Origin of the sequence: Saprospira grandis DSM 2844, from assembly GCF_000275825.1 — a bacterium.
GTDB lineage: Bacteria > Bacteroidota > Bacteroidia > Chitinophagales > Saprospiraceae > Saprospira > Saprospira grandis_A.
On the sequence record NZ_JH719942.1, the window covers coordinates 1,366,928 to 1,423,267 of the forward strand.

At 45.3% G+C, this 56,340-nt stretch carries 45 protein-coding genes and 2 pseudogenes (1 of these 47 running past the window's edge); 27 read left to right on the forward strand and 20 right to left on the reverse strand.

All coding sequences use genetic code 11. From position 1 onward, the window contains the following. From SAPGRDRAFT_RS06225 to SAPGRDRAFT_RS06290, 12 genes are all read left to right on the forward strand, one after another. Positions 1–1,751, forward strand: the 3' portion of a protein-coding gene (locus SAPGRDRAFT_RS06225) for an ABC transporter permease subunit (RefSeq protein WP_002658068.1). 349 nt of this gene lie to the left of the window's left edge; 1,751 of the gene's 2,100 nt are visible here — the last part of the coding sequence; its start codon lies off the left edge, out of view; it ends in the stop codon at positions 1,749–1,751. Between the two features lie 439 nt (positions 1,752–2,190). Beyond that, positions 2,191–2,733, forward strand: a complete 543-nt coding sequence (locus tag SAPGRDRAFT_RS06235) for a TlpA family protein disulfide reductase (protein ID WP_002658069.1) — start codon at positions 2,191–2,193, stop codon at positions 2,731–2,733. A 66-nt stretch (positions 2,734–2,799) separates the two neighbouring features. Then, positions 2,800–3,870, forward strand: a complete 1,071-nt coding sequence (locus SAPGRDRAFT_RS06240) for a DUF3078 domain-containing protein (RefSeq protein WP_002658071.1) — start codon at positions 2,800–2,802, stop codon at positions 3,868–3,870. Positions 3,871–4,062: 192 nt separating this feature from the next. Then, positions 4,063–5,043, forward strand: a complete 981-nt coding sequence (locus SAPGRDRAFT_RS06245; RefSeq protein ID WP_002658073.1) for a GSCFA domain-containing protein — start codon at positions 4,063–4,065, stop codon at positions 5,041–5,043. A gap of 13 nt (positions 5,044–5,056) precedes the next feature. Then, a complete protein-coding gene (locus tag SAPGRDRAFT_RS06250) occupies positions 5,057–6,448 on the forward strand; it encodes an AI-2E family transporter (protein WP_002658075.1) in 1,392 nt (463 codons plus the stop codon). Between the two features lie 204 nt (positions 6,449–6,652). Further along, positions 6,653–7,258: a rhomboid family intramembrane serine protease gene (locus SAPGRDRAFT_RS06255; RefSeq protein WP_002658076.1), complete on the forward strand. Its 606-nt coding sequence runs from the start codon at positions 6,653–6,655 to the stop codon at positions 7,256–7,258. 154 nt (positions 7,259–7,412) lie between these two features. Then, positions 7,413–7,652, forward strand: coding sequence for an acyl carrier protein (locus SAPGRDRAFT_RS06260; protein ID WP_002658077.1), 240 nt, complete (start codon positions 7,413–7,415; stop codon positions 7,650–7,652). A gap of 148 nt (positions 7,653–7,800) precedes the next feature. Continuing rightward, a complete protein-coding gene (gene fabF / locus SAPGRDRAFT_RS06265; protein WP_002658079.1) occupies positions 7,801–9,051 on the forward strand; it encodes a beta-ketoacyl-ACP synthase II in 1,251 nt (416 codons plus the stop codon). Between the two features lie 89 nt (positions 9,052–9,140). Next, entirely contained in the window at positions 9,141–9,902 is a 762-nt protein-coding gene (rnc, locus tag SAPGRDRAFT_RS06270; protein WP_002658081.1) for a ribonuclease III, read from the forward strand. A 244-nt stretch (positions 9,903–10,146) separates the two neighbouring features. Then, a complete protein-coding gene (gene mtnC, locus SAPGRDRAFT_RS06280; protein WP_002658083.1) occupies positions 10,147–10,827 on the forward strand; it encodes an acireductone synthase in 681 nt (226 codons plus the stop codon). Positions 10,828–10,830: 3 nt separating this feature from the next. Further along, entirely contained in the window at positions 10,831–11,931 is a 1,101-nt protein-coding gene (mtnA, locus tag SAPGRDRAFT_RS06285; RefSeq protein WP_002658085.1) for an S-methyl-5-thioribose-1-phosphate isomerase, read from the forward strand. A 68-nt stretch (positions 11,932–11,999) separates the two neighbouring features. Then, positions 12,000–12,359: a hypothetical protein gene (locus SAPGRDRAFT_RS06290; RefSeq protein ID WP_002658087.1), complete on the forward strand. Its 360-nt coding sequence runs from the start codon at positions 12,000–12,002 to the stop codon at positions 12,357–12,359. Between the two features lie 108 nt (positions 12,360–12,467). Here the strand turns inward: SAPGRDRAFT_RS06290 and SAPGRDRAFT_RS06295 are convergent, their stop codons facing one another. Together SAPGRDRAFT_RS06295 and SAPGRDRAFT_RS06300 are read right to left on the reverse strand one after the other, a co-directional pair. Beyond that, positions 12,468–12,971 carry a hypothetical protein gene (locus tag SAPGRDRAFT_RS06295; RefSeq protein ID WP_002658090.1) on the reverse strand — a complete coding sequence of 168 codons (504 nt, stop codon included), beginning with the start codon at positions 12,969–12,971 and terminating at the stop codon, positions 12,468–12,470. A gap of 242 nt (positions 12,972–13,213) precedes the next feature. Continuing rightward, entirely contained in the window at positions 13,214–14,086 is an 873-nt protein-coding gene (locus SAPGRDRAFT_RS06300) for a T9SS type A sorting domain-containing protein (protein ID WP_002658091.1), read from the reverse strand. Between the two features lie 450 nt (positions 14,087–14,536). Here SAPGRDRAFT_RS06300 and SAPGRDRAFT_RS06305 point away from each other — a divergent pair, with 450 nt between their 5' ends. Beyond that, positions 14,537–17,701 carry a T9SS type A sorting domain-containing protein gene (locus SAPGRDRAFT_RS06305; protein WP_002658093.1) on the forward strand — a complete coding sequence of 1,055 codons (3,165 nt, stop codon included), beginning with the start codon at positions 14,537–14,539 and terminating at the stop codon, positions 17,699–17,701. Between the two features lie 53 nt (positions 17,702–17,754). On the opposite strand, the gene SAPGRDRAFT_RS06310 is transcribed toward SAPGRDRAFT_RS06305, so the two are convergent. The 6 genes from SAPGRDRAFT_RS06310 to SAPGRDRAFT_RS06340 form a co-directional block, all read right to left on the reverse strand. Then, positions 17,755–19,056, reverse strand: a complete 1,302-nt coding sequence (locus SAPGRDRAFT_RS06310; RefSeq protein WP_002658096.1) for a sigma-54 interaction domain-containing protein — start codon at positions 19,054–19,056, stop codon at positions 17,755–17,757. Between the two features lie 15 nt (positions 19,057–19,071). After that, positions 19,072–20,706 (reverse strand): hypothetical protein, encoded by a 1,635-nt coding sequence (locus SAPGRDRAFT_RS06315; RefSeq protein ID WP_002658097.1) that lies wholly within the window; start codon positions 20,704–20,706, stop codon positions 19,072–19,074. A gap of 80 nt (positions 20,707–20,786) precedes the next feature. Continuing rightward, complete coding sequence (gene miaB, locus SAPGRDRAFT_RS06320) at positions 20,787–22,238, reverse strand: tRNA (N6-isopentenyl adenosine(37)-C2)-methylthiotransferase MiaB (protein WP_002658099.1); 1,452 nt, start codon at positions 22,236–22,238, stop codon at positions 20,787–20,789. A 407-nt stretch (positions 22,239–22,645) separates the two neighbouring features. Beyond that, entirely contained in the window at positions 22,646–23,971 is a 1,326-nt protein-coding gene (locus SAPGRDRAFT_RS06330) for a hypothetical protein (RefSeq protein ID WP_002658101.1), read from the reverse strand. 114 nt (positions 23,972–24,085) lie between these two features. Continuing rightward, a complete protein-coding gene (locus tag SAPGRDRAFT_RS06335; RefSeq protein WP_002658102.1) occupies positions 24,086–24,745 on the reverse strand; it encodes a protein-L-isoaspartate(D-aspartate) O-methyltransferase in 660 nt (219 codons plus the stop codon). A gap of 200 nt (positions 24,746–24,945) precedes the next feature. Then, positions 24,946–25,347, reverse strand: a complete 402-nt coding sequence (locus SAPGRDRAFT_RS06340) for a hypothetical protein (RefSeq protein ID WP_002658104.1) — start codon at positions 25,345–25,347, stop codon at positions 24,946–24,948. Between the two features lie 565 nt (positions 25,348–25,912). On the opposite strand from SAPGRDRAFT_RS06340, the gene SAPGRDRAFT_RS06345 reads away from it, so the two are divergent. Beyond that, the gene (locus SAPGRDRAFT_RS06345) at positions 25,913–27,331 is read left to right on the forward strand and encodes a DUF2779 domain-containing protein (protein WP_002658107.1); all 1,419 of its coding nucleotides are present in this window, start codon (positions 25,913–25,915) and stop codon (positions 27,329–27,331) included. A 1,078-nt stretch (positions 27,332–28,409) separates the two neighbouring features. On the opposite strand, the gene SAPGRDRAFT_RS06355 is transcribed toward SAPGRDRAFT_RS06345, so the two are convergent. From SAPGRDRAFT_RS06355 to SAPGRDRAFT_RS06370, 3 genes are all read right to left on the reverse strand, one after another. Continuing rightward, on the reverse strand, positions 28,410–29,528 hold the full coding sequence (locus SAPGRDRAFT_RS06355; protein WP_002658109.1) for a glycosyltransferase: 1,119 nt from the start codon (positions 29,526–29,528) through the stop codon (positions 28,410–28,412). A 1-nt stretch (position 29,529) separates the two neighbouring features. Then, the gene (locus SAPGRDRAFT_RS06360) at positions 29,530–31,188 is read right to left on the reverse strand and encodes a M48 family metalloprotease (RefSeq protein ID WP_253271279.1); all 1,659 of its coding nucleotides are present in this window, start codon (positions 31,186–31,188) and stop codon (positions 29,530–29,532) included. A 1,191-nt stretch (positions 31,189–32,379) separates the two neighbouring features. After that, the gene (locus SAPGRDRAFT_RS06370) at positions 32,380–33,195 is read right to left on the reverse strand and encodes an IS5 family transposase (protein WP_002657728.1); all 816 of its coding nucleotides are present in this window, start codon (positions 33,193–33,195) and stop codon (positions 32,380–32,382) included. 157 nt (positions 33,196–33,352) lie between these two features. Between SAPGRDRAFT_RS06370 and SAPGRDRAFT_RS06375 the strand changes: the two genes are divergently transcribed. Both SAPGRDRAFT_RS06375 and SAPGRDRAFT_RS06380 read left to right on the forward strand, forming a co-directional pair. After that, the gene (locus SAPGRDRAFT_RS06375; protein ID WP_002658117.1) at positions 33,353–34,873 is read left to right on the forward strand and encodes a hypothetical protein; all 1,521 of its coding nucleotides are present in this window, start codon (positions 33,353–33,355) and stop codon (positions 34,871–34,873) included. Then, on the forward strand, positions 34,873–35,502 hold the full coding sequence (locus SAPGRDRAFT_RS06380; protein ID WP_002658119.1) for a hypothetical protein: 630 nt from the start codon (positions 34,873–34,875) through the stop codon (positions 35,500–35,502). The genes SAPGRDRAFT_RS06375 and SAPGRDRAFT_RS06380 overlap by 1 nt, the downstream gene beginning before the upstream one ends. A gap of 371 nt (positions 35,503–35,873) precedes the next feature. On the opposite strand, the gene SAPGRDRAFT_RS06390 is transcribed toward SAPGRDRAFT_RS06380, so the two are convergent. Genes SAPGRDRAFT_RS06390 through SAPGRDRAFT_RS06400 form a run of 3 tightly spaced genes read right to left on the reverse strand, consistent with a single transcriptional unit; the run spans position 35,874 to position 40,115 of the window. Further along, positions 35,874–37,043: a thiolase family protein gene (locus SAPGRDRAFT_RS06390; RefSeq protein WP_002658122.1), complete on the reverse strand. Its 1,170-nt coding sequence runs from the start codon at positions 37,041–37,043 to the stop codon at positions 35,874–35,876. A 48-nt stretch (positions 37,044–37,091) separates the two neighbouring features. Further along, complete coding sequence (locus tag SAPGRDRAFT_RS06395; RefSeq protein WP_002658124.1) at positions 37,092–39,500, reverse strand: 3-hydroxyacyl-CoA dehydrogenase/enoyl-CoA hydratase family protein; 2,409 nt, start codon at positions 39,498–39,500, stop codon at positions 37,092–37,094. 30 nt (positions 39,501–39,530) lie between these two features. Next, positions 39,531–40,115: a TetR/AcrR family transcriptional regulator gene (locus tag SAPGRDRAFT_RS06400; protein WP_002658126.1), complete on the reverse strand. Its 585-nt coding sequence runs from the start codon at positions 40,113–40,115 to the stop codon at positions 39,531–39,533. 871 nt (positions 40,116–40,986) lie between these two features. Here SAPGRDRAFT_RS06400 and SAPGRDRAFT_RS06410 point away from each other — a divergent pair. The 8 genes and pseudogenes from SAPGRDRAFT_RS06410 (at position 40,987) to SAPGRDRAFT_RS23410 (ending at position 48,210) form a co-directional block, all read left to right on the forward strand. Continuing rightward, positions 40,987–41,244, forward strand: a complete 258-nt coding sequence (locus SAPGRDRAFT_RS06410; RefSeq protein ID WP_002658129.1) for a hypothetical protein — start codon at positions 40,987–40,989, stop codon at positions 41,242–41,244. Continuing rightward, the gene (locus tag SAPGRDRAFT_RS06415; protein ID WP_002658130.1) at positions 41,228–41,971 is read left to right on the forward strand and encodes a hypothetical protein; all 744 of its coding nucleotides are present in this window, start codon (positions 41,228–41,230) and stop codon (positions 41,969–41,971) included. The genes SAPGRDRAFT_RS06410 and SAPGRDRAFT_RS06415 overlap by 17 nt, the downstream gene beginning before the upstream one ends. Positions 41,972–42,056: 85 nt before the next feature. Then, positions 42,057–42,785: a hypothetical protein gene (locus tag SAPGRDRAFT_RS06420; RefSeq protein WP_002658132.1), complete on the forward strand. Its 729-nt coding sequence runs from the start codon at positions 42,057–42,059 to the stop codon at positions 42,783–42,785. Positions 42,786–42,806: 21 nt separating this feature from the next. Further along, positions 42,807–44,720 carry a hypothetical protein gene (locus SAPGRDRAFT_RS06425; protein ID WP_002658133.1) on the forward strand — a complete coding sequence of 638 codons (1,914 nt, stop codon included), beginning with the start codon at positions 42,807–42,809 and terminating at the stop codon, positions 44,718–44,720. A gap of 364 nt (positions 44,721–45,084) precedes the next feature. Beyond that, a complete protein-coding gene (locus SAPGRDRAFT_RS19820; protein WP_002658134.1) occupies positions 45,085–45,633 on the forward strand; it encodes a hypothetical protein in 549 nt (182 codons plus the stop codon). Between the two features lie 85 nt (positions 45,634–45,718). Continuing rightward, positions 45,719–46,108, forward strand: coding sequence for a hypothetical protein (locus SAPGRDRAFT_RS06440; protein WP_002658135.1), 390 nt, complete (start codon positions 45,719–45,721; stop codon positions 46,106–46,108). A 105-nt stretch (positions 46,109–46,213) separates the two neighbouring features. Next, positions 46,214–47,569 carry an AAA family ATPase gene (locus SAPGRDRAFT_RS06445; protein WP_002658136.1) on the forward strand — a complete coding sequence of 452 codons (1,356 nt, stop codon included), beginning with the start codon at positions 46,214–46,216 and terminating at the stop codon, positions 47,567–47,569. Then, a pseudogene (locus SAPGRDRAFT_RS23410) lies at positions 47,557–48,210 on the forward strand (RloB family protein). The gene SAPGRDRAFT_RS06445 and the pseudogene SAPGRDRAFT_RS23410 overlap by 13 nt, the downstream one beginning before the upstream one ends. A 46-nt stretch (positions 48,211–48,256) precedes the next feature. On the opposite strand, the gene serC reads toward SAPGRDRAFT_RS23410, so the two are convergent. Together serC and SAPGRDRAFT_RS06460 are read right to left on the reverse strand one after the other, a co-directional pair. Beyond that, complete coding sequence (gene serC / locus SAPGRDRAFT_RS06455) at positions 48,257–49,324, reverse strand: 3-phosphoserine/phosphohydroxythreonine transaminase (protein WP_002658137.1); 1,068 nt, start codon at positions 49,322–49,324, stop codon at positions 48,257–48,259. Positions 49,325–49,352: 28 nt separating this feature from the next. Next, positions 49,353–49,694, reverse strand: a complete 342-nt coding sequence (locus SAPGRDRAFT_RS06460) for a nucleotide pyrophosphohydrolase (RefSeq protein WP_002658138.1) — start codon at positions 49,692–49,694, stop codon at positions 49,353–49,355. 53 nt (positions 49,695–49,747) lie between these two features. On the opposite strand from SAPGRDRAFT_RS06460, the gene SAPGRDRAFT_RS06465 reads away from it, so the two are divergent. Next, positions 49,748–50,308: a DUF1415 family protein gene (locus tag SAPGRDRAFT_RS06465; RefSeq protein WP_002658139.1), complete on the forward strand. Its 561-nt coding sequence runs from the start codon at positions 49,748–49,750 to the stop codon at positions 50,306–50,308. 176 nt (positions 50,309–50,484) lie between these two features. Continuing rightward, complete coding sequence (locus SAPGRDRAFT_RS06470) at positions 50,485–50,805, forward strand: hypothetical protein (RefSeq protein WP_002658140.1); 321 nt, start codon at positions 50,485–50,487, stop codon at positions 50,803–50,805. Between the two features lie 211 nt (positions 50,806–51,016). Here the strand turns inward: SAPGRDRAFT_RS06470 and SAPGRDRAFT_RS06475 are convergent, their stop codons facing one another. From SAPGRDRAFT_RS06475 to amaB, 4 genes are all read right to left on the reverse strand, one after another. Next, a complete protein-coding gene (locus SAPGRDRAFT_RS06475) occupies positions 51,017–51,553 on the reverse strand; it encodes a hypothetical protein (RefSeq protein ID WP_253271280.1) in 537 nt (178 codons plus the stop codon). A gap of 48 nt (positions 51,554–51,601) precedes the next feature. Next, entirely contained in the window at positions 51,602–52,270 is a 669-nt protein-coding gene (locus SAPGRDRAFT_RS06480) for a hypothetical protein (protein ID WP_253271281.1), read from the reverse strand. Continuing rightward, the gene (locus tag SAPGRDRAFT_RS06485; protein ID WP_002658143.1) at positions 52,245–52,823 is read right to left on the reverse strand and encodes an RNA polymerase sigma factor; all 579 of its coding nucleotides are present in this window, start codon (positions 52,821–52,823) and stop codon (positions 52,245–52,247) included. Before SAPGRDRAFT_RS06485 ends, SAPGRDRAFT_RS06480 begins: the two co-directional genes overlap by 26 nt. Before the next feature lie 136 nt (positions 52,824–52,959). After that, a complete protein-coding gene (gene amaB / locus SAPGRDRAFT_RS06490) occupies positions 52,960–54,513 on the reverse strand; it encodes an L-piperidine-6-carboxylate dehydrogenase (protein ID WP_002658144.1) in 1,554 nt (517 codons plus the stop codon). Positions 54,514–55,236: 723 nt separating this feature from the next. On the opposite strand from amaB, the pseudogene SAPGRDRAFT_RS06495 reads away from it, so the two are divergent. After that, positions 55,237–56,340, forward strand: a pseudogene (locus SAPGRDRAFT_RS06495) (hypothetical protein); the annotation flags it as partial.

Below are 56,340 nucleotides of genomic sequence, written 5' to 3' on the forward strand. Positions count from 1 at the left end.
AGCAGTTATATTATGAACAAAAGGCGGCCTTTAGTTATGAAGAAAAGGGCCAATTGGATCAGCTCAAGGAGGAGCTCTGGCAGCGCTATGAAGAAAGGCCTTTAGATGTTTTGCTAGACAGTCTAGCGGCCAAAACGGCCAAGGTAGCGCCCTTGGCCTTGGGCCTAGATAGTGTTCGGCGAGCTTTGCATCAGCTGCGTAGAGAAGCTCGGCCCTATGAAACCCTGATTCCCCAGCTCTATTTTTATGGGCTCAACAATCAGTATCATGTCTGGATGTTTGGCGACTATCCTTATTTTCAGACGCCCGATAGCAGCATTCATCATCGTTTGGATAGCTGTTATGCGCAGTTGGGGCGGCTCAATTTGGTTCAGGATAGTTTGGATCGTTTGGCCCGAAGGCTACAGTTTCAGTTGGAGCAGCTCGACAGCCAGGCGCAGGCGCCTTTATTGGCCCAAATTGGGCAGTTGGAGCAGCAGCAAAAGCAGTTTAACGAAAACTATCGGCAATTGGCGGCAGAGCGAGACCGTTTGTTGCCGCTGCGGGAGGTCTATGCGAGTCGGGGCTTAATTCGGGGCGATTTGGGCATTTCTTATCAGGACCAGCAGCCTGTTTTGCAGAAGATTTGGGCGGCCTTGCGCTGGACCCTCCTCATGAATTTATTGGCCATTTTGATCTCTTATGGGGTTTCGGTGCCTTTGGGGGTAGAAATGGCCAGTTGGCGCTATCGGCCCACGGCTTATTACTCCTTTTTATCGCCTTTGCAGCTCATTTTTGGGGCACTTTTGGCCCTTTGCTTCTTTTTGCAATTGATGGAGCTGGTTTCGGGGGCGCTTTGGGCGGTCATTCCCTTGCAGCTGGCTTTTATCGGCTTAAATTACCGGGCATTTTTAAAGCAATGGGGCCGTTCTTTTGGTCCAGAAATTCGGCGTTTTGCCAAGGCCCTTCTTCGGGGGCGAATGTTGGATATTAGTGAATATAGCCTGCTCTTTCTGCAGATCGTCTACCTTTGGTTTTGGGTCCTTTTGTTTTTGAGTTGGGGCCTACAGCCGCTTTGGCTAAAGCTTGGTTTTTTGGTTTTGCCCCTCTTCTTTTTCTTGGGCCCTTGGCGGGGACAATGGCGTTTGTCTAAACAAAAAGGGCTAGAGCTGGTTGGAGACCAGAGAGATAAACTGAGTAGTAATTTTCTCTTTTTGCTTTACTCTTTGCCTTCTTTTTGGCTGGCCAGTTTGTTGGTTGTCTTTTTGACCACCGCCACCTATGGTGCGCATTACGATTGGTTTCCGACCCAGGGCTTACCCAATAGTCAAGTTTTTTCTTGGGGGCTGCTAGGCGACTACCTCTATCATTTGTTCTTGCCCATTTTTGCCATCACCTACGGCTCCTTTGCCTATCTTTCTCGGCAGATGCGTTCGGCCATGTTGCAGGTATTGGCGCAGGATTATATTCGGACCGCTAGGGCCAAGGGTTTGCGTCGGCAGGAGGTCTACTGGGGGCATGCCTTTCGCAATGCCTTATTTCCCTTGATTACCTTATTTAGTGCGGTATTTCCTCGGGCTTTGGCGGGGGCCATTGCCATAGAATTGATTTTCGACATCAATGGGATGGGGCTTTTGGTCATTGAGGCCATTCGGGCCTATGATTGGCCTTTGGTATTTGGGGTGACCTTAATGGCTGCCTTGCTCACTATTTTGGGCAATTTGGTCGCTGATTTACTTTATGCTTGGGTAGATCCTCGACTAAAGTATTAGTTTTTTGGGGGCTGCCCCTTCGCTACGCTCGGGTCGGGCTCTGTCGTGGCTCGCAGGTCTGCTCGGCCCTTCGGCGCTTGCAGCGCCTTGGTCTGCGGCTGCGCCGCACCACTATCCATCCCTCAGCCGATGCGCTGGGCTGCGCCCAGCGCAAAGCGGTCTCGCTTCGCGAGCGTTGTTTTATTGTTTTGGACCAAGAAGCGAGCGCAGCGAGCTGGCTGAGGGATAGTAGGGGGTGGCCGAAGGCCAGACCTAGGGCTTTTGAAGCGCAGCGAAAAAGCCCGCAGGGCCGAGCGAACAGCGAGCCCCCGCATAGCCCGACCCGGCCAAAGGCCGGGGCAGCCCCAAAAAAGCAATCAGAACGGAAAAGAGAACAACCTAAATCACGCTTTATTCTATTTGGAAAGCTTAATTTTGCCCCTCATCAAAATAGATTGCCATGAATATTAAATTATCAGAGCTTATTATCATCCCCATTGTAATTGCCCTTGTTTGGGTGGGCTTTCGTTGGTATCGTCAGCCGGGAGTGACCTCTGGAACGCCTGCCCCAGAGTTTGCGGGCCAATTGGCCAGTGGCGACAGTCTGCGCCTATCTGATTTGCGGGGGCAATGGGTTTTATTAGACTTTTGGGGGAGCTGGTGTGCGCCTTGCCGCCAATCTAATCCGCAATTGCGCCGCCTTTATGACAGATATCATGGGGCCAAATTTACCAAAGGGGAGGACTTTACGATTTTGAGCGTGGGCATTGAGAGCAGTAAAGAAGCTTGGTTGGCCGCCATAGAAAAAGATGGTTTAATTTGGCCCCATCATGTGTCGGACCTCAGTAGATTTAATGACCATGTGGCCGCCCTTTATGGGATCAAGGAAGTGCCCACCACCATTTTGGTCAATCCTGATGGCCACATCTTGGGGATCAATATGGACTATGACAATGTGAATGCCCAGCTCTCTCGTTTTTTGCTAAAAGAAGAGGTTCAGTAGTGACCAAAATTACAAAATGGCCTCTATAGGAAGAATAACGCTTTTAGTAGACCAATAAAAACAAGCATGAAAACTAAATTTTTGCTCCTCCTTGGGCTATTCGCCTTTGGGCCTCAGCTTTTTGCCCAAGATGACAAAAAACCTGAAGAAAAAAAAGAAGGCTGGACCTATGACGCTGGTATCGGTTTGGACTTTGCCCAACTGCTCCTGATTAACCCAAAAGTAGGGGCTGGAGAAAACAAAATAGCTTTTGGTGGGAGTACCACTATGGGCGCCGACTATAAAAAGGGCCGTCTAAAGTGGGAAAACAGCTTTAGTTTGAACTTTGGGGTACAGCGGCTAGGGGCCAGCTCCAACCCCTTTCAGAAAGCCCTAGATGAATTGCGTTTTAGCTCCTTTGCCGACTATAAAATTGTGAAGGACAAACCTTGGGGCTATGCCCTAGACTTTACCTTTTTGAGCCAACTGACGCCCACCTATGAGGGCAATGTCTTATCCTATAAGGAGGGGCTAAATAGTACAACCCCACGCTCTCAGTTTTTCTCTCCGGCCACAATGACCATCTCGCCGAGTATCTCTTATAAGCCCGATGATCATTTGTCGGTTTTGGTTTCTCCGGCCTCCTTAAAAAGCATTATCGTTGCCGATGACTCTATTGCGGCCATTGCCAATGCCGATGCTAGTGCGGGGGTGCATGGTACACCTTATGGGGGAACAGATCGGGCGGCTTTTATTGACCGCTGGGGCGTTCGGCCCACAGGCATGACTGCTGATAGTGTACTCTATGCCAACCACAGTATGCAATTGGGGGCCACAATTAAGGTCTTGTATAAAAATAAGTTCTTCCTCAATGCCGAGAAAAAGCCTCGTTTGGGCGTGAAGACCTCCTTGACCTTATTCTCGGACTATCTGAACAATCCGCAAAATATAGATGTAGAATGGCTGACCACCACCGACCTCTACATCTTCAAAGGACTATCCATTAGCCTGAATACAATTGTCTTTTATGACCATGATGTTCAAGTACAGCTAGACCGGGACAATGACCCCGACACTGGCGTAAATGGTTATGAAAGCACGGGCCGCCGTGTTTCTGTTACAGAAAGTTTACTAATCAAGTATAACTTTTTATTCTAAATGTTTGCATCTTCTTAAAAAGCTGTATATATTTGGGCTTTAATTGGGGTGACTTTAAGGTCGCATTGCTATGGCAATGTGGCCTTTTTTCATGCCTAAACGGCTCTAAATCAGCCAATTTTAAAAAATAAAAGGAAAGAAAGCTTAGCCTAAAGCAAAAGTTTACTAAAAAATGCTATTTTAACTTAAAAGATGAAGCCCTACAGTCCTTGGCCCTCTCCCCTAGCTCTTCCTCAGTGGTCTTTTTCCTTAAAATACAGGCATCGTTTAATGGCTTTGGGTTCTTGTTTTGCCCAAGAAATGGGTTTGCGTTTGGCCCGCCTAGCCTATAATATTGATTTACAGCCATTTGGTCAGATTTACAATCCATTATCCCTAGCTGATAATTTGGGTCGTTTATTAAGTATGCGTTCTCCCAAGCTAGAAGAATTATTTTTGCATCAGGGGCTCTATCGTCATTTTGCTTATCATACAGACTTTGCCCATCCTCAGAAAGAGCTGGCTTTGGCCTTGATGCAGCGGCGTTTTGAGGCGGCTAGGGCGCAGCTTTTGGGGGTAGATTATCTATTTTTGACCTTAGGGACGGCCTATTACTATAGGCATGAGGGAGAAATCGTCAATAACTGCCATAAATTGCCTCAGGGGCAATTTGAGCGGCAGCAAATGAGTATAGCGGAGGGTTTGGCGGCCTTAAGGCGAGTTTTGGGGGTTTTATGGGAAATCAATCCTAGTTGCCAGATCATCCTCACGGTCAGTCCGATTCGGCATTTGAAGGATGGGGCCCAGGGCAACCAAAGGAGCAAAGCTCGTTTATTATTACTGGCTGAAGCTTTGGAGGAAGAATTTGCGCAGCTGCATTATTTTCCGGCCTATGAGATTTTATTAGATGAATTGCGGGATTATCGTTTTTATGCTTCTGATGGGGCGCATCCTAATCAATTGGCGGTAGATTACATCTACCAAGCGTTTGGGCAAAGTCTTTTGGCGGAAGAAGAGCGGGGGCTAAGAGAAAAAATTACTAAATTGTATGCTGCTTTTCGGCATCGGCCCAACTGGCCTGATAGTCAGGCACATCAAGATTTTTTGCAGCGGCAAAATACAAAGCTCGCTGCTTTGAAACAGGCTCATCCGGCAATTTCATGGTCCCAGTGGGAGCAGCTATTGGGCCGCTAACCCCTCCAACAGTATGGCAAAAATACGCTCCTATATTGGTTTTGGTCTTGGCATTTTGGCCGTGGCGACCATCTTCTATTACTTTAGTGACATCATCAGTTGGTTGGTCATTGCTTGGATTATCTCCTTGCTGGGTTCGCCTATTATGGACCTTTTGGGTCGTTTGCGGATTGGCAAGTTTCGTTTGCCGGCTTCGGCGAGGGCCTTGATTACGCTTTCGTTATTTCTGACCGTTTTGGGTTTATTTGTGGCCTTATTTGTACCAGTGATTGTACAGCAGGGCCGAAATTTGGCCACTGTGGATTATCAAGAGCTTTTAGAAAGCTTAGAAGACCCCATTAACCATAGTTTTGAGCAGCTAGAAGAATGGGGTCTAGTGGCCGAAAATGATTTTTTTGTCACGGATAGCACGAAGTTACAGCAGGAGCCGGGGCCTTTGCCCGCTATTGTTTCTGTAGATTCTATGGTGCAGCAGCTAAGTGATAGTTTGAACGGCCCTAATATTGAGCTGCATATTACCATACAGGGCGAGGGAATAAATAAGGCGCCTCTTCCTCTTTTAGATTCTGTAGCTCCTGCGGCGCCTAGCAGTCGTTTGGTCCAATTGGAGCAGCAGGCCTTGCAGTACATCAATCCCGCCTCCTTGCTCAAAACTACCTTTTCGACCATGTTGGCTTGGCTAGGGAACATCTTTGTATTGATCACCTCGGTTAGTTTTATTGCCTTTTTCTTTTTGCAAGAAGAGGGATTATTTGCCAATTTGATCAAGGGGCCATTTCCAGAAAAGTATGATGCTCAGCTAGATAAGACCTTACAGCTGACTAAGAAAATGCTAATTCGCTATTTTGAGGGAATTTTGGGGCAGGTCACTGCGGTTTCGGTCTATGTTTGGCTTTTGCTTTGGCTAGTGGGTGCGCCCAATGCCTTTCTGATTGCCTTTTTTGCGGCTATTATCAATGTGGTCCCTTATTTGGGTCCTTTTATGGGCTTAATTTTTGGCCTATTGGTGTGCATTTGCTCTAGTCTGAATGTTGATTTTTATGCCGAGACGGTGCCTTTGCTCATCAAGGTAGCCTTAGTTTTTGCCTCTATGCAGGCCCTAGACAATATGTTATTGCAGCCGCTTATTTTCTCTAAAAGTGTGAAAGCGCATCCGTTAGAGATCTTTTTGGTCATTATTGTGGGCTCTAAATTGGGGGGAATACTGGGTATGGTCATCGCGATACCGGCCTATACCGTAATTCGGGTGATTGCCTCTATTTTCTTATCGGAGTTTCGTTTGGTGCAGGGCCTTACGCAGCAGTTGGGCATTCGCAATACTTGGGGGGGCGAGCAAGAGGTAGCCCGGCCAGAGCAGGATGATCGGGAAAAGCATGATGACAGCATGGATGCCGACTGGGATTAGGATTTGGGGCCTGCGATTTGGGCCAGTGGGTCTAGAAGGAGCGAAGCGACTGGCCTAGCGATGTGAAAGGGTGGCCGTCAGGCCAGACCGAGCCAGCAAAGCTGGCGAAGGGCCGAGCAGCCTTGCGAGCCCTGAAACGTAGCGCCCGCAGCTTGCTGCGGGAGGCCCCAAAATATTCAATTAGTATAATAAACAACAAATAAAATGAAAGGACTTCGGATTCAATACAATGCCCCGGTGGTGGTTACTTTTGCCATTTTGTGCACCGCTATTTATATGATCAACTACATTACGGGAGGTGATGCGGTGGGTCGATCGGGGGGCTTAATCAATAACTATTTTGTGCTTAGAGGCTTTAATTTTGCCAATCCTCTAGATTATTTTCGTTTGTTTAGTTATACCATTGGGCATGCGAATCGGGGGCATTTGGTGGGGAATATGTCAATATTTTTATTGATTGCGCCTATTATGGAAGAGAAATACGGTAGTCGGAACATTTTGATTATGATATTGCTCACGGCCTTTATTACGGCTATTTTCCAAGTTTTTTTGATTGGTGGAGGATTATTGGGGGCGAGTGGGATTGTCTTTATGTTTATCATTCTGGTATCTTTTGCCAATACGGGGGGAAAAGGCATTCCGTTGACCTTTATTTTGGTCCTTATTTTCTTTTTGGGCAAAGAGGTACTTAATAGCTTAGATAACAATAATATTTCGGAGTACGCTCATATTGCTGGGGGAATTATGGGGGCTTTTTTTGGTTTCAATCTAAACAGAAGCAAAGCGCCCAGCCAAGAGCAAATTCTGTAAAAACAGGGGCTAAGGGGCATTTTGATTCAGTAGTTATACAAACAAAAAAGCCAATTAAAAACTTTGTGAATCTGGATTAAATGAACATCTTTGCAGCGATCAAAGCCCTTTGTGCTATAAGGGACCCTTTTATTCAAATGCAAAATTGACCATTATGGCCACTGAAATCAAAGAGCGTGTATTCGCCATCATCGCTGAAAAGCTAGTTATTGAACTAACTGACGTTACTAAAGAAGCCAACTTCCAGAAAGACCTGGGTGCAGACTCCATTGACCTTGTCGAGTTGATTATGGAACTAGAGCGCGAATTTGACATCTCTATTCCTGATGAGAAAGCAGAAGAAATCAAAACTGTAGGTGATGCCATCTCTTTTTTGAGTGAGAACTTAGGTTAAACTTATTTGTTTCGATCTATATTCGGAGCAGCCAAAAGGGCGTCGAGCTAATTTATTGGGCTTCGGCGCCATCTTTTTAATACGAACCACGGAAAGTGCTTGGGGGCTTGGGCCAACTTGGGCATCTTTCTCTAAATAAATATTAGTTATGAGTCAAAGACGTGTTGTTGTTACTGGTCTTGGAACCTTAAACCCCTTGGGGCATAACACGGAAGAGAGCTGGGCCAACCTCCTTGCCGGAAAAAGCGGGGCCGCTCCCATCCAACAATTTGATGCCAGCTTATTTAAAACTCAATTTGCCTGCGAAATTAAGGACTTTAATGGCGCAGATGTATTTGGCCGAAAAGATGTTCGCCGACTAGACCCCGTTATGCAGTATGCCCTAGTGGCCAGCGATGAGGCCATTGCCGATGCCAAGCTCGAAGAGGTAGAAAACAAAAAGCGAATTGGCGTATTTTGGGCCTCTGGTATTGGGGGAATCACCACCCTACAACAGGAGGTACAAAACTATGAAAGAGGTAGCGGAACTCCCCGCTTTAATCCCTTTTTGGTGCCCAAAATGATTGTAGACGCCTCTGCGGGTAATATCTCTATCCGCCATGGTTTCCGTGGCCCAACTGGAGCATTTGTTACCGCCTGTGCTTCTTCTACCCACTGTATTGGCCTAGCCTATGACCAAATTCGCCTCAGCAGAGCCGATATTATGGTGGTAGGTGGTGCCGAAGCAGCCATTAACGTTGTTGGTGTGGGCGCATTTAATGCACTCAAAGCCCTTTCTACCCGCAATGAAGGGCCTAGCGTTGCCTCTCGCCCATTTGATAAAGACCGCGATGGCTTTGTGATCGGAGAAGGCGCAGCCTCACTCATTCTAGAAGATTATGAGCACGCAAAAGCCCGTGGCGCAAAAATCTATGCCGAAATTATTGGCGTAGCCCAAAATGCCGATGCCTACCATATTACGGCTCCAGATCCCGAGGGACATGGCGTTATCGATGTTATTCAGCTGGCCCTAGATGATGCCAATATTAAAGCAGAAGACCTCGATTATCTCAACCCACATAGTACCTCTACCACGCTAGGCGATATCGCAGAATCTAATGCCATCATTAAGGCCTTAGGCGATGCGGCCTTTAAGGTGAAAATGAGCGCCACCAAATCTATGACCGGCCATATGATTTCTGCCGCCGGCGCTATGGAATCCTTGATCTGTATCAAGACCCTTCAAACTGGAGAAATTGCCCCCACCATCAACTTTGAAGAGTTTGACCCCCAAATTGACCCACGCCTGCAAATTACCCCCAATATCAAACAATCTGCAGATGTGCAAATTGCCATGAATATGAACTACGGCTTTGGTGGACATAATTCTGCCGTGATTTTCAAGAAAATAACAGAATAGTTAGTATATTTGAGCAACAGAGGGCCTTTATTGGCCCTTTTTTTTTAGCTACTTTTCCCATCAATATCAGTCCCTTATATACTACTACTGTGCTGAAGTCCTATTATAATCTCTATTTCTCTAAGCAAAAAGCCTTTGCTCGCGAACTGAAAACAATCCTCGGTTTTCTGCCCAAGCATCTCCCTTTCTATGATAGAGCCTTTACACATAAATCTACGGCCAATAAACAAACAGAAGCCAAACACAGCTTTGATAACGAACGCCTAGAATATCTTGGCGACGCTATCCTAGATGCCGTCATTGCCGAGTACCTCTTCCGAAAATACCCCACAGAAGATGAAGGCTTTCTCACCCAAATGCGCTCCAAAATCGTTAGCCGAAAAACACTCAATAGAGTCGGCGCCGAAATGGGCCTAGATGACTTTCTCAAAGCCCGAGGACTCCAACGCATTAGCCCCACCGTTATGGGCAATTGCTTCGAGGCTTTCGTCGGCGCTATCTACCTAGATAAAGGCTATAAGGCCGCCCGAAAGTTTATTATCCACAAAATGCTGCAAAACCATGTGGATGTCCACCTGCTCGAACGCATCGATAATAACTTTAAAAGTATCTTGCTGGAGTTCTGCCAAAAGGACCAAAAAAGCCTCAGCTACGAACTCATCGAACAACAAAAAAATGATGGGAAAAACAAGCATCACCGCCAGCACCGCTTCAAAGTAGCGGTCCTGATTGATGAAAAAGCCCTAGCAGAAGCTACCGGACCCAATAAAAAAACAGCCGAACAAAATGCCTCCAAACAAGCCCTGATTAAATTAGGGGTAGTCGATAAAGATGGCCATAAAAAAGAATAGGATTTGGGGCTGCCCCGCCCTGCGGGCGGGTCGGGCTGTGCCACAGCTCGCAAGGCTGCTCGGCCCATCGCTTTTTCGCTTTGCTCAAAAACTCGGTCTGGCCCTTCGGGCCACTGCTATCCATCCCTCAGCCTGCGGGGGCTTCGCCCCCTGCAAAACGCAAAAGGAAAAAGTCCATATAGCTTATATATGGACTTTTTTATTTATTTTTGCTCGCTTAAGTTAAGCGTCTAAACCTCTCATTTTGATTAAATACATTCTTTCTGACATTGAAGGGACCACCACCTCTATCTCCTTTGTGGTCGACACACTCTTTCCCTATTTTTTAGAACAACTCCCTCTTTGGCGCAAAAAAATAGACCTTCCAGAGGTCAAAGCGCAAATTGAAGCCACTCAAGCCCTAGTCTTAGCCGAAGAAGGAAAGACCATTGATGCCGAACAAGCCTTTGATTATCTAGAAACTTGGTGCAAAACAGACCGTAAAGCAGGCCCACTGAAAGCCCTACAAGGTATTGTCTGGAAAGCCGCCTACCTCAATGGCCAAATTAAAGGACACCTCTACCCAGAAGTAGCCAATTGCCTAAAGAACTGGAAAGAAAAAGGCCTACAACTAGGCATCTATTCTTCTGGCTCGGTAGCCGCCCAAAAACTCCTTTTTGGCTATTCAGAAGCTGGCAACTTAACACCTCTCTTTAGCCACTACTTTGACACCAACCTGGGCCATAAAAGAGAAAGCCAATCTTACCAAAATATCCAGCAAGCCATTGGCCTGCCCGCCCATGAAATTCTCTTCCTCTCTGATGTGCCCGAAGAACTAGCCGCCGCCCAAGCCGCAGGCTTGCAAACAGGGCATCTGCTCCGAGCAGGAACCACGCCTAGCCAATTTAAAGGCTATGCTAACTTTAACCAAATTCAAATCGACTAAACTATGTCTGTTTTACCTCAGCCCTTGCGCACGCTCTGGCTTAATGCTCAGGAGGAACTGCAAGTCATTAACCAAATCGTTCTGCCTCATAAAGTGCAGATAGAAACCCTAAGCACTACCCAAGAGGTTTATTGGGCCATCAGAAATATGCTGGTCCGTGGCGCCCCCCTTATCGGCGCTACCGCGGCCTATGGCATCTGGCTAGCCGCCAAAGCCGCCCCCGAAAAGGATTGGAAAAATAGCCTAGCACTCGCCCATGCTTACTTAAGAGATGCTAGACCTACAGCTGTCAATCTCTCTACCTGCCTAGATCGTATGAGAGCAGCCTGGCAACCATGCTATAGCCGAGCCGAAGCCATACAAGCCTGCCGCTACCAAGCCGACGCCATTGTAGAAGAAGATATTGAGATCTGCTTTCAAATTGGCCAACATGGACTCAAGATTATAGAGGAAATTGCTGCTCGCAAAAATGGCCAGCCAGTCCAAATCCTAACCCATTGTAATGCCGGCATGATGGGCTGCATCCGCTGGGGCACCATTAGCGCCCCCATTTATCAAGCCCTTGCCAAAGGCATCAAATTGCATGTTTGGGTAGATGAAACCCGCCCCAGAAACCAAGGCTCTAAACTCACCGCCTGGGAGTTTGAACAACATGGGGTTCCACATAGCCTCATTGTAGATAATGCTGGAGGACACCTCATGCAACACCAACTGGTCGATATGGTCCTTGTGGGCACCGACCGCACCACAAGAAATGGAGATGTGGCCAATAAAATCGGAACCTACCTCAAGGCCCTTGCCGCCAAAGATAATAATATCCCCTTTTATGTGGCCCTCCCCTCTACCACTATAGATTGGAGCATCAATGATGGACTAAAAGAAATTCCCATTGAAGAAAGAGATAGCGAAGAGGTCCGATTTGTAGATGGCCTGACAGAAAATGGACAATACGAAAAAGTACGCATCTGCCCAGAAAATACCCCCGCCCGCAACTATGGCTTTGATGTAACTCCCGCCCGCCTCATTACTGGACTTATTACCGAAAGAGGATATTGCGCCCCTAGCCAAAAAGGACTAGAAGGCCTTTTTCCTGAAAAAAAATAACCCATCCTCCCCTCCCCAAAATAGCAAAATTATACCACCGGGCCTTGGCCCTACAAAGCACTGACATTATGATTTTTGAATTGAGCCATAAGGGCCCTTTTGAATTTAATCCGGAGACGGTAAAAAATGAGGTAGAGGCTGGGCAAATGGGCAACTTCGCCCTAGGTAAACTAGATGCCGCCGACCGCTTCCATCCACTCAAAGTTGGACGCTCCGATACAGATCTCCAAAGAGAGTTATTGCGCTGGGCACACTTCCCTCAATACACTCACTTTTCTTATCAGTATGCCTACACCTTAAAACAGGCCTATGAGCTAGAATGTAAAAACTTTCATACGGCCGTTAGCCAACTCAATAAACGAGCAGTGCACCCAGAACCCCCAGCAGGCCACGATTTTCGCTGCCCCAACCCCTGGTGCAACCGCTAAACAAAAAGCCTTCTCTATACATAGAGAAGGCTTTTTTTGGCCCTACAGAGCAATGCAAAATGACAGGCCCTTACAATAAAGCCATGTCCTATGACTTGGCGTTTTTTTTTATTTGAAAAAAATATTACAGCGCACACTATATTCACTAGGGTCCATCGTAAACCTACCATCAGGATCATACTGAGTTGAAAATACAATACGTTCTATTCCATCAGATTCTAATTGAGATAGCTCTTTAAAAGTCAAATAATATAGTGAAGAACTGACCTGTACACCGTCCCTTTTTTGACTATTTCTAATATTTCGTTCTCTACAAATAATACGATTTCCCTTATTAGTTATAATTACAATATTTCCAACTACGAAATCGACGGATCCACTTTCTCTAAGCTCAAGGATTAAATACCCACGACTCTTATTCCTCCCTAGTTTTGCATAAACTTTAGGAATCATCATATAACCACGACCATCTACTTTACTAATAAATACCGTATCTGTTTCTTGATAAGAATGCGCCCCAAAATAACCACTATAACTATAGCTCTGCGCCCGCCCTTGCAATACAAAAAAGAACATGGCCAAAAAAACAGGTACAATAAGCTGCATCTTCATAACTAATTTGCTTTAATATTATTGAATAAAACAAAGAAAGCTAGCAACTGTCTACTCTAACTAGATAGTTATTTTTATTTTTTGGGGCTGCCCCGCCCTTGCGGGCGGGTCGGGCTGTGTCAGGGCTCGCAGGTTTGCTCGGCCCTGCGCGGGCTTTGCCCGCTTGGTCTGCGGCTTCGCCGCCCCCTTTTCCATCCCTCAGCCGACGGCCCTACGGGCCTTTTGGGGCCAAAGTATAGCCCTTATTGCTTAATCAGCTTTTGGCTTTCTATGAGCTTGCCCCCCTGCCAAAACTGTAAAATATAGTGGCCAGCGGGCAATCCTTCTAGCGATAGTTGGGGACTAAACTCCTTTTGCCAAAGCAACTGGCCCAAGGCATTATAGAGCTGCAGCCGATCCACAGAGAGGCTGGCGTCCTTCTCAATTTGCAATTGTTCTGCTACCGGATTGGGATAAAGCACAAACTGCTGTTGGGCCAAATTGGCCAGCCCATGCGGTCCACCATTATAGACATTACAGTAGCCATGAGTTTTATTTAGGTAGCTTTGCTGAGCATCCTGATAGGCACAGAGCAAATACTGAAACATCATCACCCCCGATTGCTTATAGAGGATGCCCAAATTTGGCCCAACACCTTCTATAAATGTAATCTTTTCACTCCCCCGAGCATTGGCCTTAAAGCGGATATGCTTGCGGCCCAATTCGGTATAGATGCTATCTACAAGCTGTAGGCTATCGGGAATAGCGCCCCAGGCCGGAGAAAGATCAAAGGTATCACCAACTTGTAGACGGAGGTCCATAATGAGGCGGCTGGCGGTATCATTAGGGTATTGGGGGTTGGCTATAGGGCGATACCAAAGCTGGCCCGTACTACTATCTTCAGATAGCCAGCCGCCGTTATACTGAAAACTATTGGGGATCTCAATTTTGGTCCATTGACGGCCCGCAAAGCTGCTATCGTAGCGGCTATAGAGCGTATCTTGTTGCGTACCGGGCAAATTGCTCCATTCAAAAATCCATTGGGTAGAATCTTGGCCAAAAACAGAGGCATATTGTGCCTGAAGAGCCGAAAAAGAGAGAAATAGGCCAAAAAAAAGGAGGGAAAATCGATTCATTTGCATCATGCTTTTATTTAAAAAAATGAGGAATTTGGGCGCTAAGGCCCTATTTACAGGCATATAAGGAAAATTATAGCTAGAGGAAAAAAGATTTTTGTATTTCAACCCTTAGCCATCAATTTGCATCTTTGTAATGTACTCAGAGCGAGTATAGAGAAAGTTCTTAAGTTAAGTGAAGAAAATCTTCAAGGTTCGGTTCGGAAAAGTTGATCAGGCAAAGCGCAGGGTCAACCTTTCCGTATTTGTAGTTGGGCCAAGCGTTATTTGGCCCAGCGCTGCGCAGCCGTGGCCCGCAGGGCCAGACCAAGTTTTTTGAGCGTAGCGAAAAAACGAAGGGCCGAGCAGACTTGCGAGCGGCGAAGCATAGCGGCGGCCGACCTAGGCGCAGCCTAGCCGGCCGCGGGCCCCAAAATAAAAATAAGCCCTTCATCCAAAACCACCCCCAATATGAAATATATCCAGCCCTTAATTATTGCCTTTTTGAGCTTTCCGCTTCTTTTGTGGGCGCAAGATCCGCCTTCTGCGCAAGTTTGGATGCAGGCCAACCGCATCTCTGCACTTATAAAAAACGGAGGCGATTTATTTAACGACGGTCAAAATGCGGCTTTTCTGACCCCCAAAAAGGCAGATAGCAGTGAACATCTTGCGGCTATTGGGCTATTGGGCCTAAGTTTGGGCGGCCAAAATGCAGCTGGCGATTTATATCTGGCGGCCCAAACCTATGGGCAGGGGGCGCCCGATTTTTGGCCGGGCCCAATAGACAGCCTCAGCCAGCAGGCCGACTCGCTGCTCTCTAGGCGCTTTAATTATATTTGGGCCGTAGAGTTGCTAGATATTTGGACGGTCCTAGAGGATTATCGGGATAATGGGCAGATAGATGGGCCCTTGCCCAGTAGTTTATTGATTTGGCCGGCCAAGGGAAACGATTATTACCCGCAAAATTTGGGCTTTGCCCTGCCCGAGCAATCGCTTGCGCCCTTTTTTGATCGGGATGGCGATGGGCGTTATGAGCCCTATGAGGGGGATTTTCCGACCTACCGCATGGGCGATTCTACTGCCTTGGCCGACCAGATAATTTGGACCGTATTGAATGATCTTTCTGGCGGGCATCAGTTTACGCAGGGGGGCTCTATGGGCCTAGAAGTGCAGCTTACGGCCTATGCTTTTGGTTGCTTGGCCTTGGAGAAAAGTCTGCGAGAAAGCCTCTTTCTGAATTATAAAATCATCAACCGCTCGAATCAGGATTATCAGCAATTTTGGGCAGGTTTTTATACGGATTTTGACTTGGGCTGTCCCAGCGACGACTATATTGGGACCGACAGTAGTTTGCGGACCGTCTATGCCTATAATGCGGATTATCTGGACCAGACCCACCTTTGTCAGAGCGATAACTACGGGAGTCAGCCGCCAGTGATGGCCCTTACGTTTCTGAATCGCTCTTTGGACCGCAGCATTTATAATTTGAACAGCAATTTGCCTCCTTTTGGGCATCCTTCGGGGCCCAATATGGACCAAGAATTTTATCATTTATTAGCAGGATGTTGGAGCAATGGGCAGCCTATTCGGCCCTATGCAACGGGTTATGACAGCTTAGGGCAGGGGCAATCTGCCTATGTTTTTCCCCAATACCCCTTTGATAGTTCGGCTGGGGCTTGGTGGGCTGGAGATGGCTATGGTTGGGCGCAGGGACAAGACTTTAGGGTCATGGCCTCGCATTTTAAGGGAGATTTATTGGCTGGAGAAAGTTTGGACATCGACTTAATGCTCAGTTATCATTATGCCGATAGTTTGACGGGGCTCTATCAGATGTTGCGGCTATTGCCTCAGAATATCCCCAGTTTGCAGCAAGCTTGGGCGCAGGGAATTGGGCGGGGCGCTTGCTATCAGCCGCAAAACTTTAGCACTTCGATTTCGGGTTATTTGTATGAGGACCAAAATGCAAATTGCCAAAAAGACAGCCATGAGCGGCCTTTTGGCCAGCAATTTATTTGTGCTGAAGCACTGGGGCAGCGTTATTATGCCACAACAGATAGCAACGGTTTTTATCAGTTCAATTCGCTACCCTTTGGGGAATATCAGCTTTGGGCGGTACGGCCTAGTCACTACTGGCAGGATGCCTGTCAGTTGCAGGGCCAATATACGGTCCAATTGCAGCATCCGCAGGGTCAGCAGCAGAATATAGCCTTGCAGGCCCTAGATCATTGTCCCTTTCTGCAAATTCAATTGGATGGGGCCAATTTGGATGCTTGTAGTGAGCAGCAGCAATGGCTAAACTATGAAAACAGAGGGACTGATACGGCCTATCAGGCCTATGTAGAATTATTTTGGCCCAGACGGCTACATTTAGATTCGGCCAGCTTGCCATTTAGCCAAATCGATAGCCAGAGCTATCGGATAAATTTGGGCAACTTGCCCCCTCAAGCTTCAGGGCAGTTAGATCTTTGGAGTTCTTTGGCTTGTGATTCTGTTTTGGCTGGGCAGTCTTTTTGCCTAGAGGCCTATATTTATCCCGACAGTCTTTGCCGCCCTATTTATCAGGAGACTGTTTTGGCCGTATCTGCCGAATGCCAGGGAGATTCTATTGTTTTTTACCTACAAAACATAGGCTTGGCCAGTTTGGTCCCTGTACGGACCCAATTGATTGTCATTGAAGATGATTTGATGCAGCCTCCTTTCCCTGTAACCATTTATGGGGCGGGAGTGACGGAGGTCCGTATTCCTGTACAGCCAGGCTTAAGTTATCGGGCGCTATTGGAGCAGGCCAGCGGCAATTGGTCGGCCCCTGTCATTTCTGATGCCATAGAAGGTTGCGGTTTGGATAGTTTGGAGCAGATGCAGTTGGGCTATATTCAGCAGCTGGCCAATTTGCCGGCTACGGTTTTTGGGGCCGAGCACTGCATTGTTTTGCAAGACTCCTTTAAGTCGCTGGGACATCCACAGGCGCAGGTTTTGCCTTTGGGCTATGCTGCCCCCGCCTATATTTTCCCTTCCGATCCCTTGCATGTTCAGTTTTTATTGCGGGGACCATTTAAGGGGGACCTCAAGCTAAGAGATAGTCTATCTCCTTATCTATTGCCCAGTAGTTTGCGGCAGCAGGCCAGTAGTCACTCGGCCAATTGGGCCTTAGAAGGTCAAGGTATATTGAGCGTTGATTTTGGATTTATTGATTTGGCCGCAGAAGAGGAGCTTCTATTTAGTTATGCCATTGAGCAGCGGAAGAACAATCGGCCCAGCAGCCTAATTCGTCAGCAATGGAGCTATCAGAAAGATAGTTTGCCCTGGGTCTTTACGGCTCTAACGTCTAGGGTGGTGGGGCAGAATTTCTTTAGGGTATTGAGTACCTCTCCAACTTCGAATGCGGAAAATTTGGCCTATCGTTTTTGGCCTTTACCGGCCCAAGATCGCTTAAACTACTCGGCCCATGAGGGCTGGGCGTTGGGGCAAGAGATCCGCATTTATAATATGTTGGGCCAAGAGCTGGGCCGTTATCCTTTATCTGGCCCTCAGGGGCAGATTCATTTAGGTGATTGGCCTAATGGGATATATTTGTTACAGCTTTTTTCGGCTAATCAGCAATTGTTAGGGCAGCAACAATTTAGTATTACGCCATAATTTGGCGGCTGTCAAAAAAGGGCGAGACCAAGTATTGGTCTCGCCCTTTTCCTTTAGGACTGAATATCGTGCAATTTGATTTTGCGGTAAAGTGTCCGCTCAGAAATGCCCAATTCTTGGGCGGCATCCTTTCGTTTTCCGCGGTGTTTTTTGAGTGCTCTTTCGATGAGCTCCCTTTCCATTTGTTCCATAGAGAGCGATTCTTCTAGTTCCTCTACTTCATTGTAGCGTTCTCTTTCTTGCTCTGACTTATGATAATCTTTATTCAGAATAATGGGGCCTTCCTCGGAGCGGGGCTCCTCATTAAAGGTATTTTCAGAATAAGACGAGCTATAATTATCGTTATTCGGGCTGGGCAAGGGCAGATAGCCCTGCATACTATGGCCCTTAGGCATAGGGCGCGGCATTTGGAGGTTATTAGTTTGGACCAATTCGGCAATTAGTTGCTTTACATCATTGAGGTCCTGCTTCATTTCATAGAGAAACTTAAACAAAATCTCTCTTTCGTAAAAGCCTTGGCTGCTGTCATTGGCCTCCTTATGGGGCAAAGGCAAATGCCTTTGTTTTTGGCCCAACTGCGGTAGGAACTCTAGTAATTGCTCGGCGCTAATCATTTTATCCTCAGAAAAAAGGGCCGCTCTTTTGGCCACATTGCGCAGCTCTCGGATATTTCCGGGCCAGGGGTAGCGCAACAAAATATCCTCGGCCTCTTCCCTAAGGCGGACTATAGGCGTATGGTATTGATCGGCAAAATCAGAAACGAACTTGCGGAAAAGCAAAAGCACATCATCGCCCCTTTTGTGGAGCTCAGGCACCTGAATGACCACCGTACTCAAACGGTAGTAGAGGTCCTCTCTAAACTTGCCCTGCTCAATGCGCTCCAACAAATTGACATTAGTAGCCGCTACAATGCGCACATCGGTTTTTTCTACCTGAGAAGAACCCACTTTAACAAATTCGCCCTGCTCGAGTACCCTTAAGAGGTAGGTTTGAGTATCCAAAGGCATTTCCCCAATTTCATCTAGGAAAATGGTACCGCCATTTACGGTTTCAAAGTAGCCTTTTCGCTCATTGACTGCTCCCGTAAAGGCCCCTTTGGTATGGCCAAAGAGCTCCGAGTTAATGGTACTTTCGGGCAGGGCGCCACAGTTAATCGCAATAAAGTTATTATGCTTGCGGTTAGACAGTTGGTGGATAATTTTGGAAAAAGACTCCTTCCCCACCCCACTTTGGCCCAAAACCAAAACAGAGAGATCCGTTGCGGCCACCTGAATAGCTGTTTTTAAGGCATGTTGTAATTTTGGGGAATGGCCAATGATTCCGAAACGTTGCTTAATCGCTTGAATATTATCCATACTGTTCTTTAACATTTAATAATGGCTAAGGTAGACCTTATAGGTGTAGGTAATCTTCTTTTGTTCGCCTTTTTTGATTTTCATCTCCCAGCAAACATCAGTATAAGGGTTGTAAGTGGTGTAGCTACTACGAGCTTGTAGGCGGGGAGACTTTAGCCATTTTTCAGAGCTTTCCATCAACTCGCCATAAATGGCTCTTTTTATATCTAGGCGAATATCCTTTCCTTTAAAATTCTGAATTTCAATTTCTGCTTCTACAGTCACTAAATCATAATAGCGAATGCGGTTGGTGTTGGTTTCACGGATCTGCTTGGTATTGTTAGTCCGCTTGATTTCTTTTTCAGAAAACTTGAGAGCCACATCTGGGGCCTCGGTCAATTTTACGCTTACCTCATCTTGCTTAGAAGTATAGTAAAGTACATCTTGACTAATGGGCAAAATCTTATTGTCCTTATTCTGGACCACCATCACGGGAGCAGCCGTCCAAACATAATCCGTCTTATTTTCTAGCTTAATCGTATGCAGAACCGGAATAGTCTGTTTTTCAAAGCTATAGGCCGTACTATAAGAGTAAGAATTGGCGCCAATGATCGATTCGTAAATATGTTCTACAGGAACCTTATCCGAGAATACATCTAGCAAGGCCCGTTCTCCCTTCTTAATTTCTACATCCTTGAGCGTATAATAGAAAAGGTCCTCCACGCTTTCGCCTACTGCTGGAGCGGGACTGGGCATACCGTTACCGCCACGAGTGGGGGCCGAAGGCATAGGCATCGCATCATAGCTGGCCACATTTTCCACCATAGCATTGCTCAAAGTATGCACATAGCGTTGAGGCTGAACAGGCTGCACATAACCAAAACTCAACAGGTCCGAAATGCGATTGGCATACTTAAAATTAGGTACGCCAGCTACCAAATTTAGGGACTTCGTTTTTACATCTTCCGCCTCATTGACAATAGTCGTGCGTAAAGAAATGCGAGCCTCCTTATCATTGAGCAGCTCCACCAAATAGTCGGGTTTCCAGCTCAAGTTTTGGCGCAAATACATCATTTGTAGCTTTTGGCTACTATTGACCGTACCGCCAAAATCGGCTTGAAGTACGGGCAATCTTTGGATACTGCTATTCGTGAAATTGGGCGAATCTAAAATCTCAAATTTGCGCAATGATTCAATTTGTGCTTGCTTGAGAAGCAAACTGCGGCCCGTTTTCATCTGGATAGCGAAAAGCGCCCCCGTTTTGATATTGGGTTTGCTGGGGTCCGGATTTGGCACTTGTAGCACCTTGATTTTCCCTTCGGTCCAAGTCGTATCGCCAGACAATAATAAACGCACATCTTTGCCATCATTGGCCAAAAACATACTACTATAATTACTCACTAGACCCTCGACCTCCTTCTCTTGCTGAAAAGAGCGAACAATTTGCAAACTGGGCGCAGAAAACCAAAGCGTCCCGTTGAGCGCTTGCGGAATCGTGTCTCCCACTAGCTCCCATTTGCCTTTTTTGGTCTTTACTTGGCCTTCTTTTACAAAGAATGCCGTTTGGTTCTTAAAAATAGAAACCGCCTCGGTTTCTAGACCTTTTTGGGCCCAACTACTAGCCGAAAAGCAAAGCAAAAGGGCTAAAGCAAAATAGCGATAAGTAAACATAAATAAGTGATGTTAAGTGAGGAAGTTGTTATCGCTCTATTAGATGAGAGAAGCTAGTAAAATGGTGGGCCTTTCGGCACCTAAGCTTCTTCTGGCGCAGACACCAAATGCCCGCGAAGCGTAGCCTGCGTACAATCCGTCACTTTTACATAGACATATTGCCCAATTTCTGTATTCTCTCTAGGGAAAACAATCATCTTATTCTGTGAATTTCGACCCGCAAAGTCATCTTCGCTGCGCTTAGAGACCTTCTCAATCAAGACCTTAAAGGTTTTGCCAATGTCTTTTTTGTTATGCACAAAAGAAATTTGATTTTGCAAGCGAATGATCTCTTGCAAACGACGCTTTTTTACGTCCAAAGGCACATCATCCTCATATTTTCGGGCGGCCAAGGTCCCCGGGCGCTCCGAATAAAAGAACATATAAGACATACTGTATTGACTATGCTCAATAATCGAAAGGCTGTCCTGATGGTCCTCTTCGGTCTCTGTACAAAAACCCGCAATGACATCCGAAGAAATAGCGCAATTGGGCAAAAGCTCATAAATGCGGTCAATCTTATTGATGTACCACGCTCGGTCATAACTGCGGTTCATTTTCTTAAGAATACGGCTGCTACCCGATTGTACAGGGAAGTGAATATACTCGCAGATGTTTTCATATTTGCCCATATTGATCAGCACCTTATCGGTAATATCTTTTGGGTGAGAGGTAGAAAAACGAATGCGCAAATCAGGATGAATCAGGGCCGTTTTCTCCAATAAATCAGCAAAATCAACTTGCTCGAGGCCTTCCGGATGCTCCCAATGATAACTATCTACATTCTGGCCCAAAAGGGTCACTTCCTTAAAACCACGATCAAACAAATCTTGGCATTCCGCCAAAATGCTATAAGGATCACGGCTGCGCTCTCGACCACGAGTAAAAGGCACTACACAAAAAGAACACATATTATCACAACCCCGCATAATGGTCACAAAAGCCGTTACGCCGCTATCGCTAAGGCGAACGGGGCTAATATCGGCATAGGTTTCTTCTCTAGACAAAAAGACGTTGATCCCCTTATCGCCATCTTCTGCAGTAGCAATAAGGTTGGGCAAATCGCGGTAGGCATCGGGGCCCAATACCATATCCACCAATTTCTCCTCCTCCAAAAGCTTAGATTTGAGGCGCTCGGCCATACAGCCCAATACCCCAACCAATAGGCCCGGACGCTCTTTTTTGAGCTTATCAAAAATACGCAAACGCTTACGGACCGTATCCTCGGCCTTTTCGCGAATAGAACAAGTATTGACCAATATCAAATCGGCCGCATCCATATATTTGGTAGAGGCATAACCGGCTTCCTGCAAAATAGAAGCAACAATTTCACTATCGCTAAAATTCATCTGGCAGCCATAGCTCTCAATATAAAAACGCTTTTGGCCATCTTGCCCTTGCGCTTGCAATTGCTCTTTAAAAAACACATCGCCCTGCTTATCTTCGGGCAACATTTTTTTATCTAAGGTGGGATTATCGTTGTACAGTTTCATATCAGTGTAGGTGCTATTCTTTTTTTTGGGGCCTCCCCTCCCTGCGGTCGGGGCGCTATGCTGCGGGGCTCGCAAGACTGCTCGGCCCTGCACAAAACATCGCCAAGGCTCGTTTTGTTGGGTCTGGCCCTTCGGGCCACCCGCTCCGCAGCGCTAGGCCAAAAAAGGCCTGGCTTTACGGCTTTAGCGCTTGGCTGGGGGGCAAAGATAATTCATATTTTGGACAAAGGTGACAAAATGGCAGGCTTCTTTTTTATACTGGGCGCCCCAAAGGGGCGCTTTTCTTGGCCTAGCGATGGTAGGCAGTGCGGCAAAGCCGCAGACCAAGGCCGTCAGGCCGCAGGGCCGAGCGAACAGCGAGCTGCCGGACGTAGCGCCCGCAGCTTGCTGCGGGAGGCCCCAAAACGTTAATCTTGTAGTTCTGCTTTACGGCTAGCTACTGAGCGTTCTTTGCTTGGCCACAGCGGTTTTTTGCCACTTTCTTTAGCCTGAAAATACTGATGAATAAACCGAAAACTTTGGAGCAGCAAGATCCCTAAAAAGTGTAGGGCAATGCTCCGATAGCGGACAATTGTGCCCAAATTGACCACCAAAAGGCCTATCAGCAGGAGGTTGCTCAGGGCATAAAAAAACATAAAATAAAAGATAGGAGAACGCTTTGGGGGGGTTCTGCCTTTGTTTAGGCCCAGAAAAAAAAGCAGCCAAAAAGAAAGAATTTCTAGGGCGGCGGCTAGCTGCAAGCTGTCTTTGACATTCCAAATGAGGGGACGAAAACAGACATTAAAAAGCGCTTTGGGGAGATAGGCAAAAAAGCTAAAAAAATTGGGCTCCCAGCTAGTTGCCTGGCTAATAACAGAGCCGCCTTTTTCCGCCAAAAAAGCGCTCTGGCGGTTGGCCAATAGCTCTAGCGGAGAAAAATAGCCCGTCATTTCCAAGGCAAAAAGGCCAAGTCCCAAAAGAGCATAAACGGAAAGGTAGGCTCGGAGGGGCTGTTTTTTAAAGAAAAAAGGCAGCAAACTAGCGGCTGTCAGGGCCGGAAAAGCAAGGCCCAATAGATAGGTCCGAAAAACGGCCAGGCCCAAAACCCCTAGGCCCAAAAAGCAAAACGCCCTTTTCCAAGCCTGCCGATAATAAGCATCTAGGCCCAACAATAGCCCACTAATAGACAAATAGACCCATACATCCTTATGCAAACCCGAGGTCCAAAATAACATAGAAGGCATAAGAAAACAAGCAATTTGCAGCAGCCGAGGCGGCAACTGCAGATGCCGATTTAGCACCCAATAAAAATTGAGACTGGCAAAAAGGCCCAGAAAAGCCACAAAAAAGCCATGCAAAAAATAAGATCCCGCCGAAAAAAACTGCGGAATAGCATGAATATGCACCAAGGCATAAGTACCAAAATCTCGCCGTATAAACCCCCCATCGGGATACAGATAAACCTCGGCGGCAGGAAGAACAGGCGCCTGCCCCGTCCAGCTCCCCCAATAATAATCCCAATAGGGCCAAATCGTCTGCGCAATAAGCTGGCTTTCCTCAAAGTACAAAAAGGTATCGCCAGCATCAAAATACTCTAAATGTAGCTGCCCATAAATAGCCCCCAGCCCTAAGCGCAAAAAAAAGAGCATAAGGATTATTTTGGGAGAAATTCCCCACTGCTTAAAACTGCGCCCCTTCATAATCCAAAGGGTCGCCAAACAAGAATAAACAATAAATAAGAGGGCTAAAAGCATAGCCATTTTGTTTAGGGATGATAAACTTGAGCAAAGCAAGCTTAATGCAAATAGAATTTGGGGAAGAGGTAATTTTGCTTTTTTACGTAAAAAAAACGGTCCTAGATGTCCGCACTACTTTCTTTGCAAAGGCAGGGCGCCCTTCAAAAAAGGAACAAAACGGCAGGGACCACAATCCTCATACTCAAAGGTTTTTTCCCCTTTGCGTTCTATAACAAACATCCGCTGCTGCCCCTGAAAAAGCAAGGGTAAGACCATCCTTCCCCCAATTTTTAATTGAGCTAATAATTGTTTTGGAATCTGTTCGGCAGCACAACTCATCAAAATGCCATCATAGGGCTGCGCTAAAGGAGGCAACTCGCTTGCATCGCCAAAATAAGAACGTAAATTTTCTAGCTTTAGCGCATCAAAACGCTTTTTTGCCGCCAACTGCAAGGCCTCTTGCCGCTCGTAGGTATCTAGCTCGGCCCCCATTCTTTGCAAAATGGCCGCCTGATAACCCGAACCCGTTCCAATTTCTAAAATGCGCTGCCCAGCGCTTAGCTCCAACAAACTACACTGCCAAGCCACCGTAGAAGGCTGCGAAAGCGTTTGCCCCCCACCAATAGGTAGCGCCTGATCCTTATAGGCCAATTCCTCAAAAGCAGAGTCTACAAAAAAATGCCTTGGCACACTCCCTATTGCGGCCAGAACCTCTGGACGAAAAGCCATTTTTTTTTGCAATTGCTGCAAAAGCTTTCGCCGCATCCCCTTATGTCTGTAGGTATCTTGCATAGAGGGCTATGCTTTTAAATAAAAATTTAAATGTATTAAATTTTGATAACCTGCTTTTTAGCTAGTTAATTACTGCAAGTTCAAATTTAACCCTTTTTTTAAGCTTGGCCAAGCAATGCCAAACAAAAAAAGCCAAGGCTCCTTACTGCCTCGGCTTTTACCCTTGTTCATAACACTAAATAAATCTAACTCTTTTGCGTCTAAAGCGCCGATTTATCTACAGTCTGTAGCTTCATCCCCTTGGGGAGCTGTACTTTTATCTTCAATTGCTCGTCCAAAATTTGTCCCCGCAAAATTACCTGATGGTCCATCTTAGGCATGTACAAAACCAAGCCTTTAGGCGTCTCTTTTTGTACAATATTATAACGGCCAATCATCACCAATTTCTTCAAAATGGCCTCGCTCACATTCTCCGCAATCACTTCGGTGGTAATCCGAACTTGATCCTCTTCCCAATACTCAATTTCTACCTCTGCCGCAATTTCTAAACTAACCCCAGCCGCAGCCAATGGCAAACTCTGTACTAGCGTCTTTGTAGATTGTGCCCAAGAAATTTGTAGCGCAAAAAAACAACAGCAAATTAGTATAATAATATGTTTCATCTTATATATCGTCTTGAAGTAACTTTATTTTCCCATGGAGACTAGCTCCCTTTTTACTCAGGCAAATCTAAAGGCATTTTTTTACTTAGACAAACTTTAAACAAAATAAAATTTTAACAAACCCCCAAAATTTAGCTTTTTCGGCTTTTTATATTTCCACAAAACGAGATTATGTAAAATTTTATTTCAAGCGTTATGTTTTTACTAGAATTTAGCTGTCTCCCTTTTTCGGCCCTCAAAAAGAAATATTTTCTTTAAAAAAACACTGCCTAAACATTAGGTTTACAATCAGTTGCTTTTTCTGCTGTTGTTTTGGGGCTGCCCACTCGCTTCGCTCGGGTCGGGCCATTGCGCAGCTCGCAGGTCTGCTCGGCCCTGCAGCGCTTTCAGCGCTTTGGTCTGCCGCCTGCGGCGGCCCTGCTACAGCCCCTCAGCCGCGTCGCTGCGCTCCTTTGCGGCGGCTTCGCCGCCTGCTGGACCAAAAAAGGCGATATATAGCCTAACTTCTGTATCTTGTGCCCCCAAGAGCGCCCATTTTGCGCCCCTTTACTGAAGTCCTTTTCTTATGAGTAGTTTGCATTTTCCCAATTTACAGCAGTTTATCAATTGTCCCAAAGAGTTTTGGCTGGCCCAACAGGCCAAAACGCCCCGCCCCCGCCTGCCCTACCCCCTGGCTCCCGAGCTCCGGCAACTGGCCGCTCAACGGATCGAGCTGCAAGACCAAGATCCTGTCTGGGCTAGCTTTGGCCCCTGGCGAGCCACCGTAGATTTTATTAAAGCTAGTCCCAATCATCCCGATCAAGTTCGCCTTTATTTTGTTCGGGCCTCGGGCTCGGTCTATTCGCCCAAACATGGCTTTAAAGAGAAATACCTCAAGGAATGGGCCTTTAATTATCACCTCTTTTGTCTGGCTGGCTATGAAGTAGAACAATGCTATGCCATCTGGATCGATAAGGATTATCGCTACCCCGGCGGAGAAATTCCCCCCAAACGCCTGCTCAAAATCCACCCCCTAGGCCAAGAACTTGCCGAGCTCAGAGCCGAAACCGCTCTGCTCATGCAAAAGGCCGAGGCGCTCCGCCTCCAAAAAACAGCCCCCAAATGGGATGGCCAAAGCTTTTGCAAAAAGAAGCTGGCCTGCCCCTTTATTCAAAAATATCACGGCCAAGAGATTCCAGAGTTTAGCATTTTTCAACTCCCCCGCCACCGCCTAGATCGGCCACCTTTGGAGCAAGCCCTGGCCCAAAAAAAATGGGACCTCAAAGATTTAGATCCCAAACTGCTGCCCGAACGCTGGCAGCTCCAACAACAATCAGCCAAAACGGGCCAAGCTCAGGTAGATGTTCCCGCCCTAAAAGAATGGTTGGCCCAACTCGAGTTTCCCTTGCAGGCCCTAGATTATGAGGCGGTCAATCCAGCCGTTCCCTTTATTCCCCATAGCCGCCCCTTCCAACATATTCCCTTTCAGTTTAGTTGGCAAGTTTGGACCAATCAAGAAACTGAGGATATTGTTTCCACCAACTTTTTGGCCCAAGATAAAAAAGAGCCCACCACCGGCCTTATGCAAGCCCTCTTAGATGCTGCCCAGCCCCAAGGCAGCATTTTGGTCTGGCACAAAACCTTTGAAAGAGAACGCAACCGAGAACTCGCCAAACGCTATCCCGAACATCGAGATTTTTTATATAGCCTCAATGAGCGCTTAGTGGACCTAGAAGAAATTGTGACCAAAGGCCTATATATAGATGCTAAATTTGAGGGCCGTAGCTCCCTCAAAAAAGTACTGCCCGTTTTGCTTCCCCAAATGAGCTATGATGATCTCCCCATTGCCGAGGGCCTAGCCGCTGCCGATGCTTGGTGGCAGTTGGACCAACAGCCGCCCCAAGAGCAAGCCAAAACCCGCCAAGCCCTAATCGATTATTGCCAACTCGATACCTTCTCCCTAATTAAGATGGTCCAGCTCCTTATGCAGAAATTTGGGGAGTAGTTAGGTTCCGAGACTGTTTAAAATTTTGTGTGCGCCCTTTGCTGCGCCTAGGGACAAGCCCCTAGGCTAACTTTTTCAGACAGCCCTCTAAAGAGGGCCTTTGGATAAGGTTCTTCTCTGCGATAACAACTGAACAAAGTCTTGTATATCAAGAGTTTAGGCCCTAAAAGAGGGCTGACTCCATTGGATTAGCCTAGGGGCTTGTCCCTAGGCGACTATTGGCCAAATCCCAACAAGCTAAAGGCCCAAATTTTATTCTAATACAAAAAATCCTGAACAGTCTCTACCCAGCTAGCAAGCAGACCTACTCAGCTAGCAAGCAGACCTACTCAGCTAGCAAGCAGACCTACTCAGCTAGCAAGCAGACCTACTCAGCTAGCAAGCAGACCTACTCAGCTAGCAGCCAGACCTACCCAGCTAGCAGCCAGACCTACCCAGCTAGCAGCCAGACCTACCCAGCTAGCAGCCAGACCTACTCAGCTAGCAGCCAGACCTACCCAGCTAGCAACCAGACCTACCCAGCTAGCAGCCAGACCTACTCAGCTAGCAGCCAGACCTACCCAGCTAGCAGCCAGACCTACCCAGCTAGCAGCCAGACCTACCCAGCTAGCAGCCAGACCTACTCAGCTAGCAGCCAGACATAACTTTTGCCCTTTTTCATTTTGTTACATTATTTCCATTTTTAACGATTCCCTAACAATTGGAGGCCAAAATCCTATTCCTGCAGCCTAAAGGCCGCAGCCAATCTTGTTGGGCCATCATTTTGTTCGCCGCAGGAGCTTAAAAGCCCCTGCTTCATTGGAGACAGGCGAAAGCATTCGGTTTTCAGGTCTTGCGGCTTTTAAGCTGCAAGCCATGGGACCGCTAAAAGCTTGCTAATTGGGCCCTAATCTGGCTGTGGGTTTCAACCCGCAGATCTATATATCCATCCTACAGGCCCGAAGGGCCGCAGGCCTAGCGATGTGCAGCAGTGGCCCGCAGGGCCAGACCGAGCCGCTGAAAGCGGCGAAGGGCCGAGCGAACAGCGAGCTGCGAAACGTAGCGCCTGCCGCAGGCAGGAGGCCCCAAACCCTTCATCTTATCGCCATGAACGGCCTTTCCATTGGTAATTTTGAGGGAAAAGCGAGGCCGTGCCGACCAGCACAATATAAAGCAGGTGAGCAAGCAGGGCAGGCCAGAAAATGCGGAGGAGTTGGCGGCGCTGAAAAAAGCGGCTAGCACTAGACAGCAGGCCATAATCGGCTAGGGCTTTGAGGGCCCATTGGCCGAGGACCCAATAGGGCGAAAAGCCGAAAAACAGGGCGATACTGCTGATAAAAAGGGAGCAAGAGAAGGCCCAAACGAGGCCCAATTGTAGTTCGGTTCGGCGGTCTTTGTAGGCGCCAGATTTGGAGGACCAGCGGAGGCGTTGTCGCCAAAAAGCGGCATAAGTTTGCACGGCGGGAGTTTGCACAGCGGCCTCTAGGCTTTTGACAAAAGTGATTTGTTGGGGGTATTTTTCAGCTACTTTTTGCAAAAAGAGCATATCGTCGCCAGAGGCGAGCTGGTCCATGCCGGCAAAGCCGTTGAGTTCGATATATCGGGCCTTGGGGTAGGCCATATTGGCCCCATTGCACATCCGCATATATTGGCCATTAATGCCAGCGCCCGTGATGGCCATCATGCCCATAAAATCGAGTGCCTGGGCTTTTTCCAGAAAGCGATTGTGATAAGAAAAGAGGACGGGAGCGGCCACAAACTGCATATTTTCTTGCTCCATCGGGAAGCAAAGTTGTTTGGCCCAAAGAGGCGGCAATTGGCAATCGGCATCGGTAAAAAGTAGGTATTCGCCTTGGGCGGCGGCAATAGCTTGGGCCAGAGCGGCCTTTTTGCCCAGGCCCTTTTGCAGGGCAATAATCTGCAAGCGGTCGTCTTGAAAGCCTTGGGCAATGCTGCGGGTCGCATCTTCAGAATGGTCATCCACCAGAACAATCTCCATCAATTCGGGGGGATAATCTTGGGCCAAGAGAGAGCGGAGGCAGCTTTCAATATGCTCCTCCTCATTTCTGGCAGCCAAGACAATGCTAATCTTCTTTTTCGGCTGATAATTGGGGTTTAAAAAAGAAGGGGCCAGCCTTGCCCAAAAAAAGCAATAGCTGGCCATTAATGCGCCGTAGCCGAGGCTAAGAAAAAGAATTAAGCCGTAGATATAGAGCATATTATTGCAATTTAGAAAACTGCAACCAACGGTCTAGCTGCCCATTTTGGTCCAGACTAAAAATGAGTCCAGCCAAAGGATAATAGAGTAACTTCCCCTTGCCTGTGCTTAGGCTATTGGCGGCAAAGCCGTATAATTTTTCGATTTCGTTTTGGCGGCTACCGATTTTAATTCCCCGGGCGGTTTCTCCCTGATAATCGGCAGTAAACTGCAAAAAGCCCCAGATTTCCTCTTCATTGGCTTGGCCATAGCTAGCCAAAAGCAGGGCCTCTTTTTGCTCCAATCGGCTAGCGATTAATAGCAACTCGGGGCTATCCTCTTGTTGGCGTTCCATCATTTGGATGATATCGGGTTGATTATTTTCAAAATAGCTAGGGAGTTCGGCCAGAGGAAGTTCATCATAGCTCTCGGCTTCTCCGCTAATTTCTTGATGTTTAGCGGCTTGTCGGGCTTGCCAGCGTTTAGATTTGAGGGCAGAGAGGTTGGCCTCGGCCAAATGGGGCAGCGATTTTCGCAATTGTTTAAACTGTTTTTTGGCGGCTTTTTCCTCTCCATTTTGGGCCAAGATAATTCCGGTCAGGAGATGGGCTTTATCTTGAATATGGGCGGGCATCTCTTTATTTTTGGCCAGGCGTTTGGCCTTAAAGAGGGCCAAATCTAGATCTTCTTTGAGCAGGGCCCAGATAATTTCATTGAGCAGAGCGGGCGCATAATTGGGTGAAACCTGTAGAGATTTATCGAGCATTTGGCGGGCTTGGGCCAGAAAGCGTTCTTTTTTGGGTTGGCGGTTGCCCTTACTATTTTGTTCCAATCGGCTTTGGAGTTCTAGCTGCAAAGGCAACTGAAAGGGTAAATCTTCGGCCTTATATTCTTTGAGGGCGGCCAGCAGAAAATTCACGGCTGCATTATTATAAATCGCTCGACCTGGAAACTGTTGGGCCAGTTGGGCGTAGGCTCTGGCCGCCCGTTCTTCTTGCCCCATTAATGCCAAGTAATTTGCCATTTGAAAAAGGGGCAAAAGGTCTTGCAGCATCTTTTGAGAGTTATCGCAAATGGCGATGCGGTCTTTTCGGCTGGGGTAGCCTTTGGTCGAGTCGGGCAGGCCAATTTCCTCATACAAGCGGCTATAAAACTCCCCTCCTACTTCTAGGGTATTATAGCCTGCCAGATAGCCAAAAAGGCCACCAAAATAATCGGCTTCGGCTTCCATGCGGGCGCGTTGGGTTTCGTCCAGCTCCATTTCATAAATCTTATCGGCGATTTCGCTGTCTTCATTGGCGGTACCAAAAGACATTCCCCAACCGTGGTCCTTATAATAATGGGCTAGTTCATGGCCCAGCACCATAGCTAGGGCATTTAGGGAGTCGGCGCCAAATTCTAGGGCCAGGTCATAAATCCCTTCTCCGAAGTTAATGGAATTATTTTGCGGATTATAGTAAGCATTATAATAGGGCTTGCTGCCTTTTTGGTAAATAAAATTAAAGGCGGGCAGGGGGCGGGGGTCATTAATGGCCTGCGCAATTTCCCGATAGACCTTTTCGCAAGTTTCGGATTTTGCTTCTTGCGCCTTGCTTTGCGCATGGCTATTGGAGTAGCCCAAAAGGAAGAGGGCCAAAAGTAGATAATACTGCATAAGTTGTTGTAATGATGAGTAGGGCAAATTTGCGCAATTTAGGCCGAAACTGCAACTGATTTATTTTTTTGGGGCCTCCGCAGCAAAGCTGCGGCGCTACGTTGCGGGGCTCGCTGTTCGCTCGGCCCTGCGCGGGCTACGCCCGCTGGGTCTGGCCTTCGGCCACCCCTGCACATCGCTAGGCCGTTTGGCCTTCGGCCATGGCGGCTTTGCCGCCTTGGTCTGGCCTAACGGCCAGCCCGCCGCATCGGTTACTCCCTTTGGTCGTCGAACGGCGCCCTAAAGGGCTTGTTGTGGCCGTTTGGCCTTCGGCCATGGCTGTAGGTTGAAATCTACAGTTTTTTTTGGGCCCATGGGCTGAAGCCCATGGTTGTAGACTGAGCAAACTGGCGGGCTAAAGCCCTTGTTTGCTGGAAATGATATGGGCCGATGGTTTCAACCTTCGGCTCATTTTTTATTGTGCTTAGTATGGCCTCTTTTGTTGCTCTAGGTTTCAACCTAGAGGTATATATCCATCCTACAGGCGGCGAAGCCGCCGCAGGCTTAGGGATGGACAGCAGTGGCCGTCAGGCCAGACCAAGCGGGCATAGCCCGCGCAGGGCCGAGCAGAGAGCGAGCTGCGAAACAGCCCGGCCCGCCCATCGGGCGGGCAAGCCCCAAAAAAATGAACAAACTTTAAGACATAACTTGCATTTGCGAAAAAAAAGCCGTTATTTTAGTCGTATCTAGTAACCGTAAAAACTTTAGCGTATGGCTTTTAAATCTAAAATTAAGTTAGATGAGCTAAAAGACTTGAAGAGCGGCATTATCAGTTATCGCTTCGCTTACTGAAACTCTCTAAATCTCTGCAAGACAAACTGCAAGAAATTAGTGAGCAAAAACAGCAGAAATACAGCGCTTTTGTAGCAGAAGCTAAGGCCAAAGAGCCTCGACTCATTAAGATTGTGGCTAATCTAAAACAGCATTTAAAAAACCGAACGGTAGAGGGGAATTTGGATGAAGTGCGGGGGGAGAAAGGAGAGAAAACACTATCAATTAAACAACTTAAAGAAGTAATAGCCCGCTTAACTCTTTTAAAAAAGCGTATAAATCAACTTTCTGCATAACTCCCTTTTGTAAAAAATAGACGACTATGAATGAAGCAAAAAAAGTACAGGAATTAAAAGCGATACAATCAGAGCTAACTGATCTACATCAGCTATTAAATGGAGAGTTTGTTTAAAAATTTCGTTTTAGGAAAATAAGTATAAAGGCTAAATAGTGTAGACTCGCCCAGTTGTCGGCTTTTCTTTCAAAACGAATGAGTAAAATTTTGAATGCGTCAATCCATGCGTTAGTTCGCTCAACAGAAAAGCGTTCTTTGTAAAGTTCCTCATCTATAATATCTTGATAATAAGCTTTTTTTCTATTTCTTTTGTTGTGGTCAATATTAGGGATAATGCCCATTTTTTGGCAGTTTTCTCTAAGTTTTTTGCTATCAAACCCTGCATCAGCATTCATAAATAAACCATCAGGAGAGATGTCTGAAAGCTGCAGATCGGCAAGCATTTTTTGGAAATGACTCTCGATTTCAAACAAATCATTATGGTTTCCCGCAAAAGGCGGAGACATAGCGATTGGCAGCCCATTTTTATCTGTGAGAAAGAGAGCATTTGTGGTTTTGGACTTTTTTCGGCCCTGATAACCCACAGCTTCGCCCCCTCTTTTCGCTGGGGTATGACTTCCGTCAAGCTGTATACTAGATAAATCTAAACAAGATTTTTCATGGGCTAGAAATTGGATCCACACTTTTTGCCAAATACCAGACTCGGACCAGCTATTGAAGTAGTAATATACTGTTTGCCAGCAAATTAGAACTTCGTCAAAAAAAGATTGTATCGGTAATTCTCTCCACTGACAACCTGTTTTAAGCCTATAAATTATCGCTTTAACAATTTGCCACAGAGGCGCTTTGGTTTTTCGAGCCAATTTTTTTTCGGGAAAAAATGCTAATATTTTTTCCGTAATAAATTCTTTTGATAAATTCACAACCATGTTGCAAAGCCTTTTTTTGTTTTTGTCGTAATCAACAATAATAAGCGCTTTGCAGCATTTTTTTTTGCCTTAGTCTAGCTGCTGACTAAAAAATTTAAACAAGCTCGGAGTTAGTAATGCAACTACTCTATTTCATGAGTTACAATCAACCCAAAAATTGTTTAAATCTTTAGTTAGCAAGCAGTTGTTGTCTAATAGAAATTTGGGCGAGATTGTCATTTCATTTGAGCTTGGATGGACAGATATTGTCCATTATATTCACCTAATAAATAATGAGGGAAAAGTTGTTCAATGTGTGAAGCTTAATGATCCTCCTGAAGAGGAAGATGAAGAAATATTTCTCCATCATTCTACAGGTTATTTTATCTTAGGCGATAAAGTCCCCGCAGGAGATTATCGAGTAGAGCTTGTAGGCTGTAGGCGTGACGTATTTAGAGGTAAACTTTCTGGGAAAAAGAAAGAGCTTTCTAAAATAGAATCCATCACAAAAGATAAAGCTTCAGATTTAATTCACGTTCTAGTTGATTTTGACCAAGAGTCTCCTTTTGACGAAATTAAAGAGTGGCTGCCCAAACAAGATAACACTCAAGGGAGAGAGTTTACTGTTAAAAAGAACGTATGCAAATTTGGAGTTAAAGAAATCATTCTTAGAAAAGCGAGTAGTCCCCGTAGTATTTGTGGAAAATGGGAGATTGATCCTGCTGATTTTAAAGGAACGATTAAGGTTAAGCTAACGGAAAAAGACTTCGACGATGATATCTATTACTTTGAGTTAATTGGATATAATGAGCAAGAAAGGAGCACAACTTTACCGATGGCAAAGATCGATGAGGTCACTTATACATTGAATTGGGAAGTCAAGCTAGACCCCATAGTAGTCAAAATGGATATTGATTTTGATCCAAGACAAATCTATTTCATGAATTCAAATGGAGAAGAGTATCAAAGTTATATCTATGGTGAGCGCCCTCATTTAACTCAAGTGGAATTCATATCTAATGATGTACTAACTAAAAAGATTCCTCCTGGAGAATATAGAATTAGAATCTCAGGAGTAGAGGAAGATGGGCATATAAAAGTTCAACTATCTGCTTCAACTTATAAAAAAGGGCAGGTCTATAGTCGATTCAAGATTATCCTGAACCAAAAAGACGATAATTTACGAGGCGAAAGAGATATTCACTTAATCCTTGATCACTTAAAAGATGAAGGGGAAAGATGGCTAGACCGAGCATTTCTTGAGATAAAAGATAGATTACTATTTAAATTCAAATCTACCGACTATAAAGTTCAGGGGCTAATCAGTTATTTAGAAGAAAAGGTTCCTGTATCTGGTGTCATCATGAGCTTTGGAGGTAGTTGTGTTGACTTTGCAAAGAAGAGTGAACTCATAGTAACTGAGGTAGTCAAAGCAATATTAAAGCATGCTGAAAATGAAGCTCAGCGAGGAAAGCCATCTATTGAAGACATACTGTCAGAGGTAAAGACTTTTATTGCTGATGCTAAATCCAAGCAGACCTATACAGACTTATTTGTGGACGATAAATTTATTAGTGCATATTTAGACGATAAACAAGCTCTAACAACTCAAAAACTGCTCCTTCAAATAACTAAAGACATTGATATGTTGATTATAGGAATGAGCTTAAATGAATTCGTAAATAAATTTACAAAGTAATGACTCTAAAACCAATCTACTGCATTTTACTCCTCTTCCTTATTGGCTGTTCTAATAAGCCTGAGGAAGAGCAACAGCAACCCTCTTATACTTCTTTCGGAGATTATTTATGCTTAGAGCAAAAAGTTCAAACAAGAACTTATACTAACTATCACCAAGAAAAGGATAGTATTATATCTTTAGAAGGTTGGGTACAAGAGCATCTTAACGTTATGGATTATTGGAGAAAAAAAGAGTATGACAGCTCTGGACAGCTTTCAAAAATATCGAACTACGTAAGAACTTCACAAGTACAAGAGAAGGATGATGTTTTGTTTAATGTTTATGTTGATACCTTAATGAAGGATGTTAATTTCCAGCCCGTCACTGGAATATTTCTCTCCAAGGAATATATTGACTTAAAAGAATACCATACGAAGGAAAATCGAATTAGTGATAAAGTTCGTATTCAATTTGATTTCAATAATTCCTATCGTCGTGATGAAAAGAGAAATAAAATATATCCTAGCGTCATGGGGTTAATTTTCAAAGATATCCCAACAGGCAAGACAGATTATGGAATTCTGATTGTTGATAAACAGCGATATAAATTGGTCCCTATAAGAGAGAAGGAAGACTTCTTGAGATAGTTTTTTTCGCTTGGCTCCTAAGCCTAAAACTAAGGTTTTGGGCAGGATCTATGCAAACTGGCTTGCTCTAAATGATATGAGCCGATGGTTGAAACCATCGGCTCATTTTTTATTGTGCTTAGTATAGCTGCTGCTTTCAAGCAGCAGCCACAGCTAGCAGGCGGCGAAGCCGCCGCAGGCTTAGGGATGGAAAAGGGGGCGGCGAAGCCGCAGACCAAGGCCGTCAGGCCGCAGGGCCGAGCAGACCTGCGAGCCCTGACACAGCCCGGCCCGCCCGCAGGGCGGGCAAGCCCCAAAACATCCTAAATTAGAAAGAAAAAGACCTACTCCAGAGCAGGAGCAGGTCTTTCAACATTTAAGTATTCCTTGATCTAGAGTAGCTCATAGATACCCGCAATACCTTGTCCACCACCAACACAGGCAGTCACCATACCGTATTTTTGGTTACGGCGGCGCATTTCGTGGAACAACTGGATAGACAACTTAGCGCCGGTACATCCCAAGGGGTGACCGAGAGCGATAGCGCCTCCATTGACGTTCACGATATTGGGGTCTAGGCCAGCCTCGCGGATAACGGCCAAAGATTGAGCGGCGAAAGCCTCATTCAATTCAATTTGGTCGATATCGCCCAACTGCAAACCTGCTTGCTTGAGTGCTTTGGGGATGGCCACGCAGGGACCAATACCCATATACAAGGGCTCTACACCACCTACAGCGCAGGCAGCTAGGCGAGCGATAGGTTGTAGATTGAGTTGTTTGACCATTTCTTCAGAAACCACCAAAACGAAGGCAGCTCCATCAGAAGTTTGCGAAGAGTTACCTGCGGTAACGCTACCACCTTGGGCAAAGACGGGACGCAACCTAGCCAAGGCTTCGGGGGTAGTGCTACGGCGCACGCCTTCATCTTGGGCAACAGTAAAGCTACGTTCTTTACGTTGGCCATCTTCTACATAAACCTCCTTGACATCAATGGGTAGAATTTGGTCTTTAAAATAGCCTTGGTCCAAAGCATTGGCAGCCTTGACATGAGAAAGGTAAGCGAACTGATCTTGGTCCTCTCTAGAAATATTGTATTTATTGCTCACGGCCTCGGCAGTAAGTCCCATACCCACCAAATAATCGGGAGTAGTAGAAGCGACATTATAGTTGGGGGCCAACTTATAGCCTGTCATAGGGACAGTACTCATACTTTCGGCACCGCCAGCCACAAAGATATGGCCCATACCGGCCTTAATCTTAGCTGTAGCCATAGCAATTGTTTCGAGGCCAGAAGCACAATAGCGGTTTACGGTTACCCCGGCTACTGATTTGCTCAAGGCGCGCATAGAGATTTGGCGACCGACCTGCAGGCCCTGCTCCCCTTCGGGATTGGCGCAACCCACCAAAACATCATCTACCATATCGGCTTCTACGCCTTCTACTTTTTTGAGGAGGTGTTGGATTACCTCTACGGCCAAATCATCAGAGCGCATAAAGCGAAAACCTCCTTTCTTGGCACGTCCTACAGCGGTACGATAGCCCGCTACGATATATGCATCCATATTTATATTAGCATCTTTAAAGTCTGAAATAATAATGAGTCGCTCGGCTTAGTTGCGCAAAGGTCTGTTGGTGGTGAGCATAGCTTGGATACGCTCGAGGGTCTTTTGCTCGCCACAAAGCTGCAAGAAGGCCTCTCTTTCGATATCGAGTAGATATTGCTCAGATACTTTTTGCTGGGCAGAAAGATCTCCACCACAAAGCACATAAGCTACTTTTTTGGCAATCTTGATATCGTGATCAGTAGCATAGCGACCTAGGCGGAGGCTTTCGGCAGCTACATAAAGTGCGCCTAGACCACCACGGCCCAATACTTCGATATCATGACGGCTAGCCGGCTGTACATAACCTGCATTGGCCAAAGCGATCACCTTTTGCTTTGCTTTTTGAAGCGTCAGGCTAGCATTTACAGATACTTGATCGATTCCATGACGGAGGTATCCTACATTGAAGGCTTTGGGGGCAGAGGTAGCCACAGAAGCCATAGCGATCGCTTTGAAACGGTCAATCAATTTGGGAACATATACATCCTCTTTGTGGAAGCTATCTGAGGCACGGAGGGCAAATTCTTTGGTTCCAGCACCACCGGGGATCAAACCAACACCTACCTCAACCAAACCGATATAAGATTCTGCAGAAGCAATTACGGCATCGGCATGCATGGCCATTTCGCAGCCTCCACCAAGGGTAAGTCCTTGAGTAGCGACCACAACGGGAATGCTAGAGTAGCGCAGGCGCATATTCATTTGCTGGAAAGCGTGAATGGCCATATTGAGCTCATCAAAATCTTGCTCATAAGCCATTTGGGCAATCAACATCAAGTTGGCTCCAACAGAGAAGTTCTCGGCATTGTTACCAATCACCAAACCTCTCCAGTCTCCTTGCTCAGCAATTTCAATAGCTTGCATGACACCACGAACAACACCCTCACCCAAAGTATTTTTGTAAGAACGGAACTCCAAGCAAAGTACTTGGTCTCCAATATGGTGTAGTTGAACATCACTGTTTTCCCAAACTACAGACTTATCGCGGATATTATCCAAGATAATTGACTGCTCGGCACCGGGTACAGGCTGATAAGATTTGCTGTCTACATTGTAATAGTTGGTTACGCCATTCACTACCTTATAGAAGCTAGTATGACCTGCGGCAATCATTTCTTTTACCCAAGGAGCTAGCGTTTGTCCATCGGCCTCGGCCAATTCTACGCCTTTTTCAAGGCCAATCATGTCCCAGTATTGGAAAGGGCCAACTTTCCAAGCAAAACCAGCACGCAAAGCATCATCAATGCTAAACAACTGATCAGAGATTTCAGGAATGCGGTTAGACACATAGGCAAAAAGGCCCAACAATGAGCGGCGAACCAACTCTGCCCCTTTGTCCTCTTGATATTTATCTTTAAAGAAGGTTTTTACCTTACCGGCTAGACCAGAAACATTTTTGAGATCGCCTAAAAGTGCAGTCTTCACGCGCTGAGCAGGAGCATACTCCTGAGTGGCAAGGTTGAGGGCCAACTTAATTTTGCGGCCATTCTCATCTTTTTGTTTTGTGCGCTCATAGAAGCCTTTTTTGGTTTTGTTCCCCAAAAATTTGTTCTCTAGCAAAAACTGTAGATAAGCAGGTACATCAAAGGCAGCGGCTTGCTCATCGCTGGGGCAGTTGTCCTTAATGCCCTTGATTACCTTTTCGGCAGTATCTAGACCCACCAAATCAGCCAAGGCAAAAGTTCCTGTTTTAGGGCGGCCAAGAGCGGGCCCAGTCAACTGGTCTACCTCTTCAATAGAAAGACCAAGCTCTTCCGTCAATTGGAAAATCTTGGCCATAGCATATACGCCTACGCGGTTGGCGATAAAGGCGGGAGTATCTTTACAAAGTACCGTTTGCTTTCCAAGGAAACGGCTACCATAATCCATAAAAAAGTCGATCAATGCAGGATCGGTCTTTTTTGTGGGAATAATCTCGAGGAGTTGGAGGTAACGAGGAGGATTAAAAAAGTGCGTCCCACAGAAGTTCTTCTGAAAGTCTTCACTACGGCCTTCTAGCATCATAGAAATAGGAATCCCCGAGGTGTTTGAGCTCACAATAGCTCCTGCTTTACGGTATTTCTCTACTTGTGTAAACACCTTTTGCTTAATATCGAGGCGCTCTACAACAACCTCAATAATCCAATCGCAATCAGCAATTTTATGGAAATCATCCTCAAAGTTGCCCGTGCTTACACGGCTAGCAAAAGCAGGATCATAAAAGGGCTCAATTTTCTTGGCCTTAACAGCGGCTTTAAGGGCCTGATCGGCCAATCGGTTGCGCGCTGCAGGGTTTTGCTTTTCCTCTTCAGAAAGGTCAAAAGGAACAATGTCCAATAGCAATACCTCTAGTCCAATGTTTGCACAATGGGCAGCAATACCCATTCCCATAACACCAGATCCGAGTACAGCGACTTTACTAATCCGTCTGCTCATCTTGTGATTCTAATTAATTTAATGAAGGAATTATTTTTTCTCGGCTTTTGGCCAACGCTTGAGCCGCTCTAGGGCCCAATTGCAGGCCGAGCCTAACAATTTAATATCTTGATATACGCGCATCATCATCAATGCGCCTTCTATTTGCATTACTGTTTGTTGTGCAGCTTCTTCGGCTTCCTTTTCTGGAGCTCCCGCCTCTTCAAAGAGGTATTGAAAAGCCGCTACCCAATCTTTAAAAAAGGCTTGTAGTACTCGCCTAAACTCAGCCTCTACAGATATCGTCTCTAAGGTAATGTTTCCAAATAAACAACCCGCCAAATCTTGCGTAAATATAGGCGCTTGTTGGTCAAAAAAAGCTTGTAAACGCGCCAAAGGACTCCTCTCCTCCTCATAGGCAATGGCAAAAATCTTCTTGCGATAATACTCCAATAAGGTGGTCAAGACCTCCAACATTAAGGCCTCTTTAGAAGAAAAATAATGGTAAAAACTCCCCTTTTGCAAGCCGCAAGCCTGGGCCAAATCACGCATAGAGGTTTTGTTATATCCTTGCTTCCGAAAAACAACAATTGCTTTTCGCACAATTTCCTCTTTCGTAATCTTTTGTACGGGCATTTTTATTTGGTTTGTTGCTTTGGCAAATTTACCAAACGTTTGTTTGATTCCAAATTTTTTTAGCCTTTTTCTTTGGGGCCTCCGCAGCAAAGCTGCGGCGCTACGCTTTGGGGCTCGCAAGTCTGCTCGGCCCTTCGCCAGCAAGCTGGCTCGGTCTGGCCCTGCGGGCCACCCCGCCGCATCGCTAGGCCGTTTGGCCTTCGGCCATGGCGGCTTTGCCGCCTTGGTCTGGCCTTCGGCCACTGCTGCACATCGCTAGGCCTGCGGCCCTACGGGCCTGCTATATGGGCCTGTAGGTTGAAACCTACAGCCAATTAACGAATGCATTTTTGTGTTCAATGGAGGGTTGAAACCCTCCATAAATAAACATTTTTCAGTCCGTGCTTTATTCTTCGGCGGATGGGCGGTTTTGGGCCCATGGGCTGAAGCCCATGGTTGTGGGTCTATGCAAAGAGCAGGCTAAAGCCCTTCTTTGCTCTAAATGATATGAGCCGATGGTTTCCACCCAGAGCTATATATATATCCATCCTACAGGCGGCGAAGCCGCCGCAGGCTTAGGGGCCTGAAAGGGTGCCGCGCAGCGGCAGACCCAGCCGCTGAAAGCGGCGCAGGGCCGAGCAGAGCTGCGAGCCCTGAAAGGGCCCGGCCGCCGAAGGCGGCAAGCCCCAGAAAAATAAAAAATGAATAAACTTTAAGATATAACTTGCATTTGCGAAAAAAAGCCACGACTTTAGTCGTATCTAGTAACCGTAAAAACTTTAGCGTATGGCTTTTAAATCTAAAATTAAGTTAGAAGAGCTAAAAAATTGAAGAGCGACATTATCAACTATCACTTCGATTACTGAAACTCTCTAAATCTCTAGAAGACAAATTGGCGGAAATTAGTGAGCAAAAACAGCAGAAATTCAGTGCTTTTGTAGCAGAAGCTAAGGCCAAAGAGCCTCGACTCATTAAGATTGTGGCTAATCTAAAACAGCATTTAAAAAACCGAACGGTAGAGGGGAGTTTGGATGAAGTGAGGGGGGAACTCCACCGCTTATTAAATGATATAAACCAAAGTTCGAATAAATTACAATCACTTAAAAATGAACTTAAAACTAAATTTAAAGACTATGGAATATCTATCTAAAATGAGCTTGCTTCTACTAAGTATGAGTGGCCTTTTATTTTTCAGCAGCTGTGGGGAAGAAAGCCCTCAAAAAACTACAGAGAAGGATAGTCCAGCCAAACCTATTATTCAAGGCGATACAACTTGGACTGATGGGAAGATTACAGAGTTATCTAGTAGTAAAAGTGGAAATGATACAATCGAAGTAGGGCTAATGGTATATTCCCCAAATAAAGACTCTAGTAGTGCGCGTATAAGCATCTATAAAGAAACTTCGACCTACAGTTCTATTGGATTTGAATTTTTAAAATCCGTTACTACTTCCAAAGATTACTCTATAGCAATTGATTCTTTCCAAGGATTAGATCTTTTTAATCCAAAAAACATTCCTCTACAAGAATATCTATTAATGGAATATATACCTAAAGGCAACTATGCTTATACTAAATCAATTTCCATGAGAAGCAATACAAAGGATGATAGAGGACTTAGCTTTGACCCTAAAGTCATCCCTGCTATAATAGAAAACGAATTCAATAAAAAACTAGATAGCGCGTCAATACATATAATCAGAAGGTCATATTTTCATATGAATGGCGATTACATATTTTCATATATTCAAAATGATACAGGATCTTATATATTGGCTGATAGTATATCAAAAAAAATGGATTCATTGCCAAAGCAATTCATGGAATCTTCTTACCGAACCAACGTCATAAAAATAAGTTATGGACAAAAAAGGTAGTAAGCCTTGCCGCATAAATACAAGGCCCTAAAATCAAATCATTAAACTACAAAGCCCTTATTCTCACAAAATAAAATTTAACCCAATGACAGCCTTCAAACACCATCCCCCCCTCCTGCTATCAATAATTAGCCTTTTATTTTTCAGCAGCTGTGGGGAAGAAAGCCCTCAAAAAACTAAAGATAAGGATAGTCAACCTGAACCTATTGTTAAGCGCGACACCAGTTGGACTGATGGGAAGATTACAAGGCTATCTAGCAGCAAAAGGGGAAATGATGTAATAAGTGGAAATGATAGAATAGAACGAGAGTTTATAAGATATAGCCCGAATAAGGACTCTGCTAGCGCGACTATAAGTATTCATAGAGAAACTTCGACCTATAATTTTGGTGAAAGAACAGTAATTAAATCTCTTAATATTGCTACAGAATACTCTATAGCAATTGATTCTTTTAGAGGATTAGACCTTTTTGATGAAAAAAACACGCTTATACAGAGCTACAGCTCTCTAGAATATAATTCAAAAGATGGGGAGACTAAAGCAATTGTTATTAAAGGCAGCACAAAGAATTACAGAGGAGAACATAGCTTTAACCCTAAAGTTATCCCTGCTATACTAGAAAAAGAACGCAATAAAAAAATAGGCAGTAAATCATCATATATATCCAGAAGTTCATTCATGAACATGAATGGAGATTACCTTTTTTCATATACAGAAGATAGCCAAAAATTCAACCTATTAGCTGATAGTATAGTAAAAAAATTAGAATCATTGCCAGAGCATTTTATAACATCCTACTATACTGAGTATTAAATAAAAGTCCCCAAATAAGTTATGGATAAAGAAGAAATATTAGCAGAAATAAGTAGAATTTTGCTTGCCTTCAAAGAGGAGCAAGAAAATTACAAAAAACTTGTATACAAACTTCGTAAGCAAGAAATAAGCAATCCTTTAGATAAAGAACTAAGTAAACAATTAGAATTTTATGAGGAGCAATTAAAAGAAACGGAAGCCTTTATTTCAGTCAATCAAGAAACGCTAGAGGTTTTTAAGAATGCCGACCTTAACACTATAACAATGTTAGATGTAGCTAGCATTTACAAAAATGCCAAAACAGATACTAGGCTATATGCTCTCAGTATCAATACAGCTTTATTAAAAACATTCACCTTTAGTGAAAGCTCCTTTGATTATGCAAAACGCATCCTAGATAGTCTAGATTTATCCGAAAGTATTCCTTCAGAAGGAGGAATAAAAGGCTATGTTGTTGAAAAAATAGCTAATAAGGCAACAAAATTAACTCAAGCTTATTTACCTCTTTTTGATGAGGTTATCGAAATATTAACGGTACTAGCCCCCTCTTCCCCAGCAGCAATTACTAAAGCGAGCCTCAGTGCGTCCTTAGAATTAGATATTAAACATATGCTAATGAATATAGTAACTGATAAAGTAGAAATTTCCACTAAAATCATTCAAAATTTCATAGCGTCTTTAGACAGTATATATAAAGATGAAGACTTAAGTCTGAGTGAAAAATATGTCAAAATTGATGTCTACCGAAATTGTATTCAAACTTCCACAAAGAATGCGCAAGAATCAGATCTAACATTGGGCGATCAGGTCGACCGTTTGATGAAAGCCTCATTACAAGAACTTTTTGAAAAATCCAATACCTCTGTCACCCAAATTTGTGAATATACCACTTTTCCGCTGGATGGAAATATGGTTGATCCATCAAAAGTTATTAAAACAAAGTTTACAACTGATGAAGATATCAATAAAGAGATTTTTAGAATAGCATTCCCTGGAAAAACGACTCAAGTTGCATCTCTTCTTGAGTTAAAAAAAGTATTTCCCAATACAATTATTTACTATCAAGGTCAAGGATTAGCAAGTACAGGAATTGACCAATATAACACATCTAATAATTATGAATCATTGGCGACTGAATTATTTAAAGAGGAAAGAAAAGAAAAAGTAGTTGATTTTAATCAAACTGAAGACGGTTGCCCCTCTACAGCTTCTCAATATGCCAACTCCTTAGCCAAAAGACGGAGACAAGAGGCCCAAGATCGAGAAGAGCAAAAAGAAAGAATAGCTCTTCAAGCCAAAGCTAGAGCTTTTGGAGTTGATCCAACAACAGTAAAATATGGCTCTCTTAAGGAGTTAAAAGAAATTATTGCTGAGCATGAGCTATTAGGTAAAATAAAGGGCTTGGCCAATAATGCAAGACAGTATGGAGTGGATGAAGAGATAGTTCTCCGACTCATTGCAGCTAGAGCGGATGCTTCTGGTTTTCATGAGGAAATTGCCAAGACCGATAAGTACAAGAAAGAAATTCAGGTAAAAAAAGAGTTGAGTGATAAAAATGTTGCTTTTGGCCAGGACCTTCAACTGAATAAGACCTATCTGCTCAGTAATACCTTTGGTATTTACAGTAAAGAGGAGAGCAGATATGAAAAGGAGTTTGGTGGAATTTTACTCAATAACTTTCAGGCTAAAATCAAGGAGATGGCAGCGCGAATAGCAACTACCAAGGCTACACAATTGATTTTCAGAGCTACTTTTAGACATTCATACAATGAAGGTACAGTTAAGGAGGTCTGCCAAAAATTGACAGAACGCTTAAATAACCAGCTCAAAGAAATAAAAGGTAAAGATTTTCATCCTCTCCGCTATAAGCTGAACGAAGTTAAACGCGCACAATCAAAAGATATGGCAGGTTACTTTGTTTTGCTTAAAGAGTAAAGGCGACTCTCATTCTGGTAGCATTGCGGAGCAATGCCGCTGTTGTATAGCTGCTGGCTTCAACCAGCAGCCACAGCTAGCAGGCGGCGAAGCCGCCGCAGGCTTAGGGATGGAAAAGGGGGCGGCGAAGCCGCAGACCAAGCAAAATGAGCGTAGCGAATTTTGCGCAGGGCCGAGCAGACCTGCGAGCCCTGACAACCAGCCCCTATAGGGGCGCCAGTTCGACGACCAACGGGAGTACACAGCCTGGCCCGCCCGCAGGGCGGGCAAGCCCCAGAAAATAAAAATATTTTTTACCCTTAATTTTGTGATACTGTTTTTTTTTTAATTTCGTTTTATTATTAAACCTTTTAACACAAAATTGATGAAACATTTATTTCTATTCCTCTGCCTGTTCTGTAGCTCTTTTCTTTTTGCCCAACATTATGAGGTAGGACAAGAATATAACTTTAGTAGCGAAGGCATTACTTATACCGTAAGCTATGATGAAGATGGCCGAGCACATGTCAGTCGCAGCCAAAATGAAAATACAGAAGAAAGTAAGGCCTATATTTTTACGGACCGAGACTACTGGACCAATATTTCTGCCGATGGCAATATTACAGAGATGGAAGCTACAGAAGACGCTCCTGTCGATAATTTTTGGATCATTAGCTTTGCCCCCACTAATGAAGAGGTGCAAGCCGTTCAAGTAGGCGGCCCTAAGCCCTCTGTAACTTTCTCTTGTATCTGCAAAAGAAGTTCTAAAGGCTCTTGTAGTGCCAGCTATATGATGAATGTTAATACTGCAACAATAACCTGCGTTCCAGAAGCAGGCTGTATGCGCTGCAAACTTGTTGATAAAAAAGTAAAAGGTATTGAGTACCCCCATACCTTCCTAATTTTGGAAGCAGAAGAAATTATTTTTGAATAATTTGATGCCATTAACAAAAAGCCTGACTACTTAGTCAGGCTTTTTTGTTATCTTAAAGTATTCTATAATTTTACAAGCAAATACAATGAAGCACTTATTTTTATTCCTCTGCCTATTCTGCAGTTCTTTTATTTTTGCTCAGCATTATGAGGTAGGCAAAACCTATAACTTTGATGGCAAAAAAGTACAGCTTTCGGTCCGTTACGACGACAAAGGACAAGCCCATATTAGCCAGAAAGCACAAACCAAAGAAGTAGAGGACCAAGCCTACTTTTTTACGGACCGAGACTACTGGACCAATATTTCTGCCGATGAAAATGTTGTGGAGATGGACCTAGTAGAAGATGCTCCCGTTCATCACTTCTGGGTCATCGACCTCAATGGCGAGCCCACAAAAGCAACCCCCTATAGCGAATATAAAGGCGGGGAAGGATCTCAGCTCCTTTTAGAAGCCAATAGCGTCATTTTTGAATAAGCACGAGCTATTCTAACAAAGAAAGCCCTCGCCCAATTTCAGGCGAGGGCTTTTGCTTTTCTTTACGAAAAAACCGTATTTTGTGTAAAACAACACCCTATTTATATGCTTATTCGGTTTTTTGTTCGCAACTTATTGTCATTTGAGGAAGAAGTAGAATTTAGCTTAGTCGCAGGCAAAGGTAGCCTCAAGCCAGAACATGTCATTCGTTCTAAGGGACGGAATGAAATTCCAATCTTGCGCTCAGCCCTCATATATGGAGCCAATGCCTCTGGAAAGTCTAACCTGATTAAGGCCTTAGCCTTTCTTCAATTTATGGCGCTAAAAGGGCCTACAGATGCACAAAAAGAAATTCCAGTTAGCCGATTTAAGCTCAGCGAGGAAGAAGGACTAAACTCTCGCTTAGAAGTAGAGATAAAAGTCGCTGAACAATATTATGCCTACGGCTTACTGCTCAATAAAAAACAAATAGAAGAAGAGTGGCTATATCTTATTGATAAGGAAAAGGAAGAAAAAATATTTGAACGAAAGCAAAGCACTGAAGGACTTCAACTCTCCTTGGGCCAACAGCTGATCAAAAATACCGAAGATCAACAGTTTATACAGTTTGTAGGACGAGGCACCCCTAAAAATAAGACTTTTTTAAAGGAATGTATTGACCGAAATGTTTCTTTTGTCTCCGCTATTACAGCCGTATACAACTGGTTCGAGCATCAACTCAAAATTTTCTACCCTCACTCTAAGTTTAGAGGAATAGAATTTAAACTCTCTGATAACTCTGAATTTAAACAGTCGATCTCTAAACTGCTTCAGCATTTCAAAACAGGCATACATAGTCTGCAAACAATTAGCCTGAAAGACTTAAGCCAAATTCAAGGTATTCCCGCTGAAGTAATCGAAGATGTTGTTGCAGAATTAGAATTTGGTAAACGAGCACTTATTAGCTCTGCAGACCATATCAATAGTTTTGCCCTAGAAAAAGACAATAAAGGAGAACTAACCGCTTATAAACTGGCGAGTAGCCATTTGCATAAATCTGGTAAAGAAATTCTATTTGAATTGGCCGAAGAATCTGATGGTACACGCCGACTCATCGACTTTATTCCCATGTTATTAGACTTACAAGAAAATAATGTGGTTTACCTAGTCGATGAATTAGACCGAAGCATGCACCCGATCTTAAGCAAAGGCTTATTAAGTTATTTTCTAGCCTATGCGAGCCCTCAAAGCCAACTTATTGCCACTACTCATGAATCAAATTTACTCGACCTCAAAATGTTTCGAAAAGATGAAATTTGGTTTATCGAAAAAAAGAAAAACTCTGCCTCTAAGCTGTACTCTCTAGCCGCTTTTAAACCAAGAGCCGACAAAAATATTAGAAAAGGCTACTTGCTCGGCCGATATGGCGCTATTCCGTTTTTAGCCAATCCCCAAAATTTAGCCTGGTCATGGGAAGAATAAGACGCCCCTTTCTAAGAGTAGAAGAAGAACTATCTCCCAAATTATTTGTGGTCGCTACCGAAGGAAGATATACCGAACCTATTTACTTTGAAGCCCTGTCCGAAGAGCTAGATCATACTAAAGTACATCTAGAAGTCTTAACTAAAGATCATAATAACTCTAGCCCAAGGGCAGTCTTAGAACAACTAAATGCTTTTGCAGAAAATTATAGCCTAGATGAAGAAGATGAACTCTGGATGGTTATCGATAGAGATTATCAAGCTTAGTCTGAAAAAATGATTAAGGAGGTCGCCCAAATTTGTCACCAAAAGGCAGGCTACTTCTTAGCCTTAAGCAATCCCTGCTTCGAACTATGGCTTATTCTACACCTTGTTGATGTAAGTACCTTAGCTCCAAAAACACAGGAGTTACTTTTCCAAAATAAAAAAGTATCTTCTAACAAGACCTATAGTAAAAAAATGTTGGCCGACTATTTAGGCGGCTTTAAAGAAGCGGACTATCCTGCACAAAAGCTAATTCCCAATGTTCAGGATGCTATTAAACGAGCAAAAAAGCTAGACCTCCACCCCAATCACCGATGGCCCGACTACCTCTCTAGCCGACTATACCTGCTGCTAGAAAGCCTTCTAAACCTTGACTAATCAAAAAGCCCTCGCCCAATTTCAGGCGAGGGCTTTTGCATTTTCCCTATGGCTTAAAGTTGTTCAGCAAATCAACGAGATGTTGTACCGATGCCAAATCCATGGCATTGTACATAGAAGCCCGAAAGCCCCCCACCGATCGGTGGCCCTTCAAACCACTAATGCCATTGGCCTCGCAATAGGCCAAAAAAGCCGCCTCATGCGCTGCCGTATCCGCCACAAAACAGGCGTTCATAACAGAGCGGTCTGCCTTGGCTACGGTGGGCCGGAAATTGGGATGCGCCTCTACCGCCTGATACAACAAATCGGCCTTTTCTTTATTCCGACGCTGCATGGCCTTTACGCCCCCCTGCCCCTGCACCCAACGCAAAGTAAGCATAGATACATAAATGGGATATACCGGCGGTGTGTTAAACATCGAGCCCTTTTTAACATGCGTCTGATAGTCGAGCATGGTCGGAATCTGACGCTGAATCTTACCCAAAATAGATTTGCGCACAATCACTAAAGTCACTCCCGCTGGCCCCAGGTTCTTCTGCGCCCCAGCATAAATTAAGTCGTATTGGTTGGCATCAATCGGGCCGCTAAAAATATCAGAGGACATATCCGCAACCAATAAACAACCCTCCGGACGCTCTGGCAAATGATGAAACTGACTCCCCCGAACGGTATTGTTGGTCGTTATATGCAGATATTTGCAATGGGCCGGAATCTGACAAGCTTTGGGAATATACGTATAATCTTTATCCGCAGAACTGCCCACAACCAGGACCTCTCCAAAGTTTTTGGCCTCTTTGATGGCTTTGGTCGACCAAGTCCCCGTATCAATATAGGCCGCCGTTTCACCTTCTCCCAATAAGTTCATCGGGATCATGAAAAACTGCGAAGAAGCCCCCCCCGTTAGGAAAAGCACCTCAAAATCATCTTCTAGCTCCAAGAGCTCCCGCACCAAATCCCGAGCCTCATCTACTACAGCCGTAATCGGCTTAGAACGATGCGACATCTCTAAAATAGATAGCCCTTCTTGTCCAAATTCTTTTACCGCCTCGGCCGCTTCGGCCAAAACTGTGGCGGGTAAAATGGCTGGTCCAGCCGAAAAATTATGCTTCTTCATAAGGTTCTTTTTGTCAGCCAACTAGGGCCTATGATTTCAATTTGGGGTTGTTGGCATGCCGCTCGGCATCCCGAATTTTGCGCTTTTCCATAATGTCCTCCAAGGCTTGGCCCAAATCTACCCCGGTCTGATTGGCCAAACAGAGCAATACAAATAAAATATCGCCCATCTCACTGCCCAAGTTCTCCTGAGCATTCGCCTCATCTTCCGCCCGCTTAAAAGATTGCTCCCCATAAATTCGAGCCATCAAACGAGCCAACTCCCCCACCTCTTCCATCAAAATGGCCGTATTGGTCAACTCATTATAATAACGAACGCCCACCGTCTTGATCCAATGGTCTACGGCGGCCTGTGCTTCTTTTATTTCCATATTCTAATTTGCATTCTTTATCTTCGTCCAGAACTTGTTCAAAATAAGATTTTATGCAAGAAAATAAAAATTCTAAGGCGATTCCAGCTACCCAAGCTTGGCTAAAATCAGTGGTGCTCGACCTCCAACTTTGCCCTTTTGCCTATGCCCCGCATCACCAAAATCGTATTGCCTACCACAGCTCTAAGGCCCAAACTGCAGAAGCGGCCCTGCTGGACCTTGAACAGGCTTTGCAAGAACTACAAGCTCATCCAGAAATTAGTACGAGCTTGCTCATTTTTGAAAGTGGCTTTGCCCAGTTTTTTGATTATCTAGATCTGCTCGATCTGGCCGATCTCCTCATTGACCAAGTCGATTTGCGCGGCCATTATCAACTCGCCAGTTTTCATCCCAAATACCTTTTTGCTGGCGAAGATGAGCAGGCTAGCAGCCATTATAGCAACCGCTCGCCCTTCCCCATGCTCCACCTCATCCGAGAAGCAGAAATGGAACTGGCCCTGGCCCATTATCCCCAGCCCGAAAATATTCCTATCCGAAATCAAAGCCTGCTCAATGAACAGCCCCCTAGCTATTGGGCCAAAAAACTACAGGACTGTTATCTCGCTGAGGATTAATTTTTTTTGGGGCTGCCCCGCCCTGCGGGCGGGTCGGGCTGTGTCAGGGCTCGCAGGCCTGCTCGGCCCTGCGCAAAATTTCGCTACGCTCATTTTGCTGGGTCTGCGGCTTCGCCGCCCCCTTTTCCATCCCTCAGCCAGTCGCTTCGCTCCTCTACATCCAAAAATATACACGCATGTCGATTTCTGCCTTAAGTACTATTTTGGCCAAGGATTTCCCAAATTTAAAGGCCCAAGAAGAGACCCAGTTAGAGGAGGCGCTGGCCCAAGCCCTACTCCCCTATCTCAACCCCTTGCAAGAAGCCTTTTTTCAGCTTTGTTACCGCTGGGATATTCCAGAGCATAAGCTCCGACAGATTTTAATACAGCCCCAAGACCAGCCGATCAATCTCCTCCTGGCCCAATTGTTTATTAGTCGGGCCAAAGAAAAATGGACCTACCGCCAAGCTTATCCCCAAAAAGAAGCCGATGAAGAAGATGGGGTCTCTCCTTGGTAGAAACAAAGGCCAAACCAAAGCCCCGCGCTTCGGCCTAGGGGCCTGAAAGGGGGCCGCGCAGCGGCAGACCAAAGCCGCCAAAGGCGGCTGCAGGGCCGAGCAGACCTGCGAGCCATGCAAGGGCCCGGCCGCCAAAGGCGGCAGGCCCCAAAACAAAAAAAAAGGCCCGCCAAAGCAGACCTTCTTTTCCAAAGCATGACTGAGATTAACCCTAATCTCTGGGGGGAGGAGGACCATCCCCACGCTCTCCGCGATGATGCTTGCCCCCTCTATGGTGCTTGCCGCCATGATGTTTTCCACCTCTATGATGGCCCTTCATGGCCTTGAGCACCTCTCTTTTAAAGCTCCTTTCGGCCTTTTGAAGCATCAGCACCTTGCGCAAAGGCAAAACCTTCTTAAACTCCTTATGGTATTTGCGCTCTAGGGCAATATGCTTTTCTTTGAGCTTCATTCTTTCTTCAAAAGCACCCTCTACCTCTTTGTCTGACATCAACGCCAAATCTTTTTGATGGAGGTCTTTGCCTTCTTTACGCAGGGCTTTCTTTTCTTCTTTAAAAGCCTCGTATACCGGCCAAAACTTTTTAGCCTCATCGCTAGACAAGTCTAGCTCTTTAGTTAAATACGCAATGCGAAGGGCTTCCATACGCTCCTTGCGAGGACCGTCTTCTTTGGGGCCACCTGCGGGGGGTTGTGCATTCAGGCCCAAGCTACCCAAAAAGAGTAGCATCATAAATGATAAATACTTCATAGTCATCAGAATTTAGATTGTTGTTTAGGAACTGCCTTTTGGAGCAGTTTAGTGGAGCAAATCATCTTCAAGATCGTCTAGAACATCCAGATCTAGATACTCTTGAAGCTCGTCGTTGTTTGTTTCTTCTAGTAGTTCGGTTTCTATAGTGGCGCCATTGCGAGGGGGAAGCAAATTGGCTTCTAGTTGGTCCAAGGTGTTATCATCAACATAAGCCATGAGGTCATCCATAGGCAAATCATCTAGCTCGGCCAAAAGGTAAGTTTCGGCCATTTCACTATTGATGGCCATACTGTTGCTGTTGAGCCGAGGGTTATTGAGCAGCCAAAAGCTGGCGGCTCCTGCCAATAGGGCCACCGAGGCAGCCAAGCCTATTTTGGGCCAAAGGCGGTTCTTCTTTTTCCGGGCTCTGTTCTTCTTGAGGTCCAAGAGATTTTGCTCAAAGTAGCCAATTGGAGGCCCGCTGCGCTCTTCCGCTAAGGGCTTTTTATGTTGGGCCAAAAAGGGACTGATTTCAGTCAGTTCTTCTTCAGCCGCTAGGCGCTCTTCTAGGCGCTGGGGCAAATCTTGGAAATAATCCCTTGGGGGAGCAGTTCGATTTTGGGGCAAGGGCTGCCGATGCTTGGCCAAGAGCGGACTCATATCCGCTAGCTCTGCCCAAACTTCTGCTCCTTTTTTGGGGTCCTTCATCTTATTGCTGTTTAATGTAGTTTTCAATTTTTTTTACGGCATGATGATAACTGGCCTTCAGGCTACCGACCGAAAGTTCTAGGACCTCGGCCATATCTTGATAGGGCATTTCATCATAGTAGCGAAGCAAAAATACCTGTCGCTGTCTATCGGGCAAAAGAGCTATGGCCTCTTGCAATAGATTTTGAATATCTTCTGCGGGCAAGTAGCTATCGGCTTGAGCGGGCGCCTGATGGTCCAAAAGCTCCAGACTTTCGGTCCGATGCCGCTTGCGCTTGCGCAAGTGGCTTAGGGCCTCATTGGTGGCAATTCGGTAGAGCCAGGTATAGAGTTTAGACTGTCCTCTAAACTTATCAATCCCCTTATAGACCTTAATAAAGGTATTTTGCAATACCTCATCGGCTTCTTCATGGGGACCAAGCATCCCTCTCAAATGCCAGTATAGGCGCTCTTGATATTGTTGCACCAACTGACTAAAAGCACGCTCAAAACTTAGCGGCATTTGTAGTTGCTGTAGCAATTCTTGCTCCTCTGGCTGTAGGTAACTACTTTCTTCTAGGGCCATTTTTGTTTTGTTCATAGACCATCTTCCTTGTTTCGCTTCTAGGATGCCCAAAAAGGGCCTAGGTTTAATTTTTTTTTATTTATCTCCCTCATTTTACAAAAAAAGGGCTGCGGAAGATCTTCCGCAGCCCTTTAGTAATTAGCTATTTAGCTTAGAAATCAAATTTGATTCCCTGCGCCAAAGGTACATCCGCACCATAGTTAATGGTATTGGTTTGGCGACGCATATAGGCCTTCCAAGCGTCAGAGCCCGACTCACGTCCTCCACCAGTTTCTTTTTCTCCACCAAAAGCACCTCCAATTTCAGCTCCAGAAGTACCAATGTTTACGTTGGCAATTCCGCAATCAGAACCCTGAGAAGAAAGGAAGAGCTCGGCCTCGCGGATAGAGTCGGTCATGATGGCCGAAGACAATCCCTGAGGAACATCATTTTGCATAGCAATGGCCTCTTCCAAATCGCTGTACTTGAGCAAATAAAGGATAGGGGCAAAAGTTTCTGTTTTTACGATATCAAATTGCTCACTCACCTCAATCAAACAAGGCTTCACATAGCAACCGCTTTCATAACCTTCGCCTTCCAATACACCACCTTCTACCAAGACGTTTCCGCCAGCGGCTTTAGCGGCTTCAATAGCGGCTAGATAAGTGTTTACAGAATCTTGGTCGATCAATGGACCAACATGATTGTTTTGGTCCAAAGGATTACCAATGCGAAGTTGGGGGTAAGCATTGATCAACAACTCTTTTACTTTATCATAAACAGAATCGTGAACGATAAGGCGACGAGTAGACGTACAACGCTGTCCGCAAGTACCTACGGCACCAAAGATCGTAGCGGTTAGGGTCACTTTAAGGTCGGCCTGAGGCGTAACGATAATGGCGTTGTTTCCGCCCAATTCCAAAAGGGTTTTACCAAAGCGGCCAGCTACTGTTTGGCCCACAATGCGGCCCATACGGCTAGAACCTGTAGCAGAAATCAATGGAACGCGCTCGTCATTGGTCATCCACTCCCCTACATGATAGTCGCCAGTTACGATTGCCGAAAGTCCTTCGGGCAATTTATTCTCTTCCAAAACCTCTTTCAAGATATTCTGGCAAGCAATGGCGCAAAGAGGCGCTTTTTCAGAGCCTTTCCAGATACAAACATCGCCACAAACAAGGGCAATCATGGCATTCCAAGACCAAACGGCCACGGGGAAATTAAAGGCAGAGATAATCCCTACGATCCCTAGCGGATGCCATTGCTCATACATTCTGTGGTTGGGGCGCTCCGATTTCATGCTGAGGCCATAAAGTTGGCGCGAAAGTCCAACAGCAAAGTCACAGATATCAATCATTTCTTGTACTTCCCCCCAGCCTTCTTGCAGGCTTTTTCCCATTTCATAAGAAACTAGGCGGCCCAAAGCGTCTTTGTGGCGGCGCAATGCTTCTCCATATTGACGAACGATTTCGCCACGTTGAGGAGCAGGCGTAGTTCTCCAGCTCTTAAAAGCGGCCTGTCCAGCCGATACAATACGCTCATATTCGGCCTGGCTAGTGGCATATACCTTAGCAATCAAGGCACCATCTACTGGAGAGTAGGAAGAAATCTGGGGCGCATTGGCCTCATGAAAATCCTCTAAACCTGTGCTGCTACCGGCATTGACCTCGGCCAATCCTAGTTCTTTGAGCACTTGGCTCATATCAATTTGCTCTGCTGTTTGCATGTTGCTGTAATTTTGTGTTCAAAAATCTTTTCAAAGATAACAGAAACCCAAAGTTCTGCCAAATAGGGAGGAACTAAAGGCTTGTTTTTATTCTATTCTTATTGTTTTGGGGCTGCCCCTTCCTGCGGTCGGGTCGGGCTGTGTCGTGGCTCGCAGGTCTGCTCGGCCCTGCGCAAAATTCGCTACGCTCATTTTGCTTGGTCTGCGGCTGCGCCGCACCACTTTCCATCCCTCAGCCGCGGGCCTTCGGCCCTTTTTAAGCCGCCTTTTGGACCTACTATAATATCGCTTTTTGCTGCCTGTTCTTTGGTGCTTAGGTATACAGAAGGGGAATTTATTTTGGAGACTGTTTAAAGCTTTGTGTTTCCCCTTTTTGCTGCCTAGGGACAAGCCCCTAGGCTAGCTTTTTCAGACAGCCCTCTAAAGAGGGCCTTTGAATAAGGTTCTTCTCTGCAACAACAACTGAACAAGGCCTTGTATATCAATAGTTGAGGCCCTCGCAGAGGGCTGACTCCATTGGATTGCCTAGGGGCTTGTCCGTCCAGCTTTTGTTCAATTTTAGATGCCGTTTAATTCATGAGGGTTTCAACCCTCATTCATATATCATTGCGAAGCAATACCTAAAAAGGGCCGAGCGAAGCGACTAGGCATCCAAAAAAATCAAACTAAATTTGCGTTTACAAATTAAAGTTACTACCTTTGTGTAAACATAAAAACAAAGCGATGAAAGCATTAGCCATTTTTCTGTTATCGAGTTTATTTTTTGGCCATCTAAATTTATTACAGATGAAGCAGCGAGAACTTTTTTTGGCAAAGCAGCAGCAGTATCAAGAAGATACAGCCCTTTATGAAGAAACCTTGGCGCAATATCAAGAACTCTATGCGCTTTATCAGGAGCTTCCTGCAGAGGATCCCGATCGCCCTACAATTAAGCTGGCCTTGCTCAAGACCAAAGAGGGCCTAAAGGCCTTTAAGCCGCAGCTCAAAATGGAAAAGGCAAATTTGGAGCAGCTATTTTTGGCCCTTAAAGAAGAGGATATTCCCAAAACTGATTTTTTGTTAGAGTTTGCTCTAAATGCTGAAGCTGTTACTTTAAAAGCACGAAAGCTGCAAGGGAATATTCAAAAAGACCAGTGGGAAGAAAAAAGCTATCTGAAAAATCTTTACGCCAAATTCAAGGAAGGTAAAAAGCTCAAAGTTTGCCGTCTAATTGCAGCAGATATTAAGGCCTTAGTGGGGCAGGCAGACAACAAGCCGCCCAGTATATTTTTAGAAGAATTGGCCCAAATTTTTGAGCGTTATGATGCAGTAGAAAAGATTAAGAAGTATAGAGCTAAATCGCGCTTTATTGAGTCTAGCATTGCGCCTTATGTCCTTTCTCCTAACCAACTAGAACCCATTTTGGACCAAGCCCTGGCCAAAGATGACTTTTTGACGGAGGAGGAGTTGGAGGAGAAGTTGGCCAAAGAAGAGCAACAAGCAAAAGAAGAAGAGGAATATTTAGCCCAGGTTAAACTAGAATTTGATAGTACTTTGTCGCTGGCCGATTTTATTTGGCAAAAGGCAGAGCTTTTAGACAGCTTAAATAGCTTAGCTAAAGCTAGCCAAAGTCCTATGGCTAAAGCACTAATTGAGGGTTTAATTGCACAACTATCGCGAGCTCAACTAGGGCTTATTCAACTCAATACTATTGAGGATTGTTTTGCTCAAAGTTTAGCTAAGGTCAAAGTAGATAACTCACTTAGAACAGCAGAAAAAGAGTTAGGATATGCATTTACCTTCTATCAATTTCAAGAAGAAATCAATGGTCTTGGCCTAAAAGTTAAA

Coding starts and splice junctions, on each gene's coding strand:
- SAPGRDRAFT_RS06260 (WP_002658077.1), top strand. CDS start 7,413: ATGGCCACTGAAATCAAAGAGCGTGTATTCGCCATCATCGCTGAAAAG.
- SAPGRDRAFT_RS06345 (WP_002658107.1), top strand. CDS start 25,913: ATGAGTAGTTTGCATTTTCCCAATTTACAGCAGTTTATCAATTGTCCC.
- SAPGRDRAFT_RS06330 (WP_002658101.1), bottom strand. CDS start 23,971: ATGCTTTTAGCCCTCTTATTTATTGTTTATTCTTGTTTGGCGACCCTT.
- SAPGRDRAFT_RS06415 (WP_002658130.1), top strand. CDS start 41,228: ATGGAATATCTATCTAAAATGAGCTTGCTTCTACTAAGTATGAGTGGC.
- SAPGRDRAFT_RS06445 (WP_002658136.1), top strand. CDS start 46,214: ATGCTTATTCGGTTTTTTGTTCGCAACTTATTGTCATTTGAGGAAGAA.
- SAPGRDRAFT_RS06305 (WP_002658093.1), top strand. CDS start 14,537: ATGAAATATATCCAGCCCTTAATTATTGCCTTTTTGAGCTTTCCGCTT.
- mtnA (WP_002658085.1), top strand. CDS start 10,831: ATGTCTGTTTTACCTCAGCCCTTGCGCACGCTCTGGCTTAATGCTCAG.
- SAPGRDRAFT_RS06290 (WP_002658087.1), top strand. CDS start 12,000: ATGATTTTTGAATTGAGCCATAAGGGCCCTTTTGAATTTAATCCGGAG.
- SAPGRDRAFT_RS06240 (WP_002658071.1), top strand. CDS start 2,800: ATGAAAACTAAATTTTTGCTCCTCCTTGGGCTATTCGCCTTTGGGCCT.
- amaB (WP_002658144.1), bottom strand. CDS start 54,513: ATGCAAACAGCAGAGCAAATTGATATGAGCCAAGTGCTCAAAGAACTA.
- SAPGRDRAFT_RS06235 (WP_002658069.1), top strand. CDS start 2,191: ATGAATATTAAATTATCAGAGCTTATTATCATCCCCATTGTAATTGCC.
- SAPGRDRAFT_RS06475 (WP_253271280.1), bottom strand. CDS start 51,553: ATGAAGTATTTATCATTTATGATGCTACTCTTTTTGGGTAGCTTGGGC.
- SAPGRDRAFT_RS06300 (WP_002658091.1), bottom strand. CDS start 14,086: ATGAATCGATTTTCCCTCCTTTTTTTTGGCCTATTTCTCTCTTTTTCG.
- SAPGRDRAFT_RS06380 (WP_002658119.1), top strand. CDS start 34,873: ATGACTCTAAAACCAATCTACTGCATTTTACTCCTCTTCCTTATTGGC.
- SAPGRDRAFT_RS06420 (WP_002658132.1), top strand. CDS start 42,057: ATGACAGCCTTCAAACACCATCCCCCCCTCCTGCTATCAATAATTAGC.
- SAPGRDRAFT_RS06390 (WP_002658122.1), bottom strand. CDS start 37,043: ATGGATGCATATATCGTAGCGGGCTATCGTACCGCTGTAGGACGTGCC.
- SAPGRDRAFT_RS19820 (WP_002658134.1), top strand. CDS start 45,085: ATGAAACATTTATTTCTATTCCTCTGCCTGTTCTGTAGCTCTTTTCTT.
- SAPGRDRAFT_RS06470 (WP_002658140.1), top strand. CDS start 50,485: ATGTCGATTTCTGCCTTAAGTACTATTTTGGCCAAGGATTTCCCAAAT.
- fabF (WP_002658079.1), top strand. CDS start 7,801: ATGAGTCAAAGACGTGTTGTTGTTACTGGTCTTGGAACCTTAAACCCC.
- SAPGRDRAFT_RS06255 (WP_002658076.1), top strand. CDS start 6,653: ATGAAAGGACTTCGGATTCAATACAATGCCCCGGTGGTGGTTACTTTT.
- SAPGRDRAFT_RS06355 (WP_002658109.1), bottom strand. CDS start 29,528: ATGCTCTATATCTACGGCTTAATTCTTTTTCTTAGCCTCGGCTACGGC.
- SAPGRDRAFT_RS06370 (WP_002657728.1), bottom strand. CDS start 33,195: ATGGTTGTGAATTTATCAAAAGAATTTATTACGGAAAAAATATTAGCA.
- SAPGRDRAFT_RS06440 (WP_002658135.1), top strand. CDS start 45,719: ATGAAGCACTTATTTTTATTCCTCTGCCTATTCTGCAGTTCTTTTATT.
- SAPGRDRAFT_RS06425 (WP_002658133.1), top strand. CDS start 42,807: ATGGATAAAGAAGAAATATTAGCAGAAATAAGTAGAATTTTGCTTGCC.
- miaB (WP_002658099.1), bottom strand. CDS start 22,238: ATGAAACTGTACAACGATAATCCCACCTTAGATAAAAAAATGTTGCCC.
- SAPGRDRAFT_RS06295 (WP_002658090.1), bottom strand. CDS start 12,971: ATGAAGATGCAGCTTATTGTACCTGTTTTTTTGGCCATGTTCTTTTTT.
- SAPGRDRAFT_RS06400 (WP_002658126.1), bottom strand. CDS start 40,115: ATGCCCGTACAAAAGATTACGAAAGAGGAAATTGTGCGAAAAGCAATT.
- SAPGRDRAFT_RS06395 (WP_002658124.1), bottom strand. CDS start 39,500: ATGAGCAGACGGATTAGTAAAGTCGCTGTACTCGGATCTGGTGTTATG.
- serC (WP_002658137.1), bottom strand. CDS start 49,324: ATGAAGAAGCATAATTTTTCGGCTGGACCAGCCATTTTACCCGCCACA.
- SAPGRDRAFT_RS06340 (WP_002658104.1), bottom strand. CDS start 25,347: ATGAAACATATTATTATACTAATTTGCTGTTGTTTTTTTGCGCTACAA.
- SAPGRDRAFT_RS06485 (WP_002658143.1), bottom strand. CDS start 52,823: ATGAACAAAACAAAAATGGCCCTAGAAGAAAGTAGTTACCTACAGCCA.
- SAPGRDRAFT_RS06315 (WP_002658097.1), bottom strand. CDS start 20,706: ATGTTTACTTATCGCTATTTTGCTTTAGCCCTTTTGCTTTGCTTTTCG.
- SAPGRDRAFT_RS06310 (WP_002658096.1), bottom strand. CDS start 19,056: ATGGATAATATTCAAGCGATTAAGCAACGTTTCGGAATCATTGGCCAT.
- SAPGRDRAFT_RS06335 (WP_002658102.1), bottom strand. CDS start 24,745: ATGCAAGATACCTACAGACATAAGGGGATGCGGCGAAAGCTTTTGCAG.
- SAPGRDRAFT_RS06465 (WP_002658139.1), top strand. CDS start 49,748: ATGCAAGAAAATAAAAATTCTAAGGCGATTCCAGCTACCCAAGCTTGG.
- SAPGRDRAFT_RS06460 (WP_002658138.1), bottom strand. CDS start 49,694: ATGGAAATAAAAGAAGCACAGGCCGCCGTAGACCATTGGATCAAGACG.
- SAPGRDRAFT_RS06250 (WP_002658075.1), top strand. CDS start 5,057: ATGGCAAAAATACGCTCCTATATTGGTTTTGGTCTTGGCATTTTGGCC.
- SAPGRDRAFT_RS06245 (WP_002658073.1), top strand. CDS start 4,063: ATGAAGCCCTACAGTCCTTGGCCCTCTCCCCTAGCTCTTCCTCAGTGG.